46 protein-coding genes and 1 pseudogene (1 of these 47 running past the window's edge) are annotated in these 57,671 nt (G+C 74.8%); 20 read left to right on the top strand and 27 right to left on the bottom strand.

What is annotated here, in order from left to right:
• Together CAE01nite_RS05350 and CAE01nite_RS18850 are read right to left on the bottom strand one after the other, a co-directional pair.
• Positions 1-2,099 carry the 5' portion of an ATP-binding protein gene (locus tag CAE01nite_RS05350; protein WP_186816432.1) on the bottom strand. It extends 1,264 nt beyond the left edge of the window, so 2,099 of the gene's 3,363 nt are visible here — the first part of the coding sequence; the start codon lies at positions 2,097-2,099; the stop codon falls past the left edge of the window.
• A 482-nt stretch (positions 2,100-2,581) separates the two neighbouring features.
• Positions 2,582-3,316 carry a LuxR C-terminal-related transcriptional regulator gene (locus tag CAE01nite_RS18850; RefSeq protein WP_146901055.1) on the bottom strand — a complete coding sequence of 245 codons (735 nt, stop codon included), beginning with the start codon at positions 3,314-3,316 and terminating at the stop codon, positions 2,582-2,584.
• A gap of 1,019 nt (positions 3,317-4,335) precedes the next feature.
• Here CAE01nite_RS18850 and CAE01nite_RS05340 point away from each other — a divergent pair.
• From CAE01nite_RS05340 to CAE01nite_RS05315, 6 genes are read left to right on the top strand one after another with little or no spacing between them, the layout of a single operon-like run.
• On the top strand, positions 4,336-5,250 hold the full coding sequence (locus tag CAE01nite_RS05340; RefSeq protein WP_146901052.1) for a WecB/TagA/CpsF family glycosyltransferase: 915 nt from the start codon (positions 4,336-4,338) through the stop codon (positions 5,248-5,250).
• Positions 5,208-7,109 carry a glycosyltransferase family 2 protein gene (locus CAE01nite_RS05335; protein WP_222595834.1) on the top strand — a complete coding sequence of 634 codons (1,902 nt, stop codon included), beginning with the start codon at positions 5,208-5,210 and terminating at the stop codon, positions 7,107-7,109. Before CAE01nite_RS05340 ends, CAE01nite_RS05335 begins: the two co-directional genes overlap by 43 nt.
• Positions 7,079-9,358, top strand: a complete 2,280-nt coding sequence (epsE, locus tag CAE01nite_RS05330; RefSeq protein ID WP_307724971.1) for an exopolysaccharide biosynthesis GT4 family glycosyltransferase EpsE — start codon at positions 7,079-7,081, stop codon at positions 9,356-9,358. The genes CAE01nite_RS05335 and epsE overlap by 31 nt, the downstream gene beginning before the upstream one ends.
• On the top strand, positions 9,355-10,701 hold the full coding sequence (locus CAE01nite_RS05325; protein ID WP_146901043.1) for a hypothetical protein: 1,347 nt from the start codon (positions 9,355-9,357) through the stop codon (positions 10,699-10,701). Before epsE ends, CAE01nite_RS05325 begins: the two co-directional genes overlap by 4 nt.
• The gene (locus CAE01nite_RS05320; protein WP_146901041.1) at positions 10,698-12,038 is read left to right on the top strand and encodes an O-antigen ligase family protein; all 1,341 of its coding nucleotides are present in this window, start codon (positions 10,698-10,700) and stop codon (positions 12,036-12,038) included. The genes CAE01nite_RS05325 and CAE01nite_RS05320 overlap by 4 nt, the downstream gene beginning before the upstream one ends.
• A complete protein-coding gene (locus tag CAE01nite_RS05315) occupies positions 12,025-12,834 on the top strand; it encodes a chain-length determining protein (RefSeq protein ID WP_146901038.1) in 810 nt (269 codons plus the stop codon). Before CAE01nite_RS05320 ends, CAE01nite_RS05315 begins: the two co-directional genes overlap by 14 nt.
• 26 nt (positions 12,835-12,860) lie before the next feature.
• On the opposite strand, the gene CAE01nite_RS05310 is transcribed toward CAE01nite_RS05315, so the two are convergent.
• The 11 genes from CAE01nite_RS05310 to CAE01nite_RS05260 all read right to left on the bottom strand — a co-directional run bounded on the left by CAE01nite_RS05310 (position 12,861) and on the right by CAE01nite_RS05260 (position 25,788).
• The gene (locus CAE01nite_RS05310) at positions 12,861-14,267 is read right to left on the bottom strand and encodes a hypothetical protein (protein WP_146901035.1); all 1,407 of its coding nucleotides are present in this window, start codon (positions 14,265-14,267) and stop codon (positions 12,861-12,863) included.
• A gap of 368 nt (positions 14,268-14,635) precedes the next feature.
• Positions 14,636-15,541: a DUF6492 family protein gene (locus tag CAE01nite_RS05305; RefSeq protein ID WP_146901032.1), complete on the bottom strand. Its 906-nt coding sequence runs from the start codon at positions 15,539-15,541 to the stop codon at positions 14,636-14,638.
• Positions 15,538-16,731, bottom strand: a complete 1,194-nt coding sequence (locus CAE01nite_RS05300) for a rhamnosyltransferase WsaF family glycosyltransferase (protein ID WP_246131020.1) — start codon at positions 16,729-16,731, stop codon at positions 15,538-15,540. Before CAE01nite_RS05300 ends, CAE01nite_RS05305 begins: the two co-directional genes overlap by 4 nt.
• 65 nt (positions 16,732-16,796) lie before the next feature.
• Entirely contained in the window at positions 16,797-17,987 is a 1,191-nt protein-coding gene (locus tag CAE01nite_RS18720) for a glycosyltransferase family 2 protein (protein WP_146901026.1), read from the bottom strand.
• Positions 17,984-19,510 (bottom strand): oligosaccharide flippase family protein, encoded by a 1,527-nt coding sequence (locus CAE01nite_RS18715; protein WP_146901023.1) that lies wholly within the window; start codon positions 19,508-19,510, stop codon positions 17,984-17,986. Before CAE01nite_RS18715 ends, CAE01nite_RS18720 begins: the two co-directional genes overlap by 4 nt.
• Positions 19,507-20,730 (bottom strand): glycosyltransferase family 4 protein, encoded by a 1,224-nt coding sequence (locus CAE01nite_RS05285; RefSeq protein WP_146901020.1) that lies wholly within the window; start codon positions 20,728-20,730, stop codon positions 19,507-19,509. Before CAE01nite_RS05285 ends, CAE01nite_RS18715 begins: the two co-directional genes overlap by 4 nt.
• A 49-nt stretch (positions 20,731-20,779) precedes the next feature.
• Positions 20,780-21,883 (bottom strand): DegT/DnrJ/EryC1/StrS family aminotransferase, encoded by a 1,104-nt coding sequence (locus CAE01nite_RS05280; RefSeq protein ID WP_146901017.1) that lies wholly within the window; start codon positions 21,881-21,883, stop codon positions 20,780-20,782.
• A complete protein-coding gene (locus CAE01nite_RS05275) occupies positions 21,880-22,581 on the bottom strand; it encodes an acetyltransferase (RefSeq protein WP_146901014.1) in 702 nt (233 codons plus the stop codon). The genes CAE01nite_RS05280 and CAE01nite_RS05275 overlap by 4 nt, the downstream gene beginning before the upstream one ends.
• Positions 22,578-23,696 carry a DegT/DnrJ/EryC1/StrS family aminotransferase gene (locus tag CAE01nite_RS05270; RefSeq protein WP_146901155.1) on the bottom strand — a complete coding sequence of 373 codons (1,119 nt, stop codon included), beginning with the start codon at positions 23,694-23,696 and terminating at the stop codon, positions 22,578-22,580. The genes CAE01nite_RS05275 and CAE01nite_RS05270 overlap by 4 nt, the downstream gene beginning before the upstream one ends.
• A gap of 14 nt (positions 23,697-23,710) precedes the next feature.
• The gene (locus CAE01nite_RS05265) at positions 23,711-24,718 is read right to left on the bottom strand and encodes an SDR family NAD(P)-dependent oxidoreductase (RefSeq protein WP_146901011.1); all 1,008 of its coding nucleotides are present in this window, start codon (positions 24,716-24,718) and stop codon (positions 23,711-23,713) included.
• The gene (locus CAE01nite_RS05260) at positions 24,715-25,788 is read right to left on the bottom strand and encodes a Gfo/Idh/MocA family protein (protein ID WP_146901008.1); all 1,074 of its coding nucleotides are present in this window, start codon (positions 25,786-25,788) and stop codon (positions 24,715-24,717) included. The genes CAE01nite_RS05265 and CAE01nite_RS05260 overlap by 4 nt, the downstream gene beginning before the upstream one ends.
• A 172-nt stretch (positions 25,789-25,960) precedes the next feature.
• Between CAE01nite_RS05260 and CAE01nite_RS05255 the strand changes: the two genes are divergently transcribed.
• From CAE01nite_RS05255 to CAE01nite_RS05245, 3 genes are all read left to right on the top strand, one after another.
• Positions 25,961-26,593, top strand: a complete 633-nt coding sequence (locus CAE01nite_RS05255) for an acyltransferase (protein ID WP_146901005.1) — start codon at positions 25,961-25,963, stop codon at positions 26,591-26,593.
• A 210-nt stretch (positions 26,594-26,803) separates the two neighbouring features.
• Positions 26,804-27,667, top strand: coding sequence for a zinc metalloprotease (locus CAE01nite_RS05250; protein ID WP_186816429.1), 864 nt, complete (start codon positions 26,804-26,806; stop codon positions 27,665-27,667).
• Positions 27,640-29,157 (top strand): S-layer homology domain-containing protein, encoded by a 1,518-nt coding sequence (locus CAE01nite_RS05245; RefSeq protein WP_146901000.1) that lies wholly within the window; start codon positions 27,640-27,642, stop codon positions 29,155-29,157. Before CAE01nite_RS05250 ends, CAE01nite_RS05245 begins: the two co-directional genes overlap by 28 nt.
• Positions 29,158-29,276: 119 nt before the next feature.
• Here the strand turns inward: CAE01nite_RS05245 and CAE01nite_RS05240 are convergent, their stop codons facing one another.
• Together CAE01nite_RS05240 and CAE01nite_RS05235 are read right to left on the bottom strand one after the other, a co-directional pair.
• Positions 29,277-30,083, bottom strand: coding sequence for a hypothetical protein (locus tag CAE01nite_RS05240; RefSeq protein WP_146900997.1), 807 nt, complete (start codon positions 30,081-30,083; stop codon positions 29,277-29,279).
• A complete protein-coding gene (locus CAE01nite_RS05235) occupies positions 30,080-31,018 on the bottom strand; it encodes an ABC transporter ATP-binding protein (protein ID WP_146900994.1) in 939 nt (312 codons plus the stop codon). Before CAE01nite_RS05235 ends, CAE01nite_RS05240 begins: the two co-directional genes overlap by 4 nt.
• A gap of 263 nt (positions 31,019-31,281) precedes the next feature.
• Between CAE01nite_RS05235 and CAE01nite_RS05230 the strand changes: the two genes are divergently transcribed.
• On the top strand, positions 31,282-32,130 hold the full coding sequence (locus tag CAE01nite_RS05230) for a DUF2306 domain-containing protein (protein ID WP_146900991.1): 849 nt from the start codon (positions 31,282-31,284) through the stop codon (positions 32,128-32,130).
• Positions 32,131-32,161: 31 nt separating this feature from the next.
• Here the strand turns inward: CAE01nite_RS05230 and CAE01nite_RS05225 are convergent, their stop codons facing one another.
• From CAE01nite_RS05225 to CAE01nite_RS05170, 12 genes are all read right to left on the bottom strand, one after another.
• Positions 32,162-32,488 carry a hypothetical protein gene (locus tag CAE01nite_RS05225; protein ID WP_146900988.1) on the bottom strand — a complete coding sequence of 109 codons (327 nt, stop codon included), beginning with the start codon at positions 32,486-32,488 and terminating at the stop codon, positions 32,162-32,164.
• Between the two features lie 96 nt (positions 32,489-32,584).
• Entirely contained in the window at positions 32,585-33,052 is a 468-nt protein-coding gene (locus tag CAE01nite_RS05220) for a PRC-barrel domain-containing protein (RefSeq protein WP_146900984.1), read from the bottom strand.
• Between the two features lie 223 nt (positions 33,053-33,275).
• A complete protein-coding gene (locus CAE01nite_RS05215) occupies positions 33,276-33,482 on the bottom strand; it encodes a dodecin (protein ID WP_146900982.1) in 207 nt (68 codons plus the stop codon).
• Positions 33,483-33,606: 124 nt separating this feature from the next.
• A complete protein-coding gene (locus CAE01nite_RS05210; RefSeq protein WP_146900979.1) occupies positions 33,607-34,278 on the bottom strand; it encodes a hypothetical protein in 672 nt (223 codons plus the stop codon).
• A complete protein-coding gene (locus tag CAE01nite_RS05205) occupies positions 34,275-35,729 on the bottom strand; it encodes a M23 family metallopeptidase (RefSeq protein ID WP_146900976.1) in 1,455 nt (484 codons plus the stop codon). Before CAE01nite_RS05205 ends, CAE01nite_RS05210 begins: the two co-directional genes overlap by 4 nt.
• A 28-nt stretch (positions 35,730-35,757) precedes the next feature.
• On the bottom strand, positions 35,758-36,357 hold the full coding sequence (locus tag CAE01nite_RS05200; RefSeq protein ID WP_146900974.1) for a hypothetical protein: 600 nt from the start codon (positions 36,355-36,357) through the stop codon (positions 35,758-35,760).
• On the bottom strand, positions 36,357-38,510 hold the full coding sequence (locus tag CAE01nite_RS05195; protein ID WP_146900971.1) for a hypothetical protein: 2,154 nt from the start codon (positions 38,508-38,510) through the stop codon (positions 36,357-36,359). The genes CAE01nite_RS05200 and CAE01nite_RS05195 overlap by 1 nt, the downstream gene beginning before the upstream one ends.
• Positions 38,507-41,215, bottom strand: a complete 2,709-nt coding sequence (locus CAE01nite_RS05190; protein WP_146900969.1) for an ATP-binding protein — start codon at positions 41,213-41,215, stop codon at positions 38,507-38,509. The genes CAE01nite_RS05195 and CAE01nite_RS05190 overlap by 4 nt, the downstream gene beginning before the upstream one ends.
• On the bottom strand, positions 41,215-41,649 hold the full coding sequence (locus tag CAE01nite_RS05185; RefSeq protein WP_146900966.1) for a hypothetical protein: 435 nt from the start codon (positions 41,647-41,649) through the stop codon (positions 41,215-41,217). Before CAE01nite_RS05185 ends, CAE01nite_RS05190 begins: the two co-directional genes overlap by 1 nt.
• Positions 41,650-41,659: 10 nt before the next feature.
• Positions 41,660-41,926, bottom strand: coding sequence for a hypothetical protein (locus CAE01nite_RS05180; RefSeq protein WP_146900963.1), 267 nt, complete (start codon positions 41,924-41,926; stop codon positions 41,660-41,662).
• Between the two features lie 317 nt (positions 41,927-42,243).
• Positions 42,244-42,561, bottom strand: a complete 318-nt coding sequence (locus CAE01nite_RS05175) for a PAAR domain-containing protein (RefSeq protein WP_146900960.1) — start codon at positions 42,559-42,561, stop codon at positions 42,244-42,246.
• Positions 42,562-42,576: 15 nt separating this feature from the next.
• Entirely contained in the window at positions 42,577-43,869 is a 1,293-nt protein-coding gene (locus CAE01nite_RS05170) for a COG1470 family protein (RefSeq protein WP_146900957.1), read from the bottom strand.
• 168 nt (positions 43,870-44,037) lie between these two features.
• Here CAE01nite_RS05170 and CAE01nite_RS05165 point away from each other — a divergent pair, with 168 nt between their 5' ends.
• The 10 genes and pseudogenes from CAE01nite_RS05165 to CAE01nite_RS05120 form a co-directional block, all read left to right on the top strand.
• The gene (locus tag CAE01nite_RS05165) at positions 44,038-44,661 is read left to right on the top strand and encodes a response regulator transcription factor (protein WP_146900954.1); all 624 of its coding nucleotides are present in this window, start codon (positions 44,038-44,040) and stop codon (positions 44,659-44,661) included.
• Positions 44,662-45,059: 398 nt separating this feature from the next.
• The gene (locus CAE01nite_RS05160) at positions 45,060-49,163 is read left to right on the top strand and encodes a DUF11 domain-containing protein (RefSeq protein ID WP_146900951.1); all 4,104 of its coding nucleotides are present in this window, start codon (positions 45,060-45,062) and stop codon (positions 49,161-49,163) included.
• A gap of 2 nt (positions 49,164-49,165) precedes the next feature.
• Positions 49,166-49,909 carry a Pvc16 family protein gene (locus tag CAE01nite_RS05155; RefSeq protein WP_146900949.1) on the top strand — a complete coding sequence of 248 codons (744 nt, stop codon included), beginning with the start codon at positions 49,166-49,168 and terminating at the stop codon, positions 49,907-49,909.
• Positions 49,906-51,978 carry an ATP-binding protein gene (locus CAE01nite_RS05150; protein WP_146900946.1) on the top strand — a complete coding sequence of 691 codons (2,073 nt, stop codon included), beginning with the start codon at positions 49,906-49,908 and terminating at the stop codon, positions 51,976-51,978. The genes CAE01nite_RS05155 and CAE01nite_RS05150 overlap by 4 nt, the downstream gene beginning before the upstream one ends.
• 115 nt (positions 51,979-52,093) lie before the next feature.
• A complete protein-coding gene (locus tag CAE01nite_RS05145; protein WP_146900943.1) occupies positions 52,094-52,885 on the top strand; it encodes an eCIS core domain-containing protein in 792 nt (263 codons plus the stop codon).
• A 357-nt stretch (positions 52,886-53,242) separates the two neighbouring features.
• Entirely contained in the window at positions 53,243-54,820 is a 1,578-nt protein-coding gene (locus tag CAE01nite_RS05140) for a phage tail sheath family protein (RefSeq protein ID WP_146900940.1), read from the top strand.
• Positions 54,821-54,850: 30 nt separating this feature from the next.
• On the top strand, positions 54,851-55,294 hold the full coding sequence (locus tag CAE01nite_RS05135) for a phage tail protein (RefSeq protein WP_146900938.1): 444 nt from the start codon (positions 54,851-54,853) through the stop codon (positions 55,292-55,294).
• A gap of 22 nt (positions 55,295-55,316) precedes the next feature.
• Complete coding sequence (locus tag CAE01nite_RS05130) at positions 55,317-55,775, top strand: hypothetical protein (protein ID WP_146901153.1); 459 nt, start codon at positions 55,317-55,319, stop codon at positions 55,773-55,775.
• A complete protein-coding gene (locus CAE01nite_RS05125) occupies positions 55,772-55,930 on the top strand; it encodes a DUF6760 family protein (RefSeq protein ID WP_146900935.1) in 159 nt (52 codons plus the stop codon). Before CAE01nite_RS05130 ends, CAE01nite_RS05125 begins: the two co-directional genes overlap by 4 nt.
• A gap of 122 nt (positions 55,931-56,052) precedes the next feature.
• A pseudogene (locus tag CAE01nite_RS05120) lies at positions 56,053-57,671 on the top strand (hypothetical protein); the annotation flags it as partial.

The raw sequence follows: 57,671 nt of genomic DNA, 5'->3' as shown, positions 1-57,671 counted from the left end.
AGGCGGGCGTGATCGGGCAGCTCGTGTGCCCAGGCGGTCGCCGCGGCCGTGGCGTACGCGGCGCGCGCCTCGGGCATCCGACCGAGCAGCGCGGCGGCGTCCCCCCAGTGCTCGTACAGCTCGGCGCGGTCCGCAGGGGTCGCGTTCGTCTCCTCCGAGGCGTGGCACAGACGCCGGAGGTACAGGCGAGCGCGCTCGTGCTGGTGCTCCTCGGCGGCGTCCGCCGCGGCGTCCATGGCCGCGGCCCGGGCGAGCTGTGGCTCACCGGCACGCGTCCAGTGCTCGACCCGTTCGGCCGAGGAGATGTAGGCGCGCTCCGCGATCTTGCGGTGCAGCTGCCGGCGGACGCTCGGGCGCAGCCACGTCAGCACAAGATCGTTGAACAGAGGGTCCCGCGGAGCCAGACCCGCCTCGGTCGAGGTGAGCAGGGCCAGGTCGGTGAGGTGGTCCAGGGTGCTGCGCAGCCACCGGAAGTCGTTCGCCCCGGTCGCGAGCCCGAGCGCGGACGTCAGCGGCAGCAGCACCTCCACCGTGACCGGCCGCCCGATCACCGCGACGAGGTGCAGCAGGTCGAGCGCGGCCGCCGGGAGCTGGGCGACGGCCTCGACGAGCAGCTGGCGCAGCGACACGTCCGTCTGCGCCGCCGCCCCGCGGTTCAGCACCACGAGCCCCGACCCGGTGGCGGCGATGCGTCCGGCTGCGGCCCACTCCCGCACCAGGGGGACGACCGAGCCGGCCAGCCCGCCGGTGCGCTGCACGACGTCGTCGGCGAGCTGCGTCGACACCTCGCCGTGGAGCAGCGCGGTGCACAGCTCGGCCACCTCCTCCGACCCCAGCGGGGGCACCGCGAGCAGGCTGCCGCGGGCGCCCCAACGTCGGGCCAGCCGCTGCGCCGGGGCGTCGACGTCGGGCGAGCGGCCTGCCAGCACCACGCACACCGGCCCGCAGAGCGTGGGCAGCCGCTCGCCGAGCTGGTCGACACCGGTGTCCGGCAGCAGGTGGACGTCGTCCACGAGCACGACCGAGACGTCCCCGCGCGGTACCGCAGCGGGGGCGCCGACCGGCGGGACACCGGCACCCAGGTCCTCGAGCGCGCTCAGCACGTCCGGCCACGGGTCGCGGGAGGCCGCGCACGTGACGGTGCGCAGCGGGGCGTCGACCGCGGCGACGGCGTGCTCGACCAACCGGGTCTTCCCGGCGTGCGGCGCGCCGGTGACGCACACCATCGTGGGCTCGCCGGTCGCCGCAGCCGTCTCGACGATCTCCTGGAGCCACTGCGACTCGTGACTGCGGCCGCTGAACGGCGCCGCGTCCACGACCACGGGCTCGTCGGCCAGGAGCCGCAGGTGCAGCTCCCGCGTCTCGGCCGAGGGGTCGGCCCCGACGTCCTCGGCCAGCGCCCGCCGGCACCGGTCGTACGTCTTCAACGCCAGGGCGGTCTCGCCGAGCCCGTGCTGGGCCGACATGAGTGCCCGGAACGCCCGCTCCGAGCACGGCTCCAGGAGCAGGGTCCGTTCGGCGAAGCCGACCGCGTCGTGCCACCACCCGAGAGCCTGCGCCGCCTCGGCGGCGTCCACGAGCACGGTGCGGAACATCGCCGCCAGCGCATCCCGCTCGCGCAGGCCCCACTCGGCGCCCTCGTTCTGCGTCCGGAACTCGCCCAGGTAGACCGCCTCGGCCTCACGGGCGGTGGTCACGACTTGGGCGAAGGCACCGGCGACCATCTCACGACGGGCCTGGCGGGCGAGGTTGCGGAACGCCTGGGCGTCGACCCACGCCCCCGTGAGCACGAAGCTCCCGAGCCGGCGCTGCACGCAGTCCTCGCCGAGCACCCTGCGCAGGCGCGAGGCGGAGTTCCGCAGGCTCGCCCGGCCGCGGGCCTCGTCCGCCTTGGGCCACAGCGCCTGGACCAGGTCGTCCACGGCGACCGGCTCGTTCACATGGAGCGCCAGCAGGCGCAGCAGGTCGGCCGTCTGCGACGACAGCCATTCGGCGGGCTGCACGACGGTCCCGTCCGCGCGACGCACGCGCAGCGGGCCCAGGACGCGGACCTCGAGGGACTCGTACAGCGCGTCGTCGTCGTCGTACCCGACCGTCATGCGCACCCCCCCCGAGCAACCAGCTCGGCGACGGACGACTGCCCGGCCACCGACCGCATGGATGCGCGGAACGTACTGCACCCGCCACCCACCGGGGGGCATTTGTCCGGATTTCGGCCTCGCGGGGACGGGGACCACCGCTGAGCCGGCGCCGGGCGTGACGTCCATGCCCGGACCGGAGGTCGCGCGGCGCGAGCATCCGGGTGGGCGACGAGCGCGAGGACGGACCTCGGGATCCGGACACCTCGACCCGCGGAGCCCGACAGCGCTCCGTGTGGTCGTCGCCGGCGCCCGTCCCCCGACCGGTCGCAGCCGACGCCGCCCCGTAGCGGGTGAACCGAGGAAAAGCATGGAGGAGCTCTGGGACACACGCACCCGTCCCACCTGGCGTGACATTCCGCGCAGATCGAGAAAGCGTCGCGGAGATTGCGGCACCGGAAGCACGGACGTGGGTGACGACCCGGCCGCGCCGTCGCGTGCGTCTAACCCGAGCAGTATTGCTGACTCTCCTCGAAACGTCGTCGGACCGCTTGGCGCGTCATCTTCAGAGCGGCGCCGATCTCGCTCCATGTCGCGCCGCGCGCCCTGGTGCTGGCGACCTCCGTTGCGATGGTCGCGTCGATCGAGTCCAGGACGTCGCGTGCCGCCTGCTGCTGGGCCGCAAGACGCACCAGAGCGGCGCAGGACGGACCCCAGTCGTCCGCCGGCTGCCCGTGCCACCGCACGCTCACCAGGCGCTGCCCGTCCTGGGCCCCGCCGCGTAGCGACGTCGACGCACCGTCGCGCCGGCTCGCGAGGTCCTGAAGGCCATGCGCCGGCGAGCCCGGTCGGGTTCCGACCGTCCCCCGCAACCCGACGACCGACGACCGCGAGGTGCCCTCGACATGGCGTGACAGCTCCGGCCTGAAGCCGTCCGTGCCACGTCGGAGAGCTCCCCCGGCAGGGAGCCCGGTGGCGGCCGGCCGCTTCCGGTCCAGGCCCACGGCGCTGGGCCGCGCCGCCACCAACGCGACGGCGTCCGACCGGTTGGAGACGCCGAGCTTGCGGTACAGGCTCTGGACCTGCGACTTGATCGTGTTCCGGGACACGTAGAGACGCGCCGCGATCTCCTCGAGCGTCAGACCTCGGTGCAGCTCCCGCAGGACGACGGTCTCGCGTCGGGTCAGCTTCGGCATCAGGACGCTGGACGGCGCTCGGCCGGCCACATCTTCCGTCATGGTCACTCCACTGGGGTGCGAGGCGCGGGTGCGCCGTACAGGGACGATCGGGCAGACGCGCCTCGCCGCGACGCGGTTGGCTCGGGACGACGCGCGGTCACGACGAGGACGCCGGCGACCGGGCTGGACCCGACCGCGACCTGCCCGCTCGGAACAGGGCCCGGGGCCAGGCGGTCCGGCGGCGCGACCTCGACGCCGAACGAGCCTCGCGCTCCCCAGCGCCGGCACTCGTTCCGCACGCTCGACGGGTCGATTGCCCACCCGTGGTCCGCCGAGGCGTCAGCTTCCGTCGGACGGTGGCGCCGCCCCGAATGGTGGCCGGGGACGTCGCCTCGCACGACGGTCCGAACAGTAGGGCGCCGGTGAAATGGGCACAACCGTCGTTTTGCGCCGGTGTTGCACCGTCTCGCGCAGCGGGACGACGGCCCTCGGCGGGCTTTTCTCACCCGCCGGGAGGGTGAGACCCGTGCGGGCCGCCGGCCCGGTGGACGCCTATTGCCGAACTCAACCGCGAGGCGCTTCGGTGGTGACACCAGCGCAGATTACGGGAGTTTTGCACGCCGCCTTGCCACCCCGCGGACCCGCCTCATACGGTCGGTCCACCCACGCAGCTCGAGCCATCCCGCATGTGGGTCCGAGTCCATTCCCCACCCGACCGGGTGCAGCTCGCGCGCCGTTCACCCGAGCGGCTCGCCCCGTGGGCGCCGCTCGACCAGCGGCGCACGGCTGTCCCCCATCCGGTCTTGCACGAGCAACCAGCTGCCCCGCCGGCCCACCGCGCGGAGGCGGATCCGACGTCCGCCGATCCTGGTCGTCCGCACCGCACCAGCGCGGCTGCGGGCGCCCCTGGGACCGGGACGACCACGACGGCGCTGCGCCGCGACGCGCACCGCCGAGCAGTCGACAGCCAAGCCGGTGACGACCGGGTGACGCGCCCTGGGCGTGCACCCGTGCGGTCCCACCGGCATCCCCTGCGCGCCCCCGTGGCGCCTCACGAAGCACGAAGACGGCGGTGGAACATGAAGCCTTCCGCAGTGTGGCCCCGCGTCCTGCTCGGCGGGACGCCGGTAGATCTCTTCGACGACGACGTCGCGATCGACACGATCATCGACCACGTCCGAGGGCCACAGCCGTGGCCGCTCGGTGTCATGAGCGCCAACCTCGACCACATCCACCACTTCGGTCACCACGGACCGTCCGCGCGGGTGCCCTTCCTGTGGGCGCACCCGGACGCCGGTGAGCCGTTCCCCGGCGGGTCCCGGACCGGTGTGCACGGTGACACCGGCCCGGACCGTGGGGAGGGCGCGACGGCGGTGCGGTGGCTCAACCTGCTCGACGGGGCGCCCCTGGTGCGCCAGGCGAGCCATCTCACCGGGCATCCCTGGCCCCGGCTGGCCGGCAGCGACCTCATCGGGCCGCTCCTCGACCGCGCGGAGGCGGAGCGCATCCGCGTCGGCTTCCTCGGCGGGATGCCGGAGGTCCTCACCACGTTGGCGCGACGACTGGCCGAGGAGCGTCCGGACCTCCCGGTGACGGGGCTCTGGTCGCCGGACCGGGCCGACCTGGACGACCCGACCCGGTGCCGCGCGTGGGCTCGCCGCGCCCGGGACGCCGGCACCGAGCTGCTCGTCGTGGGGCTCGGGAAGCCCCGCCAGGAGCGCTGGATCGTCGAGCACGGACCCGCGACCGGCGCCTCCGTGCTCCTGGCGTTCGGCGCGGTCGTGGACTTCCTCGCCGGCGCGGTGCAGCGCGCCCCGGAGGCGGTCCGCGACCACGGGATGGAGTGGGCGTGGCGGCTGGCACTGGAGCCCCGCCGCCTCGCTCGTCGCTACCTGGTCGACGGGCCGCCGGCGTTCACCGTCCTGGCCAGGCGCAGCTTCGTGCTGATGCCGTGGACGCCCGAGCCCGTGCCGACCACGGCGGGTCGGTCGTGACCGCGCAGCTGGAGCGCCCGCCGGCGCCCGCCGCCCGCTTCGCCCCGCACGACGCCGACGCGGCGCTCGGCGTCCTGGTCGTCACCCACGACAACGAGTCGCACGTCGACCGCCTGGTGGAGAGCCTGCGCGGCGAGGCCGGTGACGTCGCCATGCGCGTCGTCGTGGTGGACAACGACTCGTCCGACGGCACGCTGGCCCGCACCCGCGCCCACCCCGACGTCCTCACGGTCCCCGCACCCGGGAACCTCGGGTACGCCGGTGGGATCAACCTCGGTCTGCAGCACCTGGACGGGGTCGACGCGGTCCTCGTCCTCAACGCCGACCTCGTGGTCGAGCCGGGGGCCGTGCGTGCGCTCCTGCGCCGGTTGGACCGCCCGCAGGCGGGGATCGTCCTGCCGCTCCTGCTCGACGGTGACGGCACGACGTCGCACTCGCTGCGCCGGGAGCCGTCGGTCACCCGGGCGTTGGGGGACGCCGTCCTGGGCCGCCACCTCGGGGACCGACCCGCGTGGCTCTCCGAGACCGTGCGCGACCCCGCCTGCTACACGTGGCCGCACCCGGTCGACTGGGGTACCGGCGCCGCCATGCTCATCCGCTCCGACGTGGTGGCGTCGGTCGGCTCGTGGGACGAGCGGTTCTTCCTGTACTCGGAGGAGACCGACTACTGCAGGCGGGCCCGCTCCGCGGGGTGGGAGGTCTGGTTCGAGCCGGCCGCCCGGGTCCGGCACGAGGCCGGCGGCTCCGGGCGCTCGCCGTCGCTGACCGCGCTGCTGCAGGTGAACCGGGTCCGCTACGCGCGCAAGCACTGCTCGTGGTCCGCGGCCGCCGCCACCCTCGCGGTGACCGCCGCCGCCTCGCTGGCACGGGTCCGGGACCCCGGGCACCGCTCGGCGCTGGAGGCTCTGCTCGTGCCCCCGAGGCGGGAGTCGCTGCCGCGCGCCCGCCGTGCCCGTCCCCCGCTCCCGCTCGCCGTCCCGGCGTCCGACGACGTGCCCGCCCCGGACGCGACGGCGCACGCGTCGACGGCGGTCCGGGGCGCCGTCATCATCCCGGCCCACGACGAGGCGGCGGTCATCGCGCACGCACTCGCGCCGATCGCCGGGTGGGCCAAGGCGGTGGGGGTCGAGGTCGTGGTCGTCTGCAACGGCTGCACCGACGCCACCGCTGACATCGCACGCGGCTTCCCCGGGGTGCGCGTGCTGGAGCTGGCGGAGAGCTCCAAGCCCGCCGCGCTGAACGCCGGCGACGAGGCGGCCCGGGCGCATCCGCGGATGTACGTCGACGCCGACGTGCGCCTCGAGCCGGCGGCCGTGGAGGCGACCCTGCGCGCCCTGTCCGTGGGCCTCTGGCTCGCCGCCCGCCCGCCCGCCGAGACGGACGTCACCGGAGCGTCCGCGGCGGTCCGCGCGTACCACCGCACCCGGCGGGGGCTCGCCTCGACGGGCCGCGCGCTGTGGGGTGCCGGCGTGTACGGACTCTCCGAGGAGGGTCACGCCCGCCTCGGGAGCTTCCCCACCCTGCTGGCCGACGACCTGTGGGTCGACGAGCTGTTCGGCCCCGAGGAGAAGGTGGTGGTCGCTGCTCCCCCGGTACGGGTGGCGGCACCTCGCACCACGCGCAGCCTGCTCGCGGTGCTGGGCCGCACCTACCGCGGCAACGCCGAGATCCGCGCGCTGATCGGCTCGACCGGTCGGTCGTCGACCCGCCGCACCCTGATCGAGGTGGCCGGCACGATGCGGAGCCCGGGAGCGGTGGTCGACGCGGTCGTGTATGCCGCACTGGTCACCCTGGCACGCGCCCGGCGTCACGGGCGCAGCCCTCGACCGTGGGAGCGCGACGAGAGCACGCGCGCGTGACGGGCCCCGGGACGACCGTCGTCCCACCGCGTGCCCCCGGCGGTCACGCGGCGCGGACGGACGCTCATCCCCGCGGCTTCGCACCGCCGGGCACCCCGGTGGACGTCGGGGTCGTCGTGGTGACCCACCGGAGCGCCGCCGACGTCGACGCGGTGCTGACCTCGGTGCGCGGCGAGACGGCGACCGTGTCCCTGCGCGTCGTGGTCGTCGACAACGGCTCGCGGGACGGCACGCTCGACGTGGTGCGGAGCGCGCACCCCGACGTCGTGACGGTCGGCCTCCGGGAGAACCTCGGGTACGCGGGCGGCATCAACGTCGGCGTGGAGCACCTCGGGGAGTGCCGGGCCGTGCTGGTGCTCAATGCCGACCTGGTGCTGCAGCCCGGCAGCATCGCGGCGCTGCTGCGACGCCTGGACGCCGGCCCGGCGGGGATCGTGGTGCCACGGATGCTCGACCGCACCGGTGCGCTCTCCCGGTCGCTGCGCCGCGAGCCGTCGTTGCTGGGCACCCTGGGCGACGCCCTCGTCGGCGGTCGGTGGCACCGGAGGCGTCCGGCCTGGCTGTCGGAGACCGTGCTGCGGGACGAGGCCTACGGCCGTCCGCACCCGGTGGCCTGGGCCACCGGCGCGGCGCTGCTCGTCCGCTCGTCGCTGGCCCGGTCGCTCGGCCCCTGGCACGAGCGGTACTTCCTGTACTCGGAGGAGACCGAGTACTGCCGCCGGGCCCGCGATGCGGGATCGAGCATCTGGTACGAGCCGGCCGCCGTGGTCGTCCACGCCGGAGGCGGCTCGGGTACCTCGCCCGGGCTCACCGCGCTGTCCTCGGTCAACCGCGTGCGCTACGTCCGCAGGTTCCGGTCCAGGCCGTACGCCGCCGCCTTCCGCGTCGTGGTCGTCCTCGCCGAGCTCCTCCGGGTGCGCCGTCCCGCGCACCGACGCGCGCTGCGGGCGGTCCTGACGCCGTCGTCCTGGGACCGCCTGGCCCGGGCCGACGGGGCAGGCGGCTCCCCGCCGGCCACCTTCGGCTACCTCGTGCCGGAGTTCCCCGGGCAGACGCACGGGTTCTTCTGGCGTGAGCTGGAGGCGCTGCGGCGATCGGGGGCCAGACCGGTGCTCCTGTCGACGCGGCGCCCGACCGGGACCACCGGTGTGCACGCCTGGGCCGCGCCGGCCGCCGCCCGTACCCGCTACCTGACCGACTGGTCCCCGGGCGCCGCGATGGACGGCGTCGTGGTCGGTGTCCGCGCGGTCCGCTCCGGGCGAAGTCGCGATGTCGTCCGGGAGCTCGGCACGGTCACGGCCGCCGAGGGGCCGGTGCGCGCCGGTGCCCTGCTGCTCGCCGGTGCGCGGCTGGCCGTGCTCGCCCGCCGCGAGGGCCTGCCGCACGTCCACGTGCACTCGTGCGCCGGCGCAGCCCAGGTGGCCACCTTCGCCCGTCTGCTCGGCGGCCCCACCTACAGCCTGTCGCTGCACGGACCGTTGGCCGACTACGGGGGGAACCAGCGTGGCAAGTGGCGCCACGCCTCCTTCGGGCTCGTCATCACCGACCCGTTGCACCGCGACGTGGTCCAGGCGCTCGACGGCGACCTGCCCGCGACGCTCGCGGTCGCGCCGATGGGCATCGACCCGGGCCGGTTCGTCCGCACGCGCCCGTACGTGCCGTGCCGGTCGGGCGGCCCGCTGCGCATCGTCAGCTGCGGGCGGCTCAACCCGAGCAAGGGGCACGTCGACCTCGTCCGCGCGGTCCGCGCCCTCGCCGACGCCGGGCGTGACGTCCGGCTCGTCGTCGCGGGCGAGGACGAGCACGGTGGAGCCGGCTACCGACGCGAGCTCGAGCGCGAGATCGCACGCCTGCGGCTCGGCGACCGGGTCCGGCTGCTGGGCACGGTCGGCGAGGACGACGTCCGCGCGCAGCTGGAGTCCGCTCACGTCTTCGCGCTCGCCAGCCACGCCGAGCCGCTCGGCGTCGCGATCATGGAGGCCATGGCGCTGTGCCTGCCCGTCGTGGTGTGCGACGGCGGCGGGGTGCGCGCCCTGGTCGAGGACGGCCGGACCGGGCTGCTGGCGACGCCTGGTGACCCCGGGAGCATCGCGGCGGCCGTCGGCCGGCTCGCCGACGACCCCACGCTCGCGACGACGCTCGGCACGAGCGCGCGCCGCCACGTGGAGTCGGCCTTCGCCAGCGAGCGCAGCGCGCGCACGCTGCTGGAGCTCGTCGAGCGCACCTGCGCCGCGGGGAGCGGCACGTGAGGGCGCGATCGCGCCGGACCCTCCCGGCCGCCCTTGCTCTCGCCCTCGCCCTCGCGCTGGTCGCCTGCACGGTCCCGGCCGATCCGTCGCCCGGCAGCGGACCGCCGTCGAGCGGTGCGCCCTCGCGCACCCGACCGTCCTGGCGGGCCGTCGACGGCGGGCCCGACTACTACGCGCGGTTCGGGCCGACCCTGCCTGCGCAGCACGACTGGTTCCCGGTCGGGGTGTGGCTGGAGAGCGTCGTGGACGCCGGTGACGTCGCGCTCGACCGGCAGGCCGGGCTCACCACGTACGTCGACCTGACGGCGAACTCCGACCTGTCCGTGCTCGAGGGCAGCGGCATGGCGGCCATGGTGGGGCGCGACGACGCGCTGGCCGACGGATTCGTCCTGGCCGACGAGGTGGACATGTGGGCGGGACCGGGCGACGCGCCATGGACGGGCCTGTGGCCAGGGCAGGGCGAGGTCTGCACGCCGGTCACCGGCACCACCGGCTGCGGCCACACGATCCAGCAGACGCTCCGCTCGGGCCTGCCGCAGGCGGGCCTCACCTACGCCAACTACGGCAAGGGCGTCGTGTTCTGGCTCGACGACGCCGAGGCGCGCCGCTTCGTCAACGACCACCAGGACGTCGTCTCCGCCGACACCTACTGGTTCACGGACCCGAACATCTGCCGTGCCGACGAGGGCGGCGCCGTCGTCGGCGGCGGACGGGACCTGGCCCCGGCCGAGTGCCGGCGGGCGGCCAACTACGGCTGGACGGTGGAGCGGGTGCGCTCGTTGGTCGAGCCGGCGGGGAGCAAGCCCGTCTGGGCGTTCGTCGAGCTGGGGCACCCGGCCTCGGAGGACGACGCCCCCACCATCACCGGACCCCAGGTCCGCGCCGCGGTCTGGAGCAGCGTGATCCACGGCGCGCGCGGGATCGTCTACTTCAACCACAGCTTCGGCGGCGACTGCGAGTCCTTCCACCTGCTGCGCGAGCCGTGCGGCGACGACGTCCGCCCCTGGGTGGTCGAGGTGAACCGCCAGCTCGTCGAGCTCGCGCCGGCGCTCACCGCCCCGTTCCTGGACGGAGCGGTGGCGGCGGACGGGCCGGTGGACACCGCCGTCAAGGTCCACGGCGGGGAGCAGTACCTGCTCGCCGCCGCGACCGACCACCGGGGTGTCGACGTGACGTTCCGGCTGCGGTGCGCCACCGACGGGCCGGTCACGGTCCTCGGCGAGGACAGGGAGCTGGCGCTGGTCGACGGCGCGTTCGACGACCACTTCGCCGACGGGGAGGCGGTCCACCTGTACCGCTACGCACACGCACCGGGTGCGTCCCGGGGGTGCTCCGCACCGTGACCGCCGCACCCGCGCAGGTGGCCACGGCCACGCAGCGCCTCCCGACGGCCTCCCCCGTGCCGCTGCTGCTGCGAGCGACGCTCTGCAGCATCGGGATCTTCCCCGCCAGCCTCGTCGTGGAGCCGATCGGCGCGGCCGGCACCGTGCCGATGCTGCTGGCCCTGCTGGTCGCGGCCTTCTGGCTGACCTCGTGGGCGTGGGGCCTGCACGACCCGCTGGCGGCCCGCCATCCTGGCCGGGTCGCGGTCTCCTGCCTGCTCCTGTCGACCGTCGCGTCGGCCGCGTCGCTCTACGTCGGCGCCAGCGGCGGCAGCACGGAGACCACCCGCGCCGCCGGCGAACGCTGGCTGCTGCTCGTGATCGCCAGCGCCGCGCTCGTCACGGTGTGCGCGGAGAGCGTCCGGTCGGCGGCGGACGCGGCGCGGTGCGTGCGAGCGCTGCTGAACGGCGCCTTCGTCTGCTGCCTGTTCGCGATCGTCCAGTTCGTGTTCTCGGTGAACCCGGTCGACTGGATGCAGTACGCGATGCCCGGCTTCACCGACAACGGCGGCAACACCTCGTTCCAGCCCCGCGGTGCGCTGGTCCGCGTCGCCGGTGTTGCCTTCTCCCCGATCGAGCTGGGTGTCGTCGCGGCGATGCTGCTGCCGCTGTCCCTCTGGCGCCTGGTGTTCGACGACGTGGGCCGCACCTGGCTGCACTGGGCCCAGACCGCGGCCCTGATGTTCGCGGTGGCGGCCAGCATCTCGCGCTCCGGCGTGCTGGGGCTCGCGGTGGCCGTGGGGGTGACCGTCCCGTTCCTGACCCGGACGGCGCGACGGTGGGTGCTCGTGGCGTCCCCCGTGGTGCTCGCGGCGGTCTTCCTGTCGGTCCCCGGGCTGCTGAGCACGCTCGGCGGCGCTCTCGGTGCCGACGCGTCCGACCCGTCCATCGCCACCCGGCTCGGCAACTACCCCCGGGTCGTGGCCATGGTCGACGCCCACCCGGTCCTGGGACTCGGGCCGGGGAACTACATGCCCACCAACGCGCTGCACATCCTGGACAACCAGTACCTGAACTCGCTGGTCACCATGGGACTGGTGGGCCTCGTCGGGACGGTCGTCTACCTCGTCCTGCCCGGGCTCGCCGGGCTGCACGCCGCCCGGACCGCCCGCTCGCCGAGCCTGCGGAGCCTGGCCGGTGCGCTCGCGGCCGGCACCCTCGCGGGTGCGGTCTGCTCGCTGACGTTCGACTCGCTGTCGTTCCCGGTCTTCGCCCTCACGTTCCCCGCGCTGGTGGGCCTGTCCGGAGCTGCATGGTTGCTGGTTCGCCAGGAGGAGGAGCCCGATGGATCCCACTGAGGTGCTGCGGGTGCTGTGGCGCCAGCGATGGTACGTCGCACCCGCCGTGCTGGTCGCCCTCGTGGCAGCCGCGTACGTCTTCCAGCTCGCGCCGCGGTCCTACCAGTCGACCGGGACGTACGCGCTGGTGAACCCGAACGTCCCGTCGTCCCAGGAGCTCGAGGCGGACCCCGACCTCGCGGCGCTGAACGGTGACAACCCGTACCTGCGGTCCGCGGACACCAACCTGGTGACCGACGCGCTGATGGCACGGCTGGGGACGGAGTCGACGCTGAGGCATCTGGAGGCCGCCGGTGTCGGGACCGAGTTCGCCGTCGGCCCCGGGGTCGGGGGCAACGGGTTCGTCGTCGACGTCACCGGCGTGGGCCCGACGCCCGCCGAGTCCATCGCGACCACCGCTGCCGTCGGCACGGTCCTGGAGGACGAGCTGCGTGAGCTGCAGACGGTCCACGGGGCGGACGACCGGTTCCTGTTCACGCCGCTCGTCCTGGCCGAGCCGGAGAGCGCGACGGAGCAGTTCTCCAGCCGCCTGCGCGCCACGATCGTGGTGCTCCTCGGTGGCGGCGTCCTCGTCTTCGGGGCCGCCTCCCTCGGCCGGTACCGCGAGACGTCGCGGTCCGGCCGGCCCCGGCCCGACCGGTCCGACCGGTCCGACCGGCCCGAGACCGGTCCGGTGCCCGGGCCGGCGACCGCCTCGCAGGCGCCGCACGTTGACGTCCTCCGGCACGGCACCGGGTCCCTGCTCGGGACGGGGGCCGCGACGGCTCGACGGACCCGGGGCCCTGTCGGGCGGTAGCGCGTGGCGGCTGCGGCCGGCTCAGGTCACAGGTGCACCCGGTAGATGTGGGTCGAGTGCTCGGCGGCGAAGGTGTCGGAGAACCGGCCGCCCACCACGGGCAGCGTCCGACGCTCGCCGACGACCTCGACCGTCGTCCCCGTCACCCCGGGGGGCAGGGTGAACGAGTACGTCCCCGACGTGTGCGCGGCCCGGGCCTGCTGGGCGAAGACGTAGGCGGACCCGGCATGGACCTTCAGCATCGTCGACACGCCCGGCCCGAAGTCCCACTCGTAGGACTGGGTGTTGAGCACCGGGGCGAGCGCGGCCACGCGCGCGTTGACCTGGGTGACCTTCGCCTTGACGGCGTCGTAGTGGGGGTCGCCCGCTGGGTGGTTGAGCGCGTCGGACGTCGGCTGGGTCCCGAAGGCGTGGGAGAAGTACCCGACGAGTCGTGCCTCGTGGATCAGGGAGGACCACACGGCTCCCTCGATCTGCTCCGGGGTCATGGACGCGTGCCCGAAGTCCCCCGGGACGGAGCCGGACTGCTGCCCGAGCTCGACCAGCACCCCGAGCGGCGTGCGCTCCCCGTCGCGGGCGTCGAGCTCGCGCAGGCGGGTCATCGCCGCCTCGCCGTAGTTCGCGGCCCGGCGTACCTGGTCCCTCGGCACGCCGAGGAACGTCGTCGCCTCGCCGGGCCAGGCGGGGTCACCGCCGTGCAGGTTCCAGTCGGAGTAGAAGTACAGCGACGTGGTCGCCACCCCCACCGGCCACGACTCGCCGTCCACGAACGTCGCGGCCACCTCCGGCGGCATCCACATCATCATGCCCTTGCCGCCGTTGTAGTAGCGCATCAGACCGTCGGCGGGACGCTCGGCCTCCAGCTGTCGGAACAGGTCCGGGGAGCAGCCGACGCCCGGTGCCTCGCAGATGCCGTCCTGGAACCCCCACCTGCCGGTCCACCGCGCGTGGCCGTAGCCGGCCCACATGTCGGCCTCGTCCGGGAGCACGTGACCGATCTGGTCGATGCCGGCAGCACGGGCGTTCTCGTCCCAGCCCGGTACGGGTGCGTACACCTCGCCGTAGACGTTGATGCCCTTGGCGGCGTTGTTCCACGCCTTGTCCGTCTCGTTGACGTAGGCCCCCCAGTACATGACCGGGAAGAACGCGGGGTCCTGCCAACGCTCGTTCAGCCCGGCGAAGCGGGCGTAGTAGGCGGGCCCGCCCTCCCAGGGGACGCGCGGGAGGTCGAGCTGTCCGTCGGCGGCCCGGTCACCCGTGACCGGAGAGACCACCACCGGTCGCGGCCACGTCGGTACCCAGCCTCGCCCCGGGTGTGCCGCCGACGTGCCGGGCGGACCGGTCGTGGCACCGGGCGTCGCGGCGACGCCGCTCGCCGTGCCGAGCACCAGCGCGACCGCCAGGGCCACCGTCGTGCTCGTGCTCGTGCTCATGCCCCTGCGCCTGCGTCGTGCCACGGTCACGCTCCTCCGGCCGTCGAGCCCGGCACAGCGCACGTCGGCGGACGTGGGCGGACCTCGCGACCGCTCGGCCGTCCGGCACGAGCCGTCCCGCGGCACGCGACGGATCGGCGGTGCGGTCCCGCTCTCCCCCTGCGCTGTCCAGCGCACCCGTGACGTTCCCGGGGGTACCCGGTCCACCGGTGCGCGGCCATCGTAGGTTCGGTGGCGCCCGGCCGCTCCCCGAGGTACCCGCGCACGGCACGGGCCGGCGGTGCCGGGATGCGGGCCGAGGAGCGGCGCGGGAGCCTGCCAGCCGCGCGACGGCCAGGACCGGAGGTCACCGCCGTGCGACGGCGCCGTCACTCAGGAGCGCGAGCCTCCGCGGCGACCGACGACAGCGCCTGGCGGCGGGACCGGAGCGACGTGCCGGACCTGGCCGACACCATCACCGCGACGTCCTCCTCGCGGACGCCGGACAGGAACGCGGCGAGGCCCTCGTCGTCGAGCGGGATCTCGTCGGAGTAGCTGGGGCACCGCATGTCCGTCGTGTGCGGGACCGGCCGGGACCGGGACTCGATCTCGTCGACGTAGACGCCGTACAGCATCATCTCCGAGAAGTGCAGCTCCCGTCCCACGGCGGTCGCCCAGGGCGTGCCGGTCACCCGCTCGATCCGCTCGAGCATCCGCCTGACGACGGCCGGCTCCCAGACGCACGGCCAGCAGACGTAGTCGGCCCGCACCTCGTCCGTGCTCGGTGGCAGGCCCAGCAGACGACGGGCCACGGCGTGCCACCTCATGTGCCTCGGCAGATGAGGCGTCACGGCGCCGCTGCGGCGGTACAGCGGCACAGCGCCGTCCGCGGTGAAGGTCGCTGCGGTGAACGGTCGGACGAAGGCGAGATCCGAGTCGGCGATCAGCACCAGGTCCTCCCCGGCGTCCGCGACGGCGGCGAGCTTGACGACCTGCTGGGCGATCCAGCCGCGCACCGGCGGGAACGGCGCCCGGACGTTGACCCACGTGTTGAGCCCCGGAACGGCCCGCAGCTGCCGCGGCATCACGTCGCGGACGTCACGCACGGTCGTGCGCGCATTCGCCAGCCCGCCGAACAGCCGTCGGTCCGCGGCCGGGACGACGACGGTGTGGCCGACGTCGTCCGGCGCGAACCGCATGACGGAGCGGTTGAGGTCCACGCACAGCTCGTGGTCCGGCCGGTAGCTGGGTGTCAGCACCGACATGGTCCGGTGCGTGCGGCCGGGGGCGCTCATCGCGCGACCTGCCGGCCCGGCTGCGAGGCGCCGACCCCGTGCACGTGCCCCTCGACGAGCCGGACGAGCTCGTCCTGGGCGCCGCGCCACGACCGACCCCGGACGCTGGCCGCGACCTGCGCCGCGTGCGCCACCGGCTCCGGGTGCCGTACGGCCGTGGACAGGGCGTCGGCCACCGCGCCCGGCGTCGGGACCGCCCACAGCGCGTACGGGTTCGGCAGGTCCGCACGGGCGTCCGGCGAGTCGTTGACCACGGGCACCGTCCCGGCCGCGAGCATCTCCTCCGCCACCAGCGAGATGTTCGTGAAGGACATCGCCAGTCCGGCGACGGTGCGGTTGTAGAGCGCGTTGAGCTCGGCCGGGGTCAGCCCCCCGTGATGGATGACCGGGACGGAGAGGTCCCTCACCCGGTCGCCGTACACGTGGATCGGCTGGTCCGGGTGGCGTCGGTGGAACCGCTCCAGCGCGAGCCGGGCGAGGTCGTAGCCGCGGCGGCCGACGTCGGGCTTGGCGTAGAGCACGACGCCGTGCCGCTCCTCGGTGCCCAGAGGCCGGTAGACGTCGGTGTCGCACCCGAACGGGACCACGTCGACGTCGACGTCGACGACACCACGCAGGTGCTCGGCGACCATCTCGCCGAGCGCGACCAGCCGGAACCCGAACCGGTAGGAGTCCTCGGCGAGGGCGTACTGGGAGCCGCGCGGGTAGAAGAACGGCTCGAAGTCCTGCACGAAGTACAGCCGGCGCATCGGCGCGGTGCCGCGCCGGGCCAGCACGTGCGCCGACTGCCACGACGTGGCGATGCAGGCGTCGACACCGCTGATCCCGTCGGCGACGTCACGCACGTCCGCGTGGATCTGCGGCCACCCCTGCCGGATGACGTCCGCCCGGTGCCGGACGTCGCCGCCGTGCCGGTCGTAGAGGTAGAGCACGCAGCGGTGACCGGCCTCCTCCAGCGCCTGCACCATGCGGAACATCGTGGTGTGCCCCCCGGAGCGCGGGCCGGGGGGCACGGTGAGCCACCCGATCGTCAGCGGCCGGCCGGGTGGGGGCGCGGCCGCCGTCTGCGCGAGGCGGAGCTCGCCGGAGTCCGCGACGTCCTGGGGCAGGAGCGGGAAGTCGAGCGAGGCCGCGCCGGTCCGGTGGTACAGCCGGGCCGCGACCCGCTGCGCCGTCTCGTACGGACCCATGGCGCGAACGCGCCGGCCGATGGCGACGGCCCTGTGGGGTGCCGAGTGGTGTGCCGTCGAGGAGCTCATCGGTCCCTCCACCTCCTGCGCGTCGTCGTGGGCTGCCGGTCCGGCAGGGTGGTCGCGGTGTCCACGGGTGGCCGCGGCCGACGCCGCTCCCGCGTGTAGGTGCCGGTACGGCTCCATCGGAACCCGCGCCCGACGTCGTCCGCCCGGATGGCCGCCGCGGTCAGCAGCCCTGCGGCCCGCCGGGCCGGGTCGGGACGCCCGTCGAGCGCGGCCGCCAGGGTCCCCCACGCCGCCGTGGTGGCCAGGTGCGGGTCCAGCTCGAGCGCCTGGGCCATGAGGCGTCGCACCCGGACCGGGTCACGGTTGCCGCGTGCGACCTCGTACCGGCACGCGCGCAGCGCCTGCCGCACCAGCGCCTGCTGCGCGGCGGCGCGCATCTGCGCCATCTCCGGCAGCTGTGCCGCGACCCCGGCGGCCAGCTCGTCGAAGGCGGCGACGCGCTCGCCGAAGTCGGTGGCGTCGTCGACGACGCGTGCCGACAGGCTCGCGGGGTGGTCGCGGTGCCATGCCTGGTCGCACCCGCCCACATGGGCGACGTCGGAGAACGCGGCGACGCGCAGCCACATCTCCATGTCGTGCGTGTGCGCCAGCGGACGCTGGCCGCCCACCTCGGCGACGACGGACATCCGCATGAGCACCTCGGGCGAGGTGATGACGTTGTAGCCGTCGAGGCACCGGTCCCACAGCCACTGCCGGCCCGGCCACACGGTCCAGCGACGCGGCCGGAGCCGGGCCGTCGGGCGTGTGTCGGAGAAGTGCAGCGGATGGCCGTAGACCAGGCCCACGGACGGGAAGGTCCGGGCGACCGCGACCGAGCGCGCGAGCGAGCCCGGCGTGAGCAGGTCGTCCGCGTCGAGGCGGACGAGGAACTCCCCCGAGGCCCTGGCCAGCCCGTCGTTGAAGGTCCCCACGGGACCCCGGTTGACGGCGTGCGCGACGACCGAGACGCGCGGGTCGGCACCCGCGAGGCGGCGGGCGACCGCGAGGGAGTCGTCCGTCGAGGCGTCGTCCACCACGATGACCTCGACGACGACGTCCTGCTGGTCGAGCGCGCTCGTGACCGCCTCCGGAAGGTAACGGGCGTAGTTGTGACACGGGATCACGACCGACACCGTGGCCCGGGGCGTGGACGTCGCCCGAGGGACCACCCGTACCGTGCGCACCAGTGAGGTTTGGCTGGTCGTCATGGCACAGTCACCGTCGTCGCTCCGCTCGTGGGCGCAGTGCCCGTCACGGCCGGTCCGGTGGCGGTCGACCGCAGCGCACGCAGCACGGGGCGCCCGGCGAGGAGGGCATAGACCCCTGCGCCGACCAGCACGCCGACGACGAGCGTCGGCAGAGGACCGTGGACGACCTTGGACACCACGGCCGCCGCGACCGCTGTCGGCACCGCAGCTACCACTGGCATCAACAAGACGCTCAGCAGCTCGGACACCCGCGCTCCACGACGTCGGACGGCCAGCAGGTAGCACGGCAGCACCACGAGGACGGCCACGGCCACCTGGGCCCATCCCGCGCCGGTGGCCCCCCCAGCCCAAACTCCCAGAAGCACGGCCGGGACCAGGGCCAGGATCCACGCCACCTGGATCCACAGCACCGGGCGGCTGGAACCGCGTGCGATCAGGTAGGTGGCCATGAGGTCGAAGACCACGCGAAGCGCGCCGAACGCCGCCAAGGCAGCGAGCGCACCCGCTGCGGGCCGCCACCTGTCGCCGTACAGCAGCACCACCACTGGAGCGCTCAGCACAGCAAGCAGGCAAGCGACGGGAACCGCTGCTGCCCATGCCAGCCGGACGGCGAACGCGAGCCCCCCGTCACCGGCCCCCTCGCCAGGGGCGCGCTCCGGGTCGTCCGCCGTGGTCACCGTATTCGGCTCGGGGTCCTGAAGGCGGGCGAACGCCGCGAGAGCGACAGGTCGGATGGTCTGACCGATGACGGTCAGAGGCCAGCTCGCGACGTTGAAGGCGAGCACGTAGTACCCCAGCGCCACCTCGCCGGCCCCCCGTGACAGGACGACCTTGTCCACCGCGAGAAGACCCATCGACAGCAGATTGGCACCTGCGAGCGGCAGCCCGCATGCGACGGCGTCGCCGGCCACACCCGCGTCGAACCCGAACCTCGGCCTCGTGCGCGACAGCAGGAACTGGGCGCCGGTGGCGCACGGCTGAGCCACCAGCCGGGATACCGCCAGAGCCATCGGACCCCAGCCGGCGAGGACGAGCACGAGGGTCACGACGGTCCCGACCCCGAGGTCGATCGCGCCGGTCGCGAAGATCTCGCGCTGCTGGAACTCGCGCTGCATGCGTGCGTACGGGACGACGCCCGCTGCGGAGATCACCAGCGTGCCGGCGAGGAGGGCGATCAGCGGTGCCGCGCGCTCGCTCCCGAGCGCCTGCGCCACTGGGACGGCGGTCACCGCCATGCTGACGGCCAGCAGGACACCCGAGGCCACGCTCAGGGTCGCCACCGTCGGCTCGAGCCTGCCCGGCTGCGCCGCCCGCACGAGGTACGTACTCAGGCCGAGATCGACGAACGTCACGAGGACGCCCTGCACGGCGAGTGCGATGGCGAAGACCCCGAAGTCCTCCGGGGCGAGCAGCCGGGCGAGCACGATGCCGATGAGCACGTTGCCGAAGCGGAGCACGATGTTCCCGGCGCTGCCCCAGGCCAGCCCCCGCCGGACGCTGCCGCTCAGTCCCATGTCGGTCATGCCGCGGACCGCTCCCCCCACGCGTCCCCACCCGTGACTCGACCCGCGGCAGGGATGCGCGACCGAGCGAGGGCGAGCTTGAACTTCGCGACGTCGACGGCGCAGCGGCGCAGCGCGCGGGCTGTCGCTGCCTTCGTCGGCCGGTGCGCGACCGCATCCTCGTAGACGCCGGCCTGGGTCCGGGCGGCTGCCGCGAGGCTGTACCTGTCGAGAACCGTCTGTCGCCCGAGCAATCCCAAGCGGGCGCGCTCCGCGGGGTCGTCGAGCAGGTCACGCAGTACCGACTCCAGATCTCGGCCGTAACCGGGGCCCGTACCGAGCCATCCGTGGTGGAGGAAGCCATCGACCGTGGTGGTGGTCAGGGGCTCCCACCCGCCGTGCTCTCCCTGGACGACCAACGGCTTCCCGAACGCCATGCCCTTCAGCGCGGAGCTCCCCATCCCGAGCACGACGTCGGCGGCGTCGTAGGCGCTGCGCGGATCGAGCAGCTGACCGGTCACGACGACGATCGGCCTCCCGGCGGCGCCATTGACGGCGGCGGCACGATCCCGGACCTGAGCCGCTGCCGGCCCTGTGCCGACCACGAGCAGCCGGACCGGCGAGGTCGACGCAAGCCGCCCGACGGTGTCGATGGCATCCAGCACGCCGTCGACCTTGCCGAGGTCGCTCGACAGCCGGCACACCACGGCGACGACGACGTCGCTCCGCACGAGGCCGAACGACGTCCGCGGGTCCGTACCTCCGCCTCCCGGGGCATTGCGGACGAGGTCGATCGGCGGCTCGATGAGGTGCACGCGACCCCGTCGCGCCTGCTGCTCCTCGTACAGCCGCCGCGTGCCCACCACGAGAGGCTCGTGGCGCGGGATGTGGTCGGGGACGTCCATGGACAGCACGGTGGTGACCATGGGCGTGCCGAGAGTCCGGTGCGGTCCGAACGCCAGGTCGAGCGACGGTCCCCACTCGTAGCCGTGCACCACGTCGATGCCTCGCGCGACCACCAGCCGCTCGAGCGCCGCCATGTTGGCCCGCGACGGCCAGCGGAACTCCTGGGGGGACCTGATGTACTCCAGACCGAGGTCGGCGACCATGGTGCACAGATCGCCGCCCGGACCGAACAGCACGACCTCGTGGCCCGCGACGGCGGCTTGGTGGGCGAGCTCGACGGCGTTGATCTGGCTGCCTCCGACCTCCATCACGCCGGGGTACACGAGGAGTCTCATGCTGCGGCCCGCCGGCCGTGTCGCCCTGTGCCGCCGCTCCACAAGGACGTCACCGGAGCGCCTCGGCCACGGTGCGGACCACCGTCTCCTGCTGCTCCACCGTGAGGTGCGGGTGCAGCGGCAGGGACAGGATGCGGCCCGACGCGGCCTCGGCGACCGGGAAGGCCCCCCGACCCAGCCCGAGGTGGGCGTAGGCGCCCGTCAGGTGCACCGGCGTCGGGTAGTGGATCCCGGCGCCGATCCCGGCGGCGTGCAGAGCGGCGAGCACGCGGTCGCGCTCCTCGACCTGGACGACGTAGAGGTGCCACACGTCCTCGTTGCCCTCGGCGCTGGTCGGCACCCGGACGCCCTCGACCCCGGCGAGGAGCTCGCCGTACCGAGCCGCGGCCTCCCGGCGGCGCTCGTTCCAGCCGGCCAGGCGGCGCAGCTTCGCCTCGAGCACCACGGCCTGCACCGTGTCGAGCCGGGAGTTCATCCCCACCAGCTCGTGCTCGTACCTGCGTGCGCTCCCGTGGGCGGCGAGCACCCGGACGGTGCGGGCGACGTCCGCGTCGTCGGTGGTCACCGCTCCGGCGTCCCCCGCCGCCCCGAGGTTCTTGCCGGGGTAGAAGCTGGTGCCCGCCGCGAGCCCGAAGCTGCCGGCGGGTCGGCCGTGCCGGCGCGCGCCCTGCGACTGGGCCGCGTCCTCCACGAGCGGCACCCCCGCGTCCGCAGCGATCTTGAGCAGCTCCTCCACCGGCGCGACCTGGCCGAACAGGTGCACGGGGACGAGGGCCCCCGTCCGCGGGCCGACCGCGGCGCGGACCGCGTCGGGATCCATGAGCAGGTACCGGGGATCGACGTCCACCGGCACGGGCACCGCGCCGATGCGGGACGCCGCCTCGGCGGTGGCGATGAACGTGTTGGCGGGCAGCACGACCTCGTCACCCGGGCGGACGCCGGCCGCCCGGAGCGCGAGCTCCAGGGCGTCCGTGCCGTTCGCGACGCCGACGCAGTGCTGGACGCCGAGCGCTGCGGCGTAGGCGGCCTCGAACCGCTGGACGGCCGGGCCGCCGACGAAAGCGGTCGTGGCGAAGACCTCCTGCAGGCCCGCCCGGACCTCGTCGTCCACCTCCACCTGCTGGGCGGCGAGATCGACCAGGGGGATGTTCATGGGTGCACCGTTCTCTCGTGGGCGGCTGCTGCCGCGGCGTGGGCCCGGCCGAGCGGGCGGGCCGGGACGCCGGCCCACGTCTCGCCGTCCGGCAGGTCGGTCAGGAGGGCCGCGCCCATCCCGAGGGTGGCGTCGGCGCCCACGCGGACGCGCTCGCGCACGGAGGCGTTCATGCCGAGGTACGCGCGGGGTCCGACCTCGACGCCGCCCCCCAGGCTGACGCCGGCGGCGAGCGTCGCGAAGTCCCGGACACGGTCGTCGTGGGTCAGGGTGACGTTCGGCATCACGACGACGTGGCGTCCGACGGACACGTCGCTGGTGAGGACCACCCCGGCCAGGAGCACCGAGCCGGCGTCCACCGTGCAGCCCGGGGGGACCTCCACGGAGGGGTGGAGCACCGTCGCGTAGCGCCGTCCCGTCACGCCCCGCCGCTCCAGGCGGTCGACGAGGGCCGCCCGGTCGGCGCCGCGCCCCACGCACACGACCACGCCCGCGTCCGGCCACGACTCCAGCGCGTCGAGGCCGCCCAGGACGGGGACGCCGTCGACGTCACCACCGTGCGTGGCCGGTGCGTCGTCGACCACGCCGACCACCCCGTGCGGGCCGTGCCGCCGCACGACCGCGAGCACCTCGCGGGCCAGGCCGCTCGCGCCGACGAGGACCAGGGGGCGCGGAGCGGACGCGCCGCACGCCGTCATCGGCCCGCCGAGCGCAGCGCGTCCACGACGCGTGCCTGCTCCGACTCGGACATCTGGTGGAACAGCGGCAGGATCAGCGTGCGGTCCGTCAGCCGCTCGGTGACCGGCAGCGGCACCGATCCGTGGTCGCCGCCCCGGTACGCGGGCTGCCGGTGCGTGGCCATGATGCCGCGGCGCGCCGAGATGTCGGCGTGGGCGAGGTGCTCCAGCAGACCGTCACGGCTCAGCGGGAACCCCTCGGTGACCTCGACCCAGTAGGACTGGAAGTTCCCGGTCCCCCACGGCGGGTCGGCGACCGCGCGCAGGCCGGGGACGTCGGACAGCTGCTTGGCGTAGACCTCGGCGAGCTGGCGGCGCCGGGCCACGACCTCGGGCAGGCGCCCCAGCTGCACGATCCCCACGGCGGCCTGCAGGTCGGTCATCCGGTAGTTGAACCCGACCTCGAGGTACTCCTCCGCAGGCGCCAGCACGGTGGCGTGGCGGTCGGCGGCGGAGACGCTCATCGCGTGCTCCCGCAGCCGCCGGGCGCGCACGGCCCAGGCCTCGCGGGAGGTCGTCACCATCCCGCCCTCGCCGGTGGTGAGGATCTTGCGCGGGTGGAACGACCACGCGGCGATGTCCGCGCCCGCGCCGACCGGCCGGCCGCGGTAGGTGGAGCCGGCGCCGCACGCGGCATCCTCGACGACCACGATCCCGCGCGGGTCGGTCAGGGCGCGCAGGTCGTCCAGGTCCAGCGGCACGCCGCCCTGGTCCACCGCCACGACGGCGCGCGTCCGCGGGGTGAGCACCGCCTCGACGGTCGCCGCCGTCACGTTGCCGGTGACCAGGTCGACGTCGGCGAAGACCGGCCGTGCGCCGACGTACGCCACGGCGTTCGTCGTGGCGACGAACGAGAACGACGGGACGACGACGTCGTCACCGGGACCCACCCCGGCGACGACCAGCGCCAGGTGCAGCGCCGTCGTGCAGGACGACACCGCGACGGCGTGCTCGGCGGCCTGGGAGCGCGCGAAGGCGGCCTCGAAGGCGGCGACGCGCGGGCCCTGCGCGACCCACCCGGACTCGATGACCTCCGTGACGGCGGCCACCTCCTCCGGGCCCAGCCACGGCTGCATCACGTTGATCCGGCTCACGCGGGCACCGCCCGCGTCACGTCCACGCGGCCGGCCGCGATCTCCTCGCGCTGCGGCCGCCACCAGCTCACCAGCTCGCGGAGGCCCTCCTCCAGCCCGACCTGCGCGGTGAAGCCCAGGTCGGCCCGGGCCGCCCTGGTGTCCGCCAGTCGCCGCACGACGCCGTTGACGGCGCGCTCGGGCCCGTGCTCGACCTCGAGGTCGGAGTCCATCGCCCGCAGCAGCGCCCGGGCCAGACCGAGCAGGCTCGTCTCCGTCCCGCTGGCGACGTTGTAGACGCCCTCGACGACGTCGGACGTCGCGGCGAGCACGTTGGCCCGTGCCACGTCGCGCGTGAAGACGAAGTCCATGGTCTGCCGGCCGTCGCCGAAGATCAGCGGCGGGAGGCCGTCGGCGATGCGCTCCATCCACCGGACCAGCACCTCGGTGTACAGGCCGTGCACGTCCATGCGCGGCCCGTAGACGTTGAAGTAGCGCAGCATGACGTGGTCCAGGCCGTACATCGCCCGGAAGCTGCGGGCCATCCCCTCGTTGAAGGACTTCGCCGCGCCGTAGAACGTGTCGTTGTGGTGGTGGTGGTGCTGCTCGGTGGTCGGGAAGTGCTCGGCCATCCCGTACACGGACGCGCTCGACGCCATGACGAGCTTGGCCACCCGGTGCTGCGCCGCCGCCTCCAGCACGGTGAACGTGCCGTCGACGAGCACCTCGAGGGCGAGCCGCGGCTCCTCCGCGCACTGGGTGATCCGGATCGCCGCCTGGTGGAAGACGACGTCGGACTGGCGCACGAGGTCGTGCACGGTGTCCCGGTCCCGGATGTCGCCCTCGACCAGCTCCACCCGGCCCGTGCCCATCGCGTCCGCCAGGTTCGCCCTCCGCCCGCGCACCAGGTTGTCGAGGACGACGACGCGCGACGCGCCGGCGTCGAGCACCTGGTCGACGACGGTCGAGCCGATAGTCCCCGCTCCCCCGGTCACCAGGACGTGGGCCCCCGTGAGCGCCGTCACGCCGTCGCTCCCGACCCGACAGGCTGGCGTGCCTTGAGGACCTCGTGCCCGACGGCCCCGACCATCCGTCCGCCGTCGGCGAGGCTCAGCGAGGTGGACTCCAGCACGTCCAGGACGCGGAGGCCGGCCCGTCCGTCCGTCAGCGGGGCACGCCCCTGGTGGATCGCCGCGGCGAACTCGGCGACCATGACGCCGAGCGCCTCGCGCTCCGGCATCGCGGGCGCCCAGGCATCGCCGAGCCGGTACGACACGCGAGCCGTCGTGCGGTCCGGCAGGGTGTCGCCGAGGTCGACGCCGCGGTCGTACACGGTCAGTCGCTGCTGCGGTGCCAGGTCGTCCCAGACCACCGTGCGCTTGCTGCCGCCGATCACCATCTGCCGGATCTTCGTCGGGCTCAGCCAGTTGACGTGCACGTGCGCGATGGCTCCGTCCGCGAGCGGGAGCGTGAGGTAGCCGACGCACGCCCGCCCGGCCCCGAGCGGGTCGGCGCCCTGGGCAGCCACGCCGGTGGGCACCAGGCCGCCGGGGAGGATGAAGTCCAGGATGGACAGGTCGTGCGGCGCGAGGTCCCAGAAGACGTCGACGTCCGGCTGGACGAGGCCGAGGTTGATCCGCACGGAGTCGACGAAGTGGATGTCGCCGAGGGAGCCGTCCGCGATCAGCTCCCGGATCTTCAGCACCGGCGGTGTGTAGCAGAAGGTGTGGTCGACCATCAGGACGCGGCCCAGCTCGGCCGCGCGGGTCACCAGCCGCCGTGCAGCGGCGCCGTGGTCGGCCAGGGGCTTCTCGACGAGCACGTGCTTGCCCGCCTCGAGCGCCGCCAGCCCGAGCGCCGCGTGCGTCCGCGCGGGGGTCGCGACGGCGACGGCGTCCACGTCGTCACGGGCGAGCAGCTCCTGCGTCGAGGTCATGATGTCGACCGTGCTGCGCGGCCCGACGACCCGCCGCGCACGGTCGGCATCCAGGTCGCACACGGCGACCAGGTCCCAGTCCGGGCAGCTCCGGAAATTCCTTGCGAGGTTCGGGCCCCAGTAGCCGGCCCCGATGACTGCCACCCTCAGCGGCTCCATTCAGATCTCCCGTCTGCTCGACCGGAAGTCTTGCGACGGCACGAGGCACACGTCACCGAAAAGCGCGGTAATTCGCCCCCTGCGGGGGTGAAGGCAGGTAGGCGGGCGACGCCGTGCGGCCCATAGGGTGCGCGTCATCGCCGAGCACCCCTGCCGTCCCCGGGAAGGACCCATGAGCACACAGGACCGCGACCCCGACCCCGTGCCGCTGCGACCCGCGCTCGTCGAACCCTCGGCGGACGTCGACGACCGGGCGGTCCTCGGCCCGGCGACCCGCGTCTGGCACCTGGCACAGGTCCGCGAGGGCGCCGTCGTCGGCGCCGAGTGCACCATCGGCCGCGGTGCCTACCTCGGCCCGGGCGTCCGGCTCGGCGACCGCTGCAAGGTGCAGAACCATGCCCTGCTGTACGAGCCGGCGGTGCTCGAGGACGGCGCCTTCGTCGGTCCGGCGGTGGTCTTCACCAACGACGTCCTTCCCCGCGCGGTGAACCTCGACGGCTCGCTCAAGTCCGGCGAGGACTGGCATGCCGTCGGCGTGACGGTCCGCACGGGTGCGTCGGTCGGCGCCCGCGCCGTGTGCGTCGCGCCCGTGGTCGTCGGACGCTGGGCACTCGTGGCCGCCGGCGCCGTCGTGACCCGGGACGTGCCGGACTTCGCCCTCGTGGTCGGGGTCCCCGCGCGGCGGGTCGCCTGGGTGGGGCGCTCGGGAGAACGTCTTCGACCGGACGGACCCGGACGGTGGCGGTGCCCGTCCACGGGCGAGCTGTACCTGGAATCCGACGGTGCCCTCGCTCCGGCCGACTGACCGGCCGCTCAACCCACGGCGGCGCCCGCCGATCCCTTTACGTGACCTCCCCCCCACCGCCTCCTCGCGCGGCGCGCGTCCGCGCCGATCGGCCTCGTCACCCTCGCCGTCGCGAGCGGCCTGGCGGCGGGCCCGGCCGGGGCCACCGCCACGGGCACCACCACCAGCGCACCGGCGAAACCCAGCCCGAACGGCGGGCACACCCTGACCGTGCTCCCGGTCCACTGGACCGCACCGCCCACCACCACCGCCGAGCTCACCTCGCTCGGCGACACGGTCGCCAGCTTCTGGAGCGCGCAGTCGGCAGGGGCGCTGACGACGACCGTCAGGGTGCGCGACTCGGTCGCCGTCACCGACCCCGGCACGTGCGACCCCGGCACCCTCGCGAGCGTCGCGCTCGCCGCGCACGGCGTGAAGGCGGCGGCGGACCCGCGCACGCACGTGGTGTTCACCTTCCCGCGGCGGGCCGACTGCGGCTGGGACAGCACCTCGACCGCGGGCGGCTCGGAGATCTGGGTCAACGGCGCGTCCGGTGCCTCCACGTGGGCCCACGAGTTCGGGCACAACCTGGGCCTCGGCCACGCGAGCCAGCTGGCGTGCACCGGCCCGGACGGTCCGGTGCCGTTCTCCGACGACTGCACGGTGCTCGACGGCAAGGACCGTCCCGACGTGATGAGCGGGCCGCTCGAGCGCTGGATGGGCGAGCCCGCGTTCGACCTCAACGCGGCGCTGACGTACGGCTTCGGGTGGGGCGAGGTCGTCGACGCGTCGGCGACCTCGGTGACGACCGTGGACCTGGCCGAGTGGCCGCGCGGCGAGGGCACGCGGGCCGTGCGCCTGCCGATGGCGGCGGGCGGCGACTTCTTCGTGCAGGACCGCACCTTCGTGGGCATCGGCCCCTACCCCGACCTCCACGACGACGTCGAGGTCGTGCGCCGCGTCCTGGTCGACGGCGTGCCGACGAGCCAGCGCATCCTCCCGCTCGCCGGCGGCCGGCCGAGCCGCCCGAGTTGGAGGACCGGACGTGGTCGCTCGACGCCGACGCCGTGCTCCGTCTGCCGGGCTGGACGGTGAGCACGCAGGACATCCGCGGCACCAGGCAGGTCACCGTCGTCCCCGACGGCGTCGACGTCGTGCCGCCGAGCGCGCCGGTCCTCACGTCCCCGGCCGGGGGCTGGGTCGGCCAGGGCATCGACGTGAGATGGCAGCCCTCGTCGGACCAGGTCGGCGTCGTCTCCTACGCCGTGCTGCTCGACGGACGCGAGGTCGCCGTCGTCGGTCGCTCCGTGGTCGGCACGTCGATCACGGCCACCATCGGCGCGCACACCGTCGCCGTCCGGGCGCTCGACGCAGCGGGCCACACGTCGACGAGCCCGGCCGCGGCGCTCCTCGTCGGCGAGGCGCCCACGACGCCGGTCATGCTGCCGCGGCCGCAGCCGGTCGATCACGGCATCCGCGTCTTCTGGGAGCCGGTGGCGGTCGTGCCGCCGGTCACCGGCTACAGCGTCGTCGTGCGCGTCAGCGGCAGCACCTGGCCACCCGAGGAGGTGGCCCGGGTGACGGCACCGGCCGGCTCGACGTCGGTGGTCGTCGACGGCCTCACGAACGGCGTGGAGCACGAGGTGACGGTGGAAGCCGTCAACGACGTGGGACCGTCGCCCTCCTCCAGCGGGCACTGGGACGTGACGCCGGGTCCGGTGGCGATCACCTCGCCCGAGCCGGAGACCGACGTCACCTCGCCGGTCGAGCTGGGCTGGGAGGTGACCGGCATGGACGACGTCGCCTACTTCCTGGTGAGCGTCGCCGGCCGCCCCGTGCGCTTCGTGCCGGCAACGGCCCGCAGCGTCTCGCTGCCGATCCTGGCCGGCGGCTACCCCGTGGAGCTCGGCGTCCAGTCGGTGCGCGCCGACGGCACCGCGGAGCCTGCGTCGACGGTCCGGGTGCGCCCTCCCACGGGCGCCCCCACCGTGCTGTTCCCGACCGTCCCCTGGACGCACCCCTTCTACGACGAGATCTTCTGGCTCGCGCAGGCCGGGATCACCCGGGGTCGCGCGGACGGCACCTTCGGGTCGTCGGCGCCGGTCAGCCGTGAGGCGATGGCGGCGTTCCTGTTCCGCTACGCCGGGGGTGACGTCGGCGACTACGTCCCGCCGGCCACCGCGGAGTTCCCCGACGTGCCGGTGACGCACCCCTTCTTCCGCGAGATCTCCTGGCTCGCCGAGGCCGGCATCACCAGGGGCCGCGCCGACCACACGTTCGGGCCCGGGGACGCCGTCTCGCGCGAGGCGATGGCGGCGTTCCTCCACCGGTTCGCCGAGGCGGCCGAGAGCGGCTACGTGCCCGACGCCGAGAGCCCCTTCGCCGACGTGGCGCCGGACCACCCGTTCTTCACCGAGATCTCGTGGCTGTACGAATCGGAGATCTCCCGCGGGCGACCCGACGGCTCCTTCGGACCCGCCGAGCCGGTCTCCCGCGAAGCGATGGCCGCGTTCCTGAGCCGCGCGTCCACCGGAGCCGCCGGTGTGGTCGCGAGCCCCGGCGCGCTCCGTGCGGCGGAGGCGTGACGGTGCACCGGGTCGCACCCGGCGACCGGGCGCCCCTCCAGAGAGCGCCGACAGGACCGTCACGTCGACGGCGAGTGCGGCGACCTCCCCGAGGCGACGCTCACGGATGTCGAGAGCACTCAGCGCGCCGCGTCGTCGCGGGCGAGCCGCACCCAGCCGGCGGCCAGCCCGCCGACTCCCCATGCGCCCAGCACCGCGAAGGCTGCCTCCGTCGACATGCCGGGCGGGCCGCCGCCGAGCAGGAGGAAGGCCGTCCCGGAGCCGGGCAGGAACGAGGCGACGTCGACCATCCACGGCTGCCCGGCGGCCAGCAGGAACAGCGGGAGCACGAGGATCAGCAGGAAGACGGTGACGAGCGCGGCGGCGACGCTGCGCAGCAGGAAGCCGAGTCCCACCGCGAGCGCGGAGCTCGCCGCGAGGACGAAGGCGACGGTGCCGAGGGTGTCGACGCCCTCGCCGACCGGCAGCCGCAGCGTGGGCGACGCCGCCAGGTAGCCCGCGAGCGCCGAGAGGAACCCCAGCACGACGGCGACCACGGTGGTGGTCACCACGACCACGATCGTGCGAGCGGCGAAGAGCACACCCCGGCGCGGGGTCCACTGCAGCGTCAGCACGATGCCGCCGGTCGCGTAGTCCGCGGCCACGGCGGTGACCGCGAGGGCGAGCAGGGCGAACTGGGCGGGCATCGCCGAGATCGCCGACACCGCCCAGGCGGCGTCCCCCTGCGACTCGGCCGGGTCGGCGCTCGAGCCGGCGACCAGGCCGAGCCCGATCGTCGCGACGGCGGCCGCGGCGAGGAACCACCACGTGGACCGGACGGTCCACAGCCGCGCCCACTCGGCAGCGAGGGTGCGGGTCGACACGGACCCCACCGGGACGTCGTCCGCCGCGAGCCGCGGCACCGCCTGGACGGACTCAGTGGTCACCGCTCCTCCTTCGGGGTGGTCGGAGCAGACGGCTGCGGCCCGCTCCGGTGGTCCACATGGCGCTCGGTCAGCTCGAGGTAGGCCTGCTCGAGGTCGTGCGTGCCGTCGCTGAGGTGGTGCAGAGGGACCCCGACCTCGTGCGCCACGACGCTCACCTGCTCCGCCGACGCGCCCTCCACCTCGATCTCGTCCCCGTGGGCGCGGGCGGTGAGCCCCCGCCGGGTCAGCTCGGCCAGCATCCGGTCCGGCTCCGGCGTCCGGAGCCTCGCCCGCGGACCGCCCATGCCCTGCAGCACCTCGTCCGTGGTCGCGTCGGCGATCAGTCGGCCCCGTCCGATCACCACCAGGCGGTCCGCCGTCTGCTGCATCTCCGCCAGGAGGTGGCTGGAGAGCAGAACGGTCCGGCCCTCGTCCGCGAGCTGGCGCAGCAGGCCGCGGAGCCAGCGGACGCCGTCCAGGTCCAGCCCGTTGATCGGCTCGTCGAAGATCAGCACGCTCGGGTTGCCGAGGAGCGCGGCGGCGATGCCCAGGCGTTGGCGCATGCCGAGCGAGTAGCCCTTGACCCGGCGTCCCGCGGCGCCGCCCAGGCCGGCCAGGTCGATCACCTCGTCCACGCGACGCCGCGGCAGCCCGGCGGTCCGCGCCGCCACCTGCAGGTGCGCCCGCCCGGAGCGCCCCGGGTGCACGAGGCCGGCGTCCAGCAGGGCGCCCACCCGCCGCAGCGGATCCCGGAGGGAGGCGAAGGGCTGCCCGTCCACGAGCGCCTCCCCCGACGTCGGCCGGTCCAGACCCAGCACGAGCCGCATCGTCGTCGACTTGCCGGCGCCGTTCGGGCCGAGGAAGCCGGTCACCTTGCCGGGCTCGACGGCGAACGACAGGTCGTCGACCGCGAGCGCGTTGCCGTACCTCTTCGTCAGTCCACGGACCTCGATCATCGGCGCTCCTGCGACAGCGGGACGGGGCGTCGACTCTCGCGCAGTATCTATCGAAAGTCAATCACTACCCATCGACTCGCGACACGACGCGCGACAGTGACGCGGTGCTCGGTCCCCGGCGGATTCCTCCGGCGCGGAGAGGCTGGTCGCCGGCGGAGTGACCGAGCCGCTGGACCAGGCGTCCCGGACGTCTGGTCCGCAGCCGCATCCGCGCGACGAGCCGCACTACACTCGTCGCGTCCTGCCGACTGACGAGGGTTGACGTGGATGCGCTCAGGGGAACGGTCGAGCGTCCGCAGCGAGATGGCGGGCTCCCAGGGCTCGTCGCCCTGCGCCGGGCGGCCCTCGCTCTCGTCCTGACCGTCTGGGTCAGCATCGGCCTGTTCGGCGTGTACATCCTCGCCCACTACGCGGGCGCGATCGGCGACCGGGACCTGCCCGCGTGGAACGCGGTGCTGCCTCGGCTGTACGAGCGGGACACCCCTGCAGCGACCGCTGCCATCGGTCTCCACTTCTTCGCCGGCGGGGTCATCCTGCTCCTCGGCGGCGTCCAGCTGATCGGCTCCCTCCGCAGCCGCTACCCGGTCGTCCACCGCTCCCTGGGCCGGGTCTACGTCGGGGCGTCGCTGCTCGCCGGTCTCGGCGGTCTGGGTTTCATCGTCGCCAAGGGCACGGTCGGCGGAACCGTGATGGACGTCGGCTTCGGCCTCTACGGGGTCCTCATGGTCGTCTGCGCCGTGCAGGCCTACCGGCATGCGAGGGCCCGCCGGGTGGCCCCCCACCGGGCCTGGGCGCTGCGCTTGTTCGCCCTTGCGGTCGGCTCCTGGCTCTACCGCATGGACTACGGGTTCTGGTTGCTGCTCTTCGGCGAGGCGGGGCACACCGAGGACTTCCGGGGGGCGTTCGACCGCGTGATGTGCTTCTTCTTCTACGTACCGAACCTGCTGGTCGTGGAGGCCTTCGTTCGCGGGCGCCGGCCGACGGGGTCCGCCGTCTCGCGGCGCGTGGCCACCGGAGTGCTCCTGGCCGCGACCGGCTTCCTCCTGGTCGGCACCTACTTCTTCGCGGTCGAGCTGTGGCTCCCGGCCATCGCCGACCGGCTCGGTGACTGAGGAGGTCGGGCGACCCGCGGGGTCGGTCGGCTCAGACGTCGAGGTGGACCATGACGGACGCCCCCGCGCGTCGCAGGTCCATCCCGTCGGGGTCGCCGACCGACGTCGTCCGCAGGGCCTCGAGCACCATGCCGGACGCGGGGGCCGCGGCCTCCAGAGCCGTGTCGACGTGGTGGACGCGGCGCTCACGCACCTGGTGGACCGCCTCGCACACCAGTCGCGCCGCCTCCCGGGCACCGTCGCCGAACCGCTCGGACTCGATCGTCAAGCGGGCGTGGTCGGGGTCGGGGTACTCGACCACGACGGTCGCCCCGGAGGAACGGAGGACGGTGCGCTCGGTCTGCAGTGACGGGACCATGAGGACCTTCTCGGGTCGAGAGCCGCCGGGGTGCGTCCAGTCCACCGCGTCCCGCACCACCGGCACAAGGGGTATGCCCCACGGCACACCCGACGTTCACCGCCGGTTCCCCGGCGCGACGTACTTGCGCAGGTAGGCGGTGCCGGATCCGGAGCGCACCGTCCCCGCGGGCGACCGCTCGGCGGAGCCGGTGGTGGCGCCCGGGGCGTCGCCGAGGGCCCGCGCCCCGGCGTGGTGGGAGTGGTGGTCCAGTCCGTAGTGCCGGTACAGCAGCGCCTCCTCCGCCTCGGACAGGTGCCCCTCCGCACTGTTGGTGCGGGGCGCGTCCTTGACGGCGGACCGGTCGTACGGGACGACGACGTGGTCGCCGCGCACGGTGCCGCCGCCGAGCGGGACGAAGGTCTCGCTGGTCCCGAACAGGCCGGTGGCCACCGTCGCCCACTCCGGGGTGCCGGTGCGCTCGTCGAGGAACACCTGCTTCACCGTCCCGATCCGTTCGCCGTCGGGGCCGACGACGGCGCCACCCGAGGTGAGCAGGGTGTCGATCTCGTCGATGCGGATCATGGTGGTCCTCCACTGGTCTGTCGGCGGACCGTGTCGTCACGGCGCACGGGTCAGCCGGTCGGCGGCACGGGTCCCTCGCCGGGCACCCGTCCATGAGGACGCCACCGAGCCGCGGGCATGACGCGCGACGAGGCGCGCGAGCGGCAGCCGGCAGTCGAGCGGCACGCCACCGTGCCGCCCGGGGTCCGCCGGGTGCCGCCCGCGTGCCGGCCGTCGCCGGCGGTCACTCCACCCGGAAGCCGATCTTGAGCGTCACCTGCAGGTGGGCGACCTCGCCGTCCACGACGTGCCCGCGGACCGACGTGGTCTCGAACCACTCGATGTTCCGCACGGTCTCGGACGCCTTGCGCACCGCGGTGCGGATGGCGTCGTCGACGCTGACCTCGCTGCTCCCGACGATCTCGCTCAGGCGGTAGACGTGGTTGCTCATGGTCTGTCCCCTTCCGCCGGGCACCAGGCAGCGCCCGTCCCGGCGATGCTGGCACAGGGCGTGTCCGCACGGCGGGACCGGCGAGGGGGCGGGCGGAGCCGGGCTCCGACGTCCGAGCCGCCGCTCACTCGTAGACGAACAGCCGGTGCAGCGGGACGGCGCGTGCCCTCTCCGGTCGCTCGAAGGCGGCCTGGGCCAGCCAGTAGTGGGTGGGGTGCATGACCTGCACGACGAAGTCCCCGCCGCGGTCCAGCGGCTCGCTGACGGCGACCCACCAGGACCAGCCACCGGGCTCGTGCTGGAGGCGCAGGGTGCGCCCGGTCAGCGAGCCCGCGTCGCGGGCGGCGCGCGGGCGGCGGACGGGCGGCTCGTGCAGGGTCGGGCGGACGTGGTCGAGCCACGACCCGCCGCCGAGGTCGCCCGTGGACGCCTCGTGCCCCGGGTGCCCACCGGGCTGGACCGCGTCGCGGTAGACCCACGTCCGCGCCACCGGCCACCACTGCACGATCATGCGGACGTCCGGGAACGCCCGGGCGAGCCAGAAGGCGTACGGCGCCGCCACGGCGAGCGAGTCCTGCTCGTCCGAGCCGTCGGGCTGCGGCCTGGTCTGCCGTCCCGCCTGGGCGACCACCTGCCCGTCGAGGAAGTAGTGCCCGGGGACGCCGATGGTCACCTCGTCGCCGACGAGCAGCTCGGGCACGTACCGGGCCGGGACGGGGTGCCGCGCAGGCGGGACGTGCGCCTGCCAGGCGACGTCGGGGACCGCGAACACCTCGGCCTCCCACGGCTCGCTCACGGGAGCCCGCCGCGCAGGTCGACGCCCCGCTCGAGCATGAACGCGACCGGGTCGACCGGGGCGCCGCCGACGTGCGTCTCGAGGTGGAAGTGCGGCCCGGTCCCGACGCCGGTGCCTCCCGACAGCGCGATCACCTGGCCGCCGGTCACCGGGTCACCCGGCGCGACGAGCGCCTGGGACAGGTGCAGGTACCACGTCTGGATGCCACCGGCGTGCTCGACGACCACCATCAGGCCCCCGGTGGCGTGCCACGTCACCGTGGACACGACCCCGTCCGACGCCGCCCGCAGCGGCGTGCCGGTCGCCGCCTGGAAGTCGGTGCCCGCGTGCAGCTTCCACACGCCGGTCACCGGGTGCAGGCGCATCCCGAACTCCGAGCTGATCGAGCTGGCGAGCGGGGAGGTCCAGGCGCCGGCGGGGATCGGCGACCCGTCGGCGAAGACGCCGGCGGGCACGCCGACGTTCGCCGCGCAGAACCCGTCGATGTCGAACCCGCTGGCGCGGAACTCCTCCGCCGTCACGATCGACGCGTCACCGTCCGCGGGCGAGAGGACCGGTGCGGCCGACGACGTCGCCGCGCCGGGCGGCGTGGGCGTGGGCGCTGCGGGCGCGGGCGTCGGCGTCGGCGGGGGCGTCGGCGCTGCGGGCGTGGGCGCCGGCGCCGCGGCCGGCGGGAGCGCCGGGGCGGTGGGCTCGACCGTCGCGGCCACGGGCACCGGCTGGGCGCCGGCGAGCGCCGCGACGATCCGGACGGCCCGCGGCTCGTGCTTGGCGTAGGCGTTGGGGAACGCCGACCGCTGCACCTTCTGCGCGGCGACGGTGACCGGCAGCTGCTCCCACCCGGGCACCTCGATCAGGCCGCCGGGGCTGGCCCTGCCGGTGCCGGGGTCGAAGTGCGGGGACCCGGGACCACCGAAGAACGCCCGCGCGGAGAAGTCGGCCGACCTCACCTGCTCGGGTGTCCCCCAGCCCTGCGACGGACGCTGCTGGAAGGGCCCGAGCGAGTCCCGGTCCCCGAAGTCGAGCTCGCGCAGCCCGGACTCCTGCAGCGCCGTCGCGACCGCGACCACCATCCCCCGCGTCCCCACGCCCGCCGCCGTGCCCGCGGCGACGATCGCCTGCGCGACGGCGATCTGCTCGGTCTGCCCCGGGCCGAAGCCGTCGACGAGGCCGCCCTCGGGGATCTCCGGCAGGTCGCCGACCGCTGTCGGCACGTACCCGCCCCCGGCCGCCCCGGAGGCGCTGGTGACGTCGTAGCCCAGGGTGCGGCAGGCCGCCCGGGCCTGCTGGTCCGAGCCGCCGCCCGAGACGCTCGCGCTGATCCCGGCGCCGACCAGCACCGCACCGACGCCGAGGAGCCCGAGCAGCGCGGCGAGCCGCCACCGGTGACGCAGCAGCCATCCCGCACCCTGCTGCGCCGCCCACCTGCCCAGGAGGGTCAGGACCTCCATGTCACCTCCTTCGCCGGACCTGTCGCCGTCAGGCGGTCGGCTCCACGTCGGTGGCCAACCATGTGCCGTCGACCAGTTGGACGTGCACGCGGACGAACTCCCCGGTGGTCGGCACGTCGAAGACACCGGCCTCGGCGTTGGCTGCGACCTCGACCGGCTGGCCGGCCACCGTCACGGCCGGGACGTTGGCCGGGTCCGCGTCGGTCAGGGACGCCAGCAGTTCGGGCGTGGAGTGCTCCGCGAGCCCGGCCTGCCACGTCGCCGCGTCGAGGTCCGGACGGGCCCACACCGAGACGAACTCCGCGGCCGCCTGCTGGGCCGCCAGGACCGGGTCGTCCTCGGTGGGGTCGCTGCTGAGGGCGTCGGTCCCGCCGGCCGTGCCGCCGGCCGTCCCGTCGGTGCGGCCGGTCGGGCTCGGCGACGGGGACGGCGTGGCCAGGGGCTGCCGACCCGGGGTGGGCGTCGCGGTGGCCGCCGTCGTCCCGGCGGCCACCGGCTCGCCCGCGGTGCCGCGGTCGTTCACCGCTCCCAGCAGCATGACGGCGACGACCGCCGCCGCGATGACGCCCAGCAGGCGCAGCGGCGAGTGCAGCGGCCACCGGATCAGCGGGCCGAAGAGGTGCCACATCAGCGGTCATCCCCCAGGGCGTCGACGCGCGCGGCGGTGCGACCGCCCTGGGGCCGCCACAGCACGAACACCTCCTCGCCGTCGACGTCGCGCACGTTGGCCTCCGTGACACCGACGGGCACCCGCTCGTCGGGGCGCAGCACCCGGGGCGTCGCCGGAGCGGCGAGGTCGGCGTCGTCCGGCACGTCCGCCCCGCCGACCGGGGCGCGCTCGGCCGCGCGGGTCCCGCCGCCCTGGTGCCGCAGGCGCTCCGCCTCGTCGGCCGGGTGGGCGGGGTGCGGACGCGCGGCGACGACGCCGCCCTCGACGACGATCGTCCGGCCCTCCGGATCCCCGTCGCCCACGACCGCCGCCGGCCCCGCCCGCCGGGCCGCGACGCCGCCCGAGGTGACGAAGGCGACGTCCTGGCGCGGACGACGCGGTGGCCCGGCGCCGGTGTCCAGGTCGACCTCCGGGCGTCCCGCGAACGTCCCACGGGTGCTGACGGCCGTCCCGGCGCCGCTGTACGCCGGGCCGGCCGGGAGCGCCGGACGCTCGGTGGCGACCTCCCCGCCCGCCCGCGGGCTGTGGGCCACCGGTCCGTCGTTGCGTGCCACGGGCGGGGCGTCCCCGACGACCGCGTCGTCGACGCCCGCGGTGACGGCCCGCTTCGTCGCCGTGGTGCTGACCGCCAGCCGTCCCATCCGTCGCAGGAAGCCGGCGCCCGGGACGGTGCTCTTGGGTCGCAGCAGCTTGAACAGGATCAGCGGCAGGGCCAGCGCGAGCACGGCCTGGAGCCCGAACGGCAGGTCGGAGCGGAACACCGACGAGATCAGCGCGAGGTTCACCAGCGCCGCGATCCAGTACAGCGGTCCCATGATGAGGAACCGGCCGAACTGGCCGACGACGCCGATCACCCAGCCCCGGGCCAGCTCCAGCATCCCGAAGACCCCCAGGGCGGGGGCGAGCGGGATGAAGAGCCTCGTCACGGTGTAGGCCACGACCACGAACACGCCGGCGACCAGCAGGAACGGCATCGTGATGGCCGTCATGAGCGTGACGGTCGCAGCGGCGTCCCAGCGCCCCTGGTTCCCGGTGAGCTGCTGGTAGGCGAGCGGGTCGGCGCTCTCGACCTCCGCCGCCGTCGCGGCCCACAGGTTCTTCTTCTCCTCGACGATCGCCTGCCCGGCTTCCGGGTCCTCGTCGAGGGTCTGCGCCTCCCACCAGGTCATGTGCGAGGCGCGGAACAGGTCCGGACCGTGCTCGCGGGCGACGGCGCTGTCGGAGGAGCCCAGCGTCCCCTCGAGCCAGGCCGAGTAGAGGCTGTTGCGGTTGATCGAGTCCATCTGCTGGGTCAGGGCCCCCGACGCGCCGTCGGCGTCGTCGGTCGTGGACGTCGCCCGGGCGGAGGCGGTCACCGTCTCCTGGATCAGGCCGTCGACCGCCCGCGCGGAGGAGATCGGGTAGCTCATGACGTACGTCGCCGCGACCAGCACGAGCAGCGCCCAGCCGGCCGACGTGACCGCGTTGGAGAACTCCGCCCGCGCCGCCGCGACGAGCACCGTCCCGGCGACCAGCACGAGCGCGATCGTGATCCACGGCGTCCAGACGCCGTCGCGCACGGTCTGCGTCGCCTCGGTGATGGTCCGGTCCAGCGGGGCGAGCCAGGTCGGGTCGACCACGAAGCCCAGCGTGCTGTGCACCAGCGCGTTCGTGCTGGCCGCCCCGGCGAGCAGGAGGTTGCCCACCCCCGTCACGAACCCGGGCCCCCACGCGGAGCCCGGGACGCAGCCGTTGTCGTAGTTGACCCAGCGGTAGCTGTACCCGTAGACGTCCGAGAGGGCGACGTCGGGGTCGGTGAACGGGTCGCCCGGGCTGGTCTCGGCGTGCCCGGGCGCCAGCTTGCCGGGCAGCCCCGCGGTGGGCCGGTTGGGGGCCGGCGGGGGGGCGCACGCCTTGATCGCGGTCACCACCGTCGCGGCCGGGGCCGGCGCGGCGGAGGTCGCCGAGGTCGTCGCGGACGGCACCACGGCCGCCGACGTCGTCGACGACACGACAGGCGACGCCGACGACGCGGCGGACGCCGCGAACGCGGGACCGACCAGCACGAAGCCGACGGCCACGACCAGAGCGGCGAGCCGACGGACCGGGGACCCGCGCCCCGCGGTGCTCACGCGACCACCTCGGCGCCGTCGTCGACCAGCTGCAGCGAGCGGCGCTTGGTCGGGTCGGCCGTCGTGTCCAGCGCCGCGGACAGGCCGGGGTGGTTGGTGAAGTCGATGCGGATCTTCTCGATGCCGCCGCGGCCGCCGTCGCCCCCCATCCCGTCGCGGAAGATGAACTCGCGCGGCTCCTGGTTGCGCTCGTGCGAGCGGCGCGAGCGCGGGCTGAGCCGGCCCATCACGGCCTCGTAGCCGACCCCGACCGGCAGGCCCAGCAGCCGGCACGCGTCGGCCTGCGCCTGCTCGTCGGTCGTCTTGCCCACGAACGCGGCGCCGACGAAGTTGTTGATGTTCTGGCCGAGCACGTTGCTCGCGTTCTGCGTCGACAGCAGCGCCGCGATGTTGTGCTTGCGGGTGTCGGTGGCGACCTTCTGCACGAGGGTCGCGCCGGTGCCGACCTTGGTGATCTCGTGGGCCTCGTCGATCGCGATGCCCTTCCGCTCGTGCACGTCGGCCCGGTAGACGTTGCGCAGCGCCGACCACGCCGCGAGGTTCATGATCGGCCGGCTCATCAGCTCGTCGTACGACCAGTCCTCGCGGGGCTTGTCCTCCTGGGCCTGCACGAGCCCCTTGAGGTTGAAGACGGTCAGGCGCGGCGTGCCGACCTCTCCCCCGTCGTGCCCCCGGCCCGGTGCCGCGAAGAACAGCCGGGACAGCTCGCGCTCCCTCGCCTCCTGGAGCCGGGCGTGAATCGTCCGCGCGACGGCGTCGTCGCCCTGCGCCCGCGCGTGCAGCTCGGACAGGACCGCCTCGACCGTGGAGTGCTGGGTCGCGGCGGCGGCCGAGATGGCGTCGCGCAGGACGCTCTGCACCTCCTCGCGCTGGGCCGTCGCGGGCGGCAGGCACCACCGCAGCGTGTCGTAGGTGAGGTCACGGCGCTGGGCCTCGGCGGCGCTCATCGCCAGCCGCCAGGCGACCTCCGGGTTGTCCTCGTCGCGGAACCACTGCCGCAGCGGGTTGCGCACCATCGCGTACGGGTTGAGCGTCCCCGGCTCGGAGTCCAGGAGGTTCACGTTGAGCGACATGCCGCGGAACTCCGGCAGCATCGTCAGCGCCCCGAGCCGCCCGGACGGGTCCATGATCGTCCAGGTCACCCCCTGGGCGCAGGTCTTGTAGACGATGCCGCCCATGAGCCACGACTTGCCGGCGCCGAGGCCGCCGACCAGCGGCACCAGGCCGGACCCCTCGACGACCTCGGGGCCGTACCAGGGGTCCCAGGTGACGGCGCGCTCCGCGAACCCCGCGGTGTACCCGAGCAGGACCCCGCGCTTGTCCCCGACCTCCGCGGTCGCGGCCGGCACACCGGCGGCGAGCTTGAGCACGGGCATCCGCCGGGTGTGCCCGGAGTTCGCCAGCGGCTCCCCCGGCACGAACTCCCGGGCCAGCCGGTACTGGTCGAACTCGCGCTCGAGCCGGATGTTGGGCTTGTAGAGGTTCTGCACGGCGGTGGCCCGCGCGAGCGCCTCCTCCTCGGTCGGCCCCGAGACGGCGATGCGGAACCAGCCGCGCGTGCGGGTGCGCAGCCCGTCGAAGCCCGAGCGCATCTCGTCCTCGACCTCGCTGGCCCGCGCCGACTGGCGGCTGAGCTGGCGCGGCGGCTCCTTGTCGTGGTCCTTCACGTAGTGGTCGATCTGCGCCACGATCCGGTCCGACAGCTTGTTCATCTCACGCGAGGTGTCCTCGGGACGACGCACGTCCACCCGGAACGACCACTCCACCGGGAAGCGGAGCTTGTCGGTCTTGGCGATCCACGGCTCCTCCTTCTCCGGGATGTGCAGCTCGCCCATGCGCCCGACGGTGAGCACGACGACGTGCCGCGCGAGGCGCCGGTCCCCCATCGTCGACTCGACCCGGGTCGACAGCGCCAGCGGCTCCGCCGTCCAGTCCACCGCGCCGGCGAACTCGTCGAGGTCCTCCTTCGTCCAGGCGAACTCCTCGATGGTGTCCTGCTGCGGCACGGGGCAGCCCAGGGCGAAGGACCGGGCGAGCAGCCACGCCATGTCGTTGCCGACGGCGGGGATCGCCTCGATGCCGGGCCCGGCCATGATCGCGTCGGTCTCGTCGAGCTTGGCCTGGAGCGCCTCGCGCTCGCGGCGGGCGACGTCCGACACCACCCGGGAGGTCACGTCCACGACGGTGGACCGCGTGCCCAGGTCCACCCCGAAGTACACGAGCTTGTCGGACTGCATGCGCGTCGACAGCTGCAGCTGGTCGCGCTCCAGGATCCGCTCGAACCCGTGCGTGGGGGCCGGTGAGTTCCGGTAGGCGGCCTCGGCCCAGCTCGCGACCGGGTACGGCCGGCTGGTGATGCGGCCGTACATCGTCCGCCCGGTGAGCTCGGCCAGCTGCGCGGCCATCGCCGTGATGAGCGACTCGCCGTCGGCGACCGAGCGAAAGCTCCACATCTGCGGGTCCAGCAGGTACCAGGCCACCATCCGGCGGTCGGTGAAGGTGACGTTGTTCGCGACCCGCGACAGCGCCCACTTCATCTCGGTCCCGTGCGGCTTGGGGACGTCGGGGTGCGAGGAGCGACGGCGCGCGGCCTTGGCCGGCTGCCCGGTGATCGCCTCCTCCTCCGCGGGGTCGTAGTCGATCACCGGATCGTCCTCGGCCTGCGGTCGCCCCTTGGCGAACAGACCCTTGAGGTTGACGTGCATCAGGACCCCTTGCTCGCGGCTGCTCGGTTCGCGTACGACCGCCACCGGCGACGGCCGGACGGCAGCGGGTGCGGTGCACCGATCTCGGAGGTGCGGGCGCGGAACGCCCGGGTGGGACGGCTGCGCCGGCCCTTCGTGACGGCGCGCCGGGCGGTCAGCTCGTGCGCGAACGTCTGGATCAGGACGCCGACGGGACGCTCCTGGCTCGTGTGGTCCACGAACCACCCGGTCAGCCACGCGGTCCCGATGGCGAGGAGGCCGACCGACAGCAGGGAGTAGCCGATCCCGCTCTGGTTGATCGTCACGAGGCCGACCAGGAAGACCACCGGCCCCACGAGGATCGCCCGGTAGCGGAACCGTCCGATGTAGCGTCCCGGAGGCCCCAGGTACGTCTGGTCGACGTCGTAGATCTCGTCGTCATCGGGCAGCCGCATCGCCAGGACCTCAGGCTCGGAAGAGACCCACGAGCCAGGCGCCGATCTCCATCGCGGCTCCGGTCGTGGCCAGGGCCAGGATGGCCACGCCGACGACGGCGCACGCCCCGATCGTCACGACCTTCGAGATGTTCCCGTTCTTGCCCGCCCACAGCGCGGTGGCCGCGATGAGCAGCAGGATGATCGTGATGACGTTGTTCTGGATCCACGCGGACAAGCCCGTGGTCCCGAAGCCGGCCTGCGTGGCCAGCAGGTGCGCATTCGTCTGAACGCTCATTGATTGCCTCCGTGTCGTGGATCCTCGCTGTGCGACGCGTGATCGCGCCCCGGCGACATCGAGCGCCGGTCCCGTGCACGTCGTCCAACCCCATGGGTGACAGGTCCATGGTCCACCATCTGCACCGTACCCACCGACACGAGGCACCTGAACACCGAACCTGCGCAGCATGGACGTCTCCGGCGCCCTCAGGGCGCCGGTCGACGCGCCGGCGCGGACGGGCGCGCGGTCCGGTCCCCGGGCACGCCGCGCACGGAGGCCGGGGCGCTCGCGGACCGACCGGCGGATGCCGGGCGGGCCGACCGGTCGGGGTGCCGTCAGCCCCCGATGATCACGGTGGGGAGGCCGGGGCCCGGCGCGACGGGCGTGCCGTGCAGCGAGGGGTCCCCGAGGCGGGCGGCCGGGAAGCCGCCGATCAGCACCGTCGCGCTGCCCGTCGCGATCCCGTTCGGCGCCGGGGACACGCACACGATCCCGCCCGGGAGCCCGTTGCCGACGGCCGCGGGCATCCCGCCGATCAGCACCGTCGGCACCGCGGCCGCCGGGGTGATCGGCCCCCCGACGTGGGGCTTCGGGCCGTCGAACAGCGGGCACAGCGCAGTGTCACCGGCGCGCAGCGCGGGCCCCGTGGGCACGAGGGTCGCCCGGGTTCAGGGGGCCGGGGCGGGTGCCGGCGTGACGAGCAGCCCGCCGAAGTACATCGACGTGTCGCACTCGTCGGGGGGCTCGGCCCCGGGCGGCGCACCGACGGTGTTGCAGTCGACCGTGATCGTCAGCTCCTGGCCACCGCTGCCGACGATGGGGGTGATGAAGTGGTAGTCGAGGTCGCGGAAGTTCTCCAGCGCCGAGTCGAACAGCTCGCGCTCACCGACCTCCACCACCACCCGACCGAAGTCGCCCTGCGGGTTGCTCAGCACGATGTCCGTCAGCTGCAGCGTCGACCCGTCCGGGATCGGGAAGCTCGCCGAGCCCGACCCGTCGGTGGCCACCTGGAGCCGCTCGCCGACCGGCGTCTGGACCGCGGGCGGCGCGGTCTGCCCGGCGGTCACGGCCGCCTGCTCAGCCGCCTGCCCCGCCGACGTGGCGGACCCCTGCGCCGCCCCGGCAGCGGCGCCGGCCTCCTCGGCGGCGGCGGTCGCCTGCTCCGCCTTCGCCTCGGCCTGCTCGACCTGCTCCGCAGCCGCCGCCTGCGCGGCGGACTCGACCCGGGGCGCCAGCAGGTAGACCCAGAGCGCGGCGAGGGCCAGCAGCAGCAGGAGCGCCAGCACCAGCGCCTTGACCAGCGAGTGCGGGACCATCGGCTCCTGGACGTAGGTGCCGTCCAGCGTCACCGAGGTGCCGTCGCGCGGGTCCACCACGGCGGTGTACGGCAGCGTCCGCGCCGGGCCGCGCCAGATCGTCGTGTCCGGACGGACCCGGACGTCGACGAACGTCGCCTGACCGGGCGCGACGGTGCTGACCTCCGGCCGCACGTCGAAGGAGACGAGCCGGGCCTGGTCCGACGCCCGGAGCGCGACGGTGACCGGGCGGTTGCCGCGGTTGTCCACCGCCACGCGCACCCGCGCGCTGCGCCGTCCGTGCGACGTGCGCGGGATCAGCTCCGCCGTCGTGTCGCTGAACGGCAGCACCTCGACGGCGCCCTCGGGCACGACGGCCTGCTCCGGGTGCGCGTCGGGCACCACCCGGACCCCGTACCTCAGCTCGCCCGCGGCGACGTCGGCCGACCGGGGCGGGAAGAACATGACCGTGGCGGTCGCCGACGTGTCCGGGTAGAGCGTGACCTCGGCCGGCTCGACCGACGCCCAGCCGACGGCGGGGCCGACCACCTCCAGGCGGTACCCCTCGACGATGGTCCCGCTGTTGTGGATCTGCAGCGGGACGGTCGCCACCCCGCCCGGGTCCAGCGTGACGGGGCTGGGGTCGAGCGTCGCAGTCGTGGCCATGGCGCCGACGCTAGGGAGCGGCGGCCGGCCCCGGACCGACCGCGGGGCCGGACCTGGGGGCACCGCCGGTTGCCCGTTGAGCCCACGTTGACTGCACGGAGAGCGTCGCGGCGCACACTCCGGGCATCCGGCCGATGCGTCGTTCGGCCGCCGACCGAGGGAGCAGTCATGGAACGCATCGGGGTCCGCGTGCTGGCTCGGGATCCGATCTCGGAGGCGGGAGTGACCAGCCAGCTGCGCCCACGGCCGGAGGTCCGGGTGGTCGGCCCGTCCGAGGCGGAGGACGCCGCAGTGGTCGTCATCACCGTCGACCACGTCGACGAGGAGGCGGTCGCGACCCTGAGGGCCACCCAGCGCCACGGGGGCGTCCGGACCGTCTTGGTCGCCGCCCGGCTGGACGACTCCGACCTCGTGACCGCTGTGGAGGCCGGGGTGCTGGGGCTGGTCCGGCGGCACGAGGCCACGCCGGACCGGTTGGTGAAGGTGATCCAGTCGGCGGCCGCCGGTGAGGGCAGCGTCCCGCCGGACCTGCTCGGCCGACTCCTCGACCAGGTCGGGAAGGTGCAGCGGCACGTGCTCGGGCCGCGCGGCCTGGCCTTCACCGGGCTGGCGGCACGGGAGGTCGACGTCCTGCGACTGGTCGCCGAGGGGCTGGACACCTGCGAGATCGCCCACCGGCTGTCCTACTCCGAGCGGACGGTCAAGAACGTGCTGCACGACATCACCACCCGGCTGCAGCTGCGCAACCGGTCGCACGCCGTGGCCTACGCGCTGCGCGAGGGCCTGATCTGACCCGTGGGTGCCCGTGCGGGCACGTCGTGCTGCCCGAAGGCCTGCCCAGCGCGCGGTGCTCCCGCACCCGGCGGGGGCGGGACGGTGGGCGACCTCGGGCGCGGACCGCCGACGCGGCGGCGGACGGCGACGGCCGGCGTGGCGACCGGCCCGGGTCGCCGTCCGGGTCCGGTGCGCGGCGACGACCAGAGAGGCAGGACCCCATGCGGCGTGGTGCCTCAGCGACGGCGCGCGGGCTGGTGTGGGCGCTCCTCGTGTCGGGGTGCGCCGCGGGGACCGGGTCGACGACCGCCCGGTCGGACGTCGGACCCGCGTCGGGCGCCGGGAGCGTCGCGGCTGCGGCTCCGACGCCGGGCCCGACGCCGGGTCCGACGCCGGCAGGTGATCCGACCTCGGCGGTGACCGTACCCGTGCCCGATCCCGGCGAGCCGCGGCTGGCGTTCACCGACGACCGTGACCGGCTCGGGATGAGCGAGGTCCGACGTCGGCTGTCGAACGGCACTCACCTGTACGGCGCCGACCGGCTGGCGGCCTCGAGCCTGCGGCCGGCGTTCGCGGACGTCGGGTCCTCGGTCCACACCGGTGAGCTGTCCTCGGGCGAGTCGGGCACGTACGCCTTCGTCCGCACCTCGGGCACGAACCCGGGCGGCGACGTCCTGCTCGTGCTGGACGGCGCGCCGGCCGTCGCGATCACCTGCGACTCCGTCGTCGAGTCGCACCCGGTCGTCCTCGTCCAGCGCAGCACGCTCGGGTGGGACGTGACGGTGGCCTTCGCCGCGGACGACGGCACCGGGTGGGACCTCTGGGTGTCGCACACACCCGCCGGGACGGCGCCGTCGTGCGTGAGCCCGCGGGCGCGGGTGACCGACCACCCGGCCGACGACCTGTGGCCGGCGTGGCTGCCGGACCGCAGGAGCCTGGTGTTCAGCAGCACCAGGGACGACCCCCTCGGCGACCTCTACACCGTGCAGGTGACGCCGCCACGCCCGGGGCCCGGCGGCGCCCCGCCCACCGAGACGGCGCTGCGCCGGGTGACCGACGGCGCGGCCGCCGAGACCCAGCCGGCGGCCACCAGCCTCTACGTCACGGGCACCGACGAGACGTGGGTCGTCTTCACGACGACGCAGTACCGGCCGGACGGGTCCCTGGCCTACGTGCCGCTGCGCCCCGCCCCCGACATGCCGACCGTGGCGCCGCTGTGGGCGGAGCCGACCGACCCGGCCACGCAGTCGCCGTCGGCTCCGCAGAGCTCCGAGGCGCAGTGGTCACCCGGCTCGACGGAGCTGCTCTTCACGACCACCCGGGACGACCCCCACGGCGACGTCTTCCTCACCGCGGTCCGCGCGGACGGTGAGGGCAGGACGGACCGGTCGCGCCTCATCGGCATGCAACCGCGTGACGTGACCCCGGTGGCCGCCGTCCCGGGGCTCTCGGAGAGCCATGGCGCGTGGCTCGAGCGCTTCGCGACGCCGACGCCCACGCCGGCACCCCCGACGGACCGGGACCCCGTCGAGTACGCCGACATCGGCTTCACCTTCGACGCCCATGTCGCCGACGTGTCGGACGTCGTGGCCCGGGACGGCTCGGGGCGCCGGACGATCGGCTCCACGGTGGTCAGGGGCGGCACCTACACGTTCGACGACGCAGGACCGGGCTACTCGCCGGACGGCCGGCGCGTCGCCTGGGCGGCGAAGGTCCCCGTGGGCGACCGGGGTGCCTTCGAGGGGCGCCAGATCGTCGTGGCGGCCGCGGACGGGAGCGGCGCCGTGCCGCTCACCACCGACCGGGCGGTCCGCGACATGGACGTCGACCCGGTCTGGTCGCCCGACGGCGCCCGCATCGCCTTCGTCCGCTATCGCTCGAGCGGTCGCCTCGACCACCACCCGCCGGAGGTCTGGGTGGCCACGGTGGCGACCGGCGTGATCGAGCGCGTGAGCGCGCCCGCCCCAGCCGGGAAGGTGCGCCACGACGTCGACCCGTCCTGGTCGCCGGACGGCCGACGGCTCGTGATCAGCCGGCAGGACGTCCAGGTGGTCGACGCCTCCGTCGCCCTGTCGACCGACGTGACCCGGGTGGCACCGGGCGGGACCGTGGCGCTCACCGTCACGGTCGGTGCCGCGCCGGGGCCGGCGCCCGTCCGGGTCGACGTGTCGGTCGACTCGCACCTGACCCTTCCGCCGACGCTGCCGGCGGGCTGCGAGCGCGGCTCCGGCGGGGTCGTGTGCCAGGTGCAGCAGGCGGCTCAGCCCGGCGTCGACATCGTGATCCCGCTGACCGCCTCCCGCACCGGGACCTTCAGCGTCGAGGCCACGACCCGGACCGACGGCACGGACCCCGACCCCGCGGACGACGTCGCCGCGGTCTCGGGGACTGTGGTCAGGGATCCCGTGGTGACGCTGTCGCTCGACGCGGAGAGGGTCGACCCCGGAACCGACGTCGAGGCGACCATCGAGCTGGCGGAGGTGGACGGCCCGGTCGACGTGACGGTCGTGCTGCCCTTCGAGGACTTCCTGACCGAGGCGCTGGACCCGGAGGTCCCCTACCCGCCGGACGGCTGCGAGCTGCTGCCGGCGGGGAGCACGCCGGACCGGTTCGAGTGCACCCTCCGTGGGGTGGACGGCAGGGCGTCCACCCCGGAGCTGGTGGTCAACGCCAGCGGCGCAGGGGAGCACGACGTGGTCGCCACCGCCACGCCGGCCGGGGGCCGTCCCGTCACCAGCGACCCGGTCAGCCTCGACGTGCTCGACGCCTCCGGGGACTCCGAGGAGGACCCACCACCCGTCGTCGACGCGGGCTTCCACCACCTCGGCGGCGCACCACCGGCCCGGCACCGGACCTCGGCGACGCCTGTCCTGGCCGCCCTCGCCGCTCCTGCCGGGCATGGGGCCGCCGTGACCGCCGCCGTGACCACCGTGCGGACCTCCGCGACGACCCGCGCGGCCCCGACCGCGCACCCGGGCACGCCGCAGGTCTGGGTCGTGAGCGCGGAGGACGGGTCGGAGGAGGTGGACCTGGGGCAGACCGGCCGGTCCCCCGCGTGGTCGCCGGACGGGTCGCGCCTCGTGGTGGAGCGTGACGGCGCGCTCCACGTGATCACGCTGGCCGACGCCGGAGCGGACGGCCCGGACGTGCCCGAGGCGGTCACCGACGCGACCCAGGTCACCGGCCTCGCCGCGGGTGGGGCCACGCCGTCCCGCCCGGTCCTCTCCGTCACCGAGGACCCGGCGTGGTCGCCAGACGGCACCGAGATCGCCCTGGCCGGGCAGCCCGCCGGTCAGCCGGACCAGCGGGGCGTCTACGCCGTCGCACCGGACGGCACGGGGCTCCGGGAGGTCGCGCAGCAGCGCGGCCCGGAGACCGAGCCCGCGTACCAGCCCTACGCCGACCTCGTGGTGACGCTGACCGCCGACCCGCCCGCCGTCGAGGTGGGCTCCACGACGACGCTCACCGTCGCCGTGACGAATGCCGGCCCCGGCACGGCGGCCGACGTGCGCGTCGGTGCCGACCTGCCGGCCGGACTGACGGCGGAGACCGAGGCGAGCGGCCTCTGTACGGTCACCGCGGCGTCGGTCCTGTGCGAGGTGCCGGGACCGCTGCCCCGGGGGGCCGGCGTCGCCCACCAGGTGGTCGTCCGCGGGCGCGTCGAGGGCAGCCGGACGGCGACCGCGTCGGCCGCCTCGGGCGTGATCGAGCGCGACACCGCGGACAACCGCGCCGCGACCGTCGTGGTCGTCGGGCCGGTGCGTGCCGACGTCTCGGTCGACGTCGCGCTCGGCCCCGGACCCGAGCCCGTGCGTGCCTGGCGCGGCGGGCAGCCGGTGACCGCGACGCTCACCGTCAGCAACGCGGGACCGGCACCGGCGACGGACGTCCGGCTGACGGTGGGGTTCCCCGACTTCGTCACGGTGACGGCGATGACCGGGTGCACCGCACCACCGACCGCGTGCGCCCTGGGCAGCGTGGCACCCGGCGGGACGACCACCGTCACGGCGACCCTGGGCCTGCCCGTCCCGGAGCCGCCGCCGGCTCCGCCTGCGCCGCAACCGCCCCCGCCGGTCGACGACGGTCCGGTCGCCGAGGTCACCGGGCCCGTGACCGCGCGGGTCGGGACGGCGACCACCGACCCGGTCGCCGCCAACGACGCGGACGAGGCGACGATGGTGCTGCACACGCCGAGCGTGCGGCTCCTGCCCCGCGTGGCCAAGCCGGGCACCGTGGTCCTGGCGTACGGGCAGAACTTCCCCCCGGGCGGGTCGGCGCAGCTCTCGTGGTCGAAGGGCATCAACGCCTCGACGGGGCCGGTCGACGTGGAGGACGACGGGACGTTCCGGTACCCGGTCCCCGTCGTGCGCCGGGACCAGCTCGGCGACCGGTCCCTGGTGGCAGCGCCAGCCCCCGGCAGCCCCCCGGCTGCGTCGTTCGGACCCGTCCGGGGACCCATGCTGGTCGTCCCCCGGAGCACCGGCATGTCCTCGCCGGCAGAGATCCTGGGCCGGGGCTGACGATGATCGCCCAGGTCGACGCCGCGCTGAGGTCGATCGTCCGCTCGGAGGCGGTCCCCGGTGCCGACGTGGAGGTGGTCTTCGACGCGCCGACCAAGGACTGGGCGGCCCGGCGCAACACGCCCACCGTGAACCTGTACCTCTACGACATCCGCGAGGACCTGCGCCGGCGGGAGAGGGGCTGGGCCGAGCACCGGACCGACGGCGTCGTGACCTCGCGCACGCCGGCCCCCCGCTACTTCAAGCTGTCGTACCTGGTGACCGCGTGGACCCAGCGCCCGGAGGACGAGCACCTCCTGCTGGACTCCCTGCTGCGCAGCTTCCTGCGGTACGAGGCCCTCCCGGAGCCGCTCGTCGTCGGGCCGCTCGCCGCGACCGGCCTCAGCGTGCCGGTCACCGTCGGCCTGCCGCCGCCGGAGGACCGGGCCTTCGCCGACGTCTGGTCCGCGCTCGGCGGCGAGCTCAAGCCGTCCCTGGACGTCGTGGTCGTCACGCCGGTCGACACCGGCATCGTCTACCCGGTCGGACCACCGGTCACCCAGGGCCCGTCCGTCGCCATGCGGGACCTCGTCCGCGGGTCGTCCGACGCGCCGCGGCGGGTGCACCGCCCGGCACCCGCACGGCCGGGCGCCGACGTCGTCGCCGAGGCGCTCGCGACCGCCGCGTCGGCGGCCGAGGCCGCCCCGGACGACACGCCGCCGCCCGGCCGGACGCCCCGCACGCGAGGTCGGGGGCGGCCGGGGTGACCGGGTCGTCCGGTCCGGCCCACCTGCTCGGCCGGGCGGCCGCGGTCGAGGAGCGCGTGCGCCTCCTGGTCGCCGAGCGGCGGTCCACCGACCCGCAGCCCGACGACCCGTTCCGCGGCCTCTACCTCAGCGACGACGCCGTCGACCGGCTCCTCCACGGCCCGCACCCGACGCCGTCCTGGCCGGTCAGCGCGCGGGTCGAGGCGCTCGAGGCGGAGGCCGACGCCGCCGAGACGGCCGGCGGGACCGTGCGGCTGCGGAACCTCACCCGGACGTTCGGCCTGACCGCCCTCGACCTGGACCTGCTGGTGGTCGCGCTGCTCGGCGACCTCGACCCGCGCTTCGACCAGCTGTTCGGCTACCTCAACGACGACGTCACGCGGCGACGACCGTCGGTGGCGGTCGCGCTGGCCCTGTGCGGCGTCGAGCTGGCGGACGCCCGGGCGCGCTCCCGGCTGACGCACGGGCCGCTGGTGCACGGCGGCCTGGTCGTCGTCGACGACCCCGACCGTCCGTTCCTGAGCCGGGCGCTGCGGACCCCGGACCGGGTCGTCGCGCACCTGCTCGGGGACGACGCCCCGGACGCCGCGCTCGCCTCGGTGCTGCGCTCCCCGACGGACGTCGAGTGGGGGGACCCGGCGCCGCTGGCCCGCGCCCTGGGCCGCGGCGCCGACCTGGCGTACCTGCGCGAGCGCGCGACCGGGTCCGGCGCCCTGCTGGCCGCACAGGCCCTGCGCGAGCGGGGTCGCGCCGCCGTCGTCGTGGACCTCGAGCGGCTGGTCGCGGAGCCGGACGCCGTGCGCGTCGCGCGGGTCGCGGCGCGCGAGGCGCGCCTGGTCGACGGCGGCCTGGTCGCCGGGCCGGTGGAGGCCGCCGCCGGGCAGCCGTGGCTGCTCGAGGCGCTGGCGTGCGCACCCGCGCCCCTGCTCGTCGTCGGCCACGGTGCCTGGGACCCGCGGTGGACCCCGCGCCCTCCCCTGCTCGTCGACGTGCCCGCCAGCACCCACGGGGAGCGGGCCGGGCTGTGGCGACGGTCGATCGGCGCCGCGGCCCCGTCCACCGGCGACGACCACGTGCTCGACGTGGAGGACGCCGTCGGCCCGTTCCGGCTGCGCCCCGAGCAGGTCGCGCGCGCCGCCGCGTCGGCCCTGCAGCAGGCCCGGATGGAGCCGGACGGGCGCCTCACGCCCGAGCACCTGCGGGCCGGCGCGCGGGCCGAGAACGGCTCCGCGCTCGACGGGATGGCCCGACGCGTCGAGCCCGCCGTGACGTGGCAGGACCTCGTGCTCCCACCGGGGCCGCTGGTCGCGCTGCACGAGGTCGCCCTGCGCGCGCGGCACCGCGAGCGTGTGCTCGCGGACTGGTCCATGCGTCCCGGCGGAGGCCGCGGCAAGGGGGTGGCGGCGCTCTTCACCGGCGACAGCGGCACGGGCAAGACGATGTCGGCGGAGGTGATCGCCGCGGAGCTCGGGCTGGACCTCTACGTCGTCAACCTCGCCGTGGTGGTGGACAAGTACATCGGCGAGACCGAGAAGAACCTCGAGCGGATCTTCGCCGCGGCGGCCGAGGTGAACGGCGTCCTGCTGTTCGACGAGGCCGACGCGATCTTCGGCCGGCGGTCCGAGGTGCGGGACAGCCACGACCGGTACGCGAACATCGAGAGCGCCTACCTGCTGCAGCGCATGGAAACCTTCGACGGGCTGGTGATCCTGGCGACCAACCTGCGGGCCAACATCGACGAGGCGTTCACCCGGCGTCTGGACGTCCTGGTCGACTTCCCGCTCCCCGACCCGGCGCACCGGCTCGCCCTGTGGGACCGCAGCCTCGGGCGGCGGCTCCCCCGGGCCGACGGCGTCGACCTCGAGTTCGTCGCCCGGTCCTTCGAGCTCGCGGGCGGGGCGATCCGGTCGGCCGCCGTCACCGCCGCCTACCTCGCCGCCGAGGACGGCGGCGTCGCGACGATGGCGCACGTGGTGACAGCCGTGGAGCGGGAGTACCGCAAGCTCGGCCGTCTGTGCCTGCCCGGCGAGTTCGGCGAGTACTGGCCCATGCTGCACGCGACGTCCTGAGCGGGTGCCCGATCGGGCACCGGAGCCTTCCCCGACGGACGCACCCGCACGCTGGCGACACCCTGCGTGCGGGCGCATCGTCGGGAGCGGACCATCGTCGGCACAGGGAGCCACCATGCACCGCCACGAGCACGACCAGGGTGACGTCGAGTCCGTCCGGCCCCGCGGCGCGCGGGTCGACGAGGCCGCGGACGGGCGGCTGTGGCAGGCGGCCGCGGAGGGTCGCGCCGACGTGGTCGGACCCCAGGGACTGCTCCGTCTCCAGCGGGCGGTGGGCAACCGCGGTGTCGCGGGCCTCTCCGAGGAGGGCCGGTCCCCCGTCCTGGACGTCGTCTCCTCCGGCGGCGGACGCGCGCTCGACGCCCCTGTCCGGACGGAGATGGAGGCCCGGCTGGGCGCCGACTTCGGTGACGTCCGCGTCCACACGGACGACGCGGCGCACCGCTCCGCCGCGGCGGTGGACGCCCACGCGTACACGGTGGGCTCCAACGTGGTCTTCCAGCGGGGTCGATACGACCCGGGGTCGACCGAGGGCCGCACGATGCTCGCCCACGAGCTGACCCACGTGGTCCAGCAGCGCAGCGGGCCGGTCGACGGCACACCGACGGGCGGTGGTGTGCGGGTCAGCAGCCCGTCCGACCGCTTCGAGCGCGAGGCCGCGGCCACCGCGGAGCGGGCGATGTCCGCGCCTGCACCGACGGCGGCGCCGACGGTGGCGCGGACGGGCACGCCCGGTGCCGGCGGGGCCCCGGTCCAGCGGGAGGCGACGGACGTGGCGGACACGTCCGTGCAGGGCGTCTTCGTCCAGCGGGCCGACGCCGCGCCGGAGGAGGAGCAGAAGGAGGAGCCGGTGCAGGGCGCCTTCGTGCAGCGGCAGGGCGAGGAGGAGCAGGAGGAGTCCGCCTGACGGCTCTCCGCCCGCTCGCCTGAGCACTCCCCCTGACCGCTCGGCGTGACTGCTCCGCCTGAGCGTCGGGCGGGACCACTCGGCGCGGACCGCCCCGCCGCGGGTTCACGTCCCCGTCCGCCCGTCGCCGCGCGCTCCTCGGGACGGCCGCCGCCGCCGTCCCGGGCTGCGTCACGCCCGTCCCACCCCGCGTGTCGTGCGCGAGCTGCTGCGCGGCTCCCGGCCCTCGCGGCCGGCCGCCCGATAGGGCAGCACTCAGTACCCCGGTCGACGGCCGAGGGGACGTTCTCCTCGGCCAGGCACGCCGCAAGCCTGGTCGCGGCGTCGAGCGACGCCACCGGGCTGGAGGAGACCGACATGCCGACCTATCTGTCCCCGGGTGTGTACGTCCAGGAGGTCGAGGCTGGGACTCGACCGATCGAGGGCGTGGGCACCGCCGTCGCCGCATTCGTCGGCCTCGCCGCGAAGGGCCCGGTGAACGAGCCGACGCTGGTGTCCAACTGGACGCAGTTCTCCGAGCAGTTCGGCGACTTCATCCCGGGCTCGTACCTGGCGCACTCGGTCTACGGCTACTTCCTCAACGGCGGTGGCAACTGCTACATCGTCCGGATCGGGCCCGACGGGAGCTCGCCCGGCCGCGCCGGGGGCAACGGCAGCCCGGCCAAGCAGGTGCCGTCCAGGACCGCGCCGCCGCCGACGGCCATGCTCAGCGGGTACCGGGTCACCGCCCAGGGCACGTCCGCGTCCCGCTCGGTCAGCGTCGAGGTGACGGACGCCGGCGGGGAGAGCCCGCCCGAGGACCACTTCAAGCTGGTGGTGCACGTCGACGGGAAGGTCGCCGAGACGTTCGACCACGTGAGCACGAAGCGCGGTCCCGACAACGTGGCGACCAAGGTCAACGCCGAGTCGAAGGTCGTCACCATCGAGGAGGCGGCCTCGGGCAGCGCGCTGATGAAGCCGGACAAGGTGACGGTCGGCCTGTTGGCACCCGAGCCCGTGCCCGAGCCGCCATCCACGGACGTCCTGAGCGTGGACGCCTACGTCGGCGACGCCGCCGAGCGCACCGGCTTCAGCGGGCTGGAGGCGGTGGACGAGGTGACCATGGTCGCCGTCCCGGACCTCATGGCCGCCTACGAGCAGGGCGCCATCGACCGCGAGGCGGTCGTCACCGTGCAGCGTGCGATGGTCGACCACTGCGAGCTCATGGGCGACCGCATGGCCATCCTGGACGCACCCCCCGAGCTCAGCCCGCAGCAGATCAAGAGGTGGCGGTCGGAGGAGACCAACTTCGACTCCAAGTTCGCGACCCTGTACTGGCCGTGGGTGAAGACCTTCGACCCGGCCTCGGGCACCAACCGGTTCGTCCCGCCGTCCGGCCACGTCGCCGGCGTGTGGGCGCGCAACGACGACGAGCGGGGCGTGCACAAGGCACCCGCGAACGAGGTCCTGCGCGGCGTCATCACGCTGCAGACCCAGATCACCAAGGCCGAGCAGGAGCTGCTCAACCCCATCGGCGTCAACTGCATCCGCACGTTCCCCGGCGGCCGGGGGGTGCGGGTGTGGGGCGCCCGCACGCTGTCCAGCGACCCGGCGTGGCGGTACCTCAGCGTCCGCAGGCTCTTCAACTACCTGGAGGAGTCGATCCTGCAGGGCACCCAGTGGAGCGTCTTCGAGCCGAACGACCACCTGCTGTGGGCGCGGATCCGGCGCACGATCAGCGCCTTCCTCGTCAACGAGTGGCGCAAGGGCGCGCTCTTCGGCCTGACCGCGGACGAGGCCTTCTTCGTCAAGTGCGATGCCGAGACGAACCCGGCCGAGGGCATCGACGCCGGCCAGGTCGTGTGCCAGGTCGGCGTCGCGCCGGTCAAGCCCGCCGAGTTCGTCATCTTCCAGCTCGCCCAGTTCTCGGGCGGCACCAGCCTGGTCAACGAGTGACCGGGACGACTGCAGAAGGAGTGTGACGTCGTGGCGCTTGACACCTATGACTCCTCGGCCGCGAACGGCTTCATCGTGACGATCGACGGGATCCAGATCCCCAAGGTCACCGAGGTCAGCGGCCTGAACAGCGAGGTCGACAAGATCGAGCTCAAGCAGCAGACGTCCGACGGCAAGTACGTGGTCCGCCAGCTGATCGGCAAGCCCAAGGCCGGAGAATTCACCGTCACGCGTGGCCTCACCGAGAGCAAGACGGTCACGGACTGGTTGAAGAAGGTGACCGAAGGCGATGTCGCAGGGTCCCGGAAAACGGCATCGGTCGCGCTGCTGGACTATCAGGGAGGCACGATCAAGACATACAACTTCGTCAACTGCTGGGTCAGGAAGGTCGAGGTCAATGCGCTGAAGGCCGGCGCGGCGGAGCAGGCGACGGAGAAGTTCACCGTCTGCTACGACGAGTCGTCGGTCTCGTGACGACGTCCGGGGTCGTGGCGTGATGCAGCGGATCCGCGGCGGCGCAGCGGCGGGGATCGTCGACGACGCCCCGGCTCGCGAGCCGGACACCGGCTGGAACGACCGCGACGTGCTGCGCACGGAGTTCGGGTTCGAGCTCCCCCGGGGGTACGTCGACCGGGACGGCGTGGTGCACCGGTCCGGCGTGATGCGGCTGGCCACGGCTCGGGACGAGCTCCTGCCGCTGTACGACGCGCGCGTCCAGGAGAACCCGGCCTATACGACCGTCGTGCTGCTCGGGCGCGTCATCACCTCGCTGGGCACGCTACCGGCCGTCAGCTCCGACGTCGTGGAGCACATGTTCGCCTCGGACGTCGCCTTCCTGCAGGACCTCTACCGCCGCATCAACGCCGAGGGGCACACCCGCATCGCCGTGACCTGCCCCGAGTGCTCGCACCGGGTCACGGTCGACCTGGCCGGTGGCCGCCTGGGGGAATCGTGACGTACGCGCCCGACCGGATCCACCAGGAGGTCGCGTACGTCGCCTACCACTTCCACTGGGCGCTCGACGACATCCTCGACCTCGAGCACGGTCAGCGGCTGCGCTACGTGTCCGAGATCGCGGACATCAACACCCGACTCGGCCAGGAGCGCTGACCGACGTGCGGTGGCCCTGGCGACGCGACGACGCGGCGGGTCCCCCGGCGGCCGACCCGGGAGGCCGGTCCGCACCGGCGTCGGTCCCCCGGCGCGGTACGGACGACGCCCGGGAGCCGCTCGTGGCCCCTGCAGGGTGGGCGTTCCTCCCGCCCCTGCAGCGCACGGTCGCCGACCTCGCGCTCGTCTCCGGCGTGGACCGCGCACGGCACACGCTGGCGGCGTGGACCGACCCGTCCCTCACGCACCGCATGGCCCACGGGGTGACCGCGGACGCCGCGGGCGGGCTCGTGGACGGCGACGGAGCGGGCACCGGAACGCCGCGGACCACGTCGGGCGTGGCCGAGCTGACGCTGGCTCGACCTCCCGACGCCGGAGCGAGCGGCGCGCCCTCCGTGCAGCGCACGATGCTCGGGGCCGCTGCGGGCGCTGCGGTACCCGACGTCCCGCCGTCCGGCCCGTCGGTCCAGCGGTCGCAGTCGCCCCGGGAGCCGGCGGCCGCGCCAAGCGACGCCTCGGACACCGTCCTGCCGCTCGTCACCGCCCAGCGCGCAGACCTCCCGGTCCGGACCCTCGGTGCCCTGCGCCCCGAGCCGCGGCCGGCTCCCCGGGTGGACCTGGACCCGACGACGGACGCGTCCACCGGTCCGCCGACGCCCCTGGCCGTCGAGGCGGTCCCCGCACCCGGAGCTCTGCCGGCGGCGGGTGCGGACTCGGCTCCGGCGGCGCCCTCGCCGCAGAGCCAGGCGCTCGCCGAGGCGGCGCGCGACGCCGCGACAGCGGGAGCCACGTACGTCGACATCCCGGCCGCCCCCGTGCAGCGCAGCCCGGCCGCGCCGGTCACCGTCGCCGGACCGGCGACCGGACGCGGTCCACGCCGGGTCGGGCTCGGCGCGCCCCTGTCGTGGTGGTCCGACGCCCTGCCGCCGGCCCAGGGGTCCGCGGCCCACGCGTCCCCGGCCCCGGCGTGGGCGGATCCGGTGGACGTGCCCTCGGCCGACGGCGGTGCCCAGCCGTCGGCGACGGGCGGAGCCCACGGGTCCGACGGGGACGACGCGGCGTCCGCCGTGGATCCGCACGCACCGGTCCCCGTGCCCGGCATGCCCGCAACCGCGTCGGTCCAGCGATCCGCGGCGCGGTCGATCACGCCCGGGGCGCCACGTGCGGCGTCGTGGCCGCCGACCACCGTCGACATCCTCCGTGCCTCCCTGGACGCACCGGCCCGACGCCTGACGCCAGGACCGGTGCCGGCGGCGTCGGTGCAGCGTGCGGCGACCGGGCCCGGGGCTGCGGGTCGATCGGCGTCCGCCCCTCTGCCGGGCGGCCCGGGAGGTCCGGCCCCCGTGCCCGGCGCGTCCCTGACCACGGCGGACGGTCCGGCGCCCCTCGACGAGGCGCCGGACGACCACGTGGCGCTGGCGCCGTCCGACGGTGCCGTCCCGTCCCTGTCGTGGGGCGCGACGCCGACCACCGTCGGTGACGCCGCGGCCGAGCCGTCGACCGGGCGGGACCTGCCCGACGCCGACGAGCGACCCCTGCTCCCCCGCCGCGAGCCCGTGTCCCTGGCGGACGGTCCCGACCCGGCGCCGTCACGGGACCCGTGGCCTGCGCGGGAGGTCCCGGCCATGCCGGTCGTGAGCAGGCTGGCCACGGCCGACGAGGCGGCGTCGTCCGGCGCGCAGGCGGTCGGGGCCGACGACCCGACGACCGGACCGGGTCCCGCCGGACCGCGAGCCGCACC

This window comes from Cellulomonas aerilata, assembly GCF_007991755.1.
GTDB classification, from domain to species: domain Bacteria; phylum Actinomycetota; class Actinomycetes; order Actinomycetales; family Cellulomonadaceae; genus Pengzhenrongella; species Pengzhenrongella aerilata.
Note: the sequence above shows the minus strand (reverse complement) of the source record. Positions and strands in the feature narration are given on the sequence as shown.

Bases quoted from the DNA above. Each gene is read 5' to 3' on its own strand.
- CAE01nite_RS18850 (WP_146901055.1), bottom strand. From the start codon at position 3,316: ATGACGGAAGATGTGGCCGGCCGAGCGCCGTCCAGCGTCCTGATGCCG.
- CAE01nite_RS05340 (WP_146901052.1), top strand. From the start codon at position 4,336: ATGAAGCCTTCCGCAGTGTGGCCCCGCGTCCTGCTCGGCGGGACGCCG.
- CAE01nite_RS05315 (WP_146901038.1), top strand. From the start codon at position 12,025: ATGGATCCCACTGAGGTGCTGCGGGTGCTGTGGCGCCAGCGATGGTAC.
- CAE01nite_RS05310 (WP_146901035.1), bottom strand. From the start codon at position 14,267: ATGAGCACGAGCACGAGCACGACGGTGGCCCTGGCGGTCGCGCTGGTG.
- CAE01nite_RS05305 (WP_146901032.1), bottom strand. From the start codon at position 15,541: ATGAGCGCCCCCGGCCGCACGCACCGGACCATGTCGGTGCTGACACCC.
- CAE01nite_RS05300 (WP_246131020.1), bottom strand. From the start codon at position 16,731: ATGGGTCCGTACGAGACGGCGCAGCGGGTCGCGGCCCGGCTGTACCAC.
- CAE01nite_RS18720 (WP_146901026.1), bottom strand. From the start codon at position 17,987: ATGACGACCAGCCAAACCTCACTGGTGCGCACGGTACGGGTGGTCCCT.
- CAE01nite_RS18715 (WP_146901023.1), bottom strand. From the start codon at position 19,510: ATGACCGACATGGGACTGAGCGGCAGCGTCCGGCGGGGGCTGGCCTGG.
- CAE01nite_RS05285 (WP_146901020.1), bottom strand. From the start codon at position 20,730: ATGAGACTCCTCGTGTACCCCGGCGTGATGGAGGTCGGAGGCAGCCAG.
- CAE01nite_RS05280 (WP_146901017.1), bottom strand. From the start codon at position 21,883: ATGAACATCCCCCTGGTCGATCTCGCCGCCCAGCAGGTGGAGGTGGAC.
- CAE01nite_RS05275 (WP_146901014.1), bottom strand. From the start codon at position 22,581: ATGACGGCGTGCGGCGCGTCCGCTCCGCGCCCCCTGGTCCTCGTCGGC.
- CAE01nite_RS05270 (WP_146901155.1), bottom strand. From the start codon at position 23,696: ATGCAGCCGTGGCTGGGCCCGGAGGAGGTGGCCGCCGTCACGGAGGTC.
- CAE01nite_RS05260 (WP_146901008.1), bottom strand. From the start codon at position 25,788: ATGGAGCCGCTGAGGGTGGCAGTCATCGGGGCCGGCTACTGGGGCCCG.
- CAE01nite_RS05255 (WP_146901005.1), top strand. From the start codon at position 25,961: ATGAGCACACAGGACCGCGACCCCGACCCCGTGCCGCTGCGACCCGCG.
- CAE01nite_RS05235 (WP_146900994.1), bottom strand. From the start codon at position 31,018: ATGATCGAGGTCCGTGGACTGACGAAGAGGTACGGCAACGCGCTCGCG.
- CAE01nite_RS05225 (WP_146900988.1), bottom strand. From the start codon at position 32,488: ATGGTCCCGTCACTGCAGACCGAGCGCACCGTCCTCCGTTCCTCCGGG.
- CAE01nite_RS05220 (WP_146900984.1), bottom strand. From the start codon at position 33,052: ATGATCCGCATCGACGAGATCGACACCCTGCTCACCTCGGGTGGCGCC.
- CAE01nite_RS05215 (WP_146900982.1), bottom strand. From the start codon at position 33,482: ATGAGCAACCACGTCTACCGCCTGAGCGAGATCGTCGGGAGCAGCGAG.
- CAE01nite_RS05205 (WP_146900976.1), bottom strand. From the start codon at position 35,729: ATGGAGGTCCTGACCCTCCTGGGCAGGTGGGCGGCGCAGCAGGGTGCG.
- CAE01nite_RS05200 (WP_146900974.1), bottom strand. From the start codon at position 36,357: ATGTGGCACCTCTTCGGCCCGCTGATCCGGTGGCCGCTGCACTCGCCG.
- CAE01nite_RS05190 (WP_146900969.1), bottom strand. From the start codon at position 41,215: ATGCACGTCAACCTCAAGGGTCTGTTCGCCAAGGGGCGACCGCAGGCC.
- CAE01nite_RS05185 (WP_146900966.1), bottom strand. From the start codon at position 41,649: ATGCGGCTGCCCGATGACGACGAGATCTACGACGTCGACCAGACGTAC.
- CAE01nite_RS05180 (WP_146900963.1), bottom strand. From the start codon at position 41,926: ATGAGCGTTCAGACGAATGCGCACCTGCTGGCCACGCAGGCCGGCTTC.
- CAE01nite_RS05170 (WP_146900957.1), bottom strand. From the start codon at position 43,869: ATGGCCACGACTGCGACGCTCGACCCCAGCCCCGTCACGCTGGACCCG.
- CAE01nite_RS05165 (WP_146900954.1), top strand. From the start codon at position 44,038: ATGGAACGCATCGGGGTCCGCGTGCTGGCTCGGGATCCGATCTCGGAG.
- CAE01nite_RS05155 (WP_146900949.1), top strand. From the start codon at position 49,166: ATGATCGCCCAGGTCGACGCCGCGCTGAGGTCGATCGTCCGCTCGGAG.
- CAE01nite_RS05145 (WP_146900943.1), top strand. From the start codon at position 52,094: ATGCACCGCCACGAGCACGACCAGGGTGACGTCGAGTCCGTCCGGCCC.
- CAE01nite_RS05140 (WP_146900940.1), top strand. From the start codon at position 53,243: ATGCCGACCTATCTGTCCCCGGGTGTGTACGTCCAGGAGGTCGAGGCT.
- CAE01nite_RS05130 (WP_146901153.1), top strand. From the start codon at position 55,317: ATGCAGCGGATCCGCGGCGGCGCAGCGGCGGGGATCGTCGACGACGCC.